Source organism: Endozoicomonas sp. Z74 (assembly GCF_057680865.1).
On sequence record NZ_JBLYZI010000025.1, the window covers coordinates 1 to 57,671 of the forward strand.

Genomic DNA, 57,671 nt, shown 5'->3' on the forward strand with positions numbered 1-57,671 from the left:
TCTGTGAAATATGAGTGGCTCTATTTAAACGAATTCAGAACGGTAGCCGAGCTGTACCAAGGGCTGGAAAAATACTTCCAGTTCTACAATACTGAAAGGCTACATCAATCACTGAACTATAAAACACCTCAGGCAATACACTTTGGCTGAGGACTTCAACAACAGTCGGAACATAACTTAAAAAGTGGATCTTGTGGTCTAGACAATGGGGTCCACCATATTCCCACATACGAATGCTCTGGGGCAGGCCATTCAGTAACAGCAGTACAGGGGCATTGGGCTTCTCGCTGCGCAGGAAGCGAATATTGAATTTTCCTACTTTTACAAACTGTGGTGCAAATGGATCAACAACGGGTTCTGGATTATCAGAAGCAAACCGGGAAAGAGCCTTGTTTAAAAGAGACTGTGTCATATCGTTGCCTATGCCTTTAAGTGTTTATTTTTAATGTTGGTTACTATTGTATACTAGGTTATTCTGTTAAGTGTTACTTCACAAGAAGGCACTATATAGTTGCTAAGTTACCTTTTGATAACCTATGGGAATGCGCGATGGGCTCACAAGCAGGCAGTGAAAGGCGGAGTTTCAGGAATAGTGAAGATTGCCCTATCCGTGATGTGGTCGCTCAGATTGGTGATAAGTGGTCGATTCTGATTCTGTTTGCACTGGTCGATGGCCCGGACCGCTTTAACTCCCTTAAATCCCGCATAGAAGGCATTTCACAGCGTATGCTGACGCAAACCCTTCGGGATTTACAGCGTGATGGTTTTGTTCTGCGTACTGTGTATCCACAGGTTCCTGTAAAAGTGGAATATGAATTGACCGAGTTGGGCAAAGGCTTATCCGCTTCTGTTTGGAAATTAGTATCCTGGGCGGGGGATCATCACAGCGATATCCGTAAAGCACGCCAGCAATACGATGAGGAAGCTGGGGAGTAGGCGGTGAAAATAAATGGCGGGGGCATCGTTTTTTTCTTCACTTCTTCCTTTGTACAGTCTTTATTTCAACCAGCCAGGCGCGACCGTTGTGACTCAGCGGCTTTATAGCGCCTATACCGGTAAATCCATTACAATGACAGATTGCCCGGTGCACTGATGTCAGATAACGCCGGAAATAGTCTATCCCTGACCCCGTACTGTACCCAATAAAAGTGTCGCCGATGTCTGAACAAGCCAGTGCCCCACTCATACTCGTAGATGGTTCATCTTACCTTTACCGGGCCTTTCATGCCTCGGAGCGCGCCAACCTGAGAACCGCCGATGGCCGCCCTACGGGTGCCATCCGGGTGATGACCAACATGCTGAAGAGCCTGATGCGTCAGTATCCGAAGAGCCCGGTTACGGTGATTTTTGACGCCAAGGGTAAAAATTTCCGCCACGACATGTACAGCGAATACAAGGCAACCCGCAAGCCGATGCCGGATGATTTGCGTTCCCAGGTGGAACCCATCCACCAGATTGTCAGGGCATTGGGGCTGCCCCTGCTGATGGTGGAGGGGGTTGAAGCGGATGATGTGATTGGAACCCTGGCACGGCAGGCCACGGAAAAACAGATCAACACCATTATCTCCACCGGCGATAAAGACATCGCCCAGCTGGTGACCGAGCATGTTTCCCTGATTGATACCATGAACGACGCCTTTACCGATGAGAAAGGCGTTGAGGAAAAGTTTGGAATTCCGGCCAGCCTGATTATTGATTATCTGGCCCTGATGGGGGATTCCAGCGACAACATTCCCGGGATGCCCGGCGTCGGCAAGAAAACAGCCCTGGCGTTGCTTCAGGGGATTGGCAGCATTGATGCCATTGCAGAGCGGTTGGATGAGGTGCCAGCACTGGGGTTCCGGGGCAGTAAGAATTTTGCCGACAAGTTCAACGAGCACCGGGACATCGTGTTGCTTTCAAGGGAGCTGGCCACCATCAAAACCGATGTAGAGCTGCCGGTTTCCGTGGATACCCTCACCATGGAGCCGGTGGACAGCGCCCGCCTTCTGGAGCTGTTCAGGGAATTTGAATTTCGCACAATGATTGCAGAGCTGGAGAAAGGTGAGGGTTCAGAGGATGGCGAACCGTCTGAAACAGCAGCACAGGGCGAGTACAGCATTGTCACCGATGAACCTGCTTTTCTGGGCTGGCTGGAACAGCTTCAGCAAGCAGAGCTGATTGCGTTTGATACGGAAACCACCAGCCTTGACTATATGGTCGCAGAACTGGTGGGCGTATCCTTCGCCATTGAGGAAGGGAAGGCGGCCTATGTGCCGGTGGCCCATGACTACCTGGGTGCTCCGGCCCAGCTGGACAGAAACTGGGTTCTGGAAAAGTTGAAGCCGCTTCTGGAGGATTCCGGAAAACAGAAGGTGGGGCAAAACCTCAAATACGACCAGAGTGTGCTGGCCCGCTATGGGATTGATCTCAAGGGGATCGCTTATGACACCATGCTGGAGTCCTATGTCCTGAATTCGGTGGCTACCCGCCACAATATGGATGCCCTGGCGGATCGGTACCTGGGCTATAAGACGGTCAAGTATGAGGACATTGCCGGAAAAGGGGTCAAACAGCTGACCTTCAACCAGATTGAGCTGGAAAAGGCCGGGCCTTATGCGGCGGAAGATGCGGATATCACCCTGAGGTTACACAACGCTATCTGGCCTCAGCTGGAGGCGGATGAGCGCCTGAAAACGGTGTTCCACGACATTGAAATGCCGCTGGTGGATATTCTTTCCCGCATTGAGCGCAACGGAGCCCTGGTGGATGGTGGGCTTCTTGGTCAGCAGAGCCAGGAAATCGGAGTTCGCCTGGACGAGCTTGAGAAGTCCGCCCACGATCAGGCGGGCCAGCCGTTTAACCTTTCCTCTCCCAAGCAGCTCCAGGAAATATTGTTTGAAAAGCTGGAACTGCCGGTGATCAAGAAAACACCAAAGGGTCAACCTTCCACGGCGGAAGAGGTACTTCAGGAACTGGCCCTGGACTATCCCCTGCCCCGGCTGATTCTCGAGCACCGCAGCCTGAGCAAGCTGAAGTCCACTTATACGGACAAGTTGCCCCAGATGATCAACGGTGAAACCGGGCGTATCCATACTTCCTATCATCAGGCGGTCACTGCCACCGGACGGTTGTCGTCTTCTGATCCGAACCTTCAGAATATTCCCATCCGCACCCTCGAGGGGCGTCGGGTTCGTCAGGCGTTTATTGCCCCGGAAGGTTTTAAGCTGGTCGCTGCGGACTATTCCCAGATTGAGTTGAGAATCATGGCTCACTTGTCCCGGGACCAGGGATTGCTGGATGCCTTTGCCAGGGGGCTGGATATTCACAAGGCGACGGCAGCAGAAGTGTTTGGCGTGGCTCTGGACGATGTCAACAGCGATCAACGTCGCAGTGCCAAGGCCATTAATTTTGGGTTGATCTACGGCATGTCCTCCTTTGGCCTGGCCAAACAGCTGGGGGTTTCAAGAAAGTCGGCCCAGGAATACATCGACCTGTATTTTGAACGCTATCCCGGGGTGCTTCGCTATATGGATGAGACCAAGGCGTTCGCAAGGGAAAAAGGCTACGTAGAGACACTGTTTGGTCGCCGTCTGTATCTTCCTGAGATCAACGCCCGTAATGGTATGCGTCGCCAGGCGGCGGAGAGAACAGCCATTAATGCCCCCATGCAGGGGACAGCTGCAGATATTATCAAGCGGGCGATGTCTCTGGTGGATCACTGGTTACGCAGTGACAACCTGGACGCCCGGATGATCATGCAGGTTCACGATGAACTGGTGCTGGAAGTTCCTGAGGGCCAGGTGGATGCCCTGGTCAACGGCGTAAAGGCAAAAATGGCAGAGGCGGCCTCTCTGGATGTCCCGCTGCTGGTGGAGGCTGGAGTCGGTGATAACTGGGACGAGGCGCACTGAGAAAAAATATTTTAATTTTTTTTCAAATCCCGGGAACTTTTCACAAGAAGTGCTGTCTTAGTATATGTGAGTAGCGAAAATGTGTTGGCGCTGCTTGCAGTTACTCCTTGTGTGTTTAGTGTTGGCAAATTAAGTTCACGACCTGTTGCTTCCCCCAGTGGCAGGTCGTATGTGACCAGTATCCCTCCCCCGGATACTGGTTTTTTTTTTTGCCTGGAAGAAAAAATTAAATTTTTTTGAAATTCCCGGGAACTTTTCACAGAAAGCACTGTCTGAGTATATGTGAGTAGCGAAAATGTGTTGGCGTTACTTGCGGATACTCCTTGTGTGTTTAGTGTTGGCAAAAATTCGCAGTGACTACTCCCCCTTAGGTCACTGCACGTAAACCGGTAGCTTCCCCCATTGGCTATCGGTTTTTTTTTACCTGTACGTTATGAAGTTTTACCAGGCTGTGCCGACTTTTTTATTTAGGCAGGGAATAGTGATCAAGGTTCCCCGCTCTGAATACAGGCCCAGGCAAACCCAGACCTGTCTCCTGTTTTCTGTGTTTTTAGTGTTGGTCTATTGCCCGGTCTCCATTCTCCCCTGGTGACCGGTTTTTTTTGCCCACTGGATTCTGGCTTCTCGATTTTTCCGCCCTGAACCGTTTTCCCTCACCCAAACCCTCTCCAAGAGGGAGTTGGGCGGTGCACATATTTAAAAGTCCTCTCCTTCTGGGAGAGAGGGGCTGGGGGAGGGTAAAAGTCAGCCTACTCACACCCAGAACCTTTTGCCAAGAGCCAAGGATAACTTGTTCAGGCGAGCCCTTCAGGAAGATGTTTCTTCGGGGGCTGTTTCATCCCACTCTTCTTCCGGATCGGGAGCAAGCAGCCACTCATCCAGCCGGGAAGCCAGCTGGTCAACGCCGGTTTTTTTCAAAGAGGAAAACAGCTGAATGCTGACCTGGGGAAAACGGGAAAGCTCCTGTTTCAGTTTATTCAGAGCCTGCTTGGCGGCTCCCTGCTTCAGTTTGTCAGACTTGGTCAGCAGAATGTGCAGAGGCATGTTGGCACTGACACTCCAATTGAGCATCATCTGGTCAAACTCTTTCATGGGGTGGCGGATGTCCATCAGAAGCACAAGGCCGACCAGGGGCTCCCGCCGCTCCAGGTAGTCCGTCATATGGTGCTGCCACTCTTTTTTCATGGCTTCCGGGACTTTGGCATAGCCATACCCAGGCAAGTCCACCAAATAAATATCTTCTGTGACGGTGAAGAAGTTGATCAGCTGGGTTCTGCCCGGTGTTTTACTGGTTCTGGCCAGCTTGTTGGAGCCCGTCAGGGCGTTGAGCGCACTGGACTTTCCGGCATTGGAGCGGCCGGCAAAGGCGACCTCCCGTCCTTCGTTCGGTGGGCATTGGCTGAGCCGTGCTGCACTTTTGTAAAATGCGGTATGCCGGTAGTTGAGAGAGGGTTTGTTGTCGGTCATGGGTGGTTCAGAGAGTCCTGGCTTTCATAAAGAAAGAATCTATGGTCATCAACACGGTGTCCGGATTCAAGCAGCTCAGGTTATACCGGTTGTGGGTTGAGTAGTTTATACTATCGACGTTCTAGGCACATGCAGTCATGTCACCTGTGGCAAAACTGTTGTTAAAAGCTGTTGTGAAACAGCCTTCATCCGGCGGATGAATGACAACGATCGATAATAAAAGCCCACAGGTCAGACGAATAATAACAGCCAATCGAGGCAAACGCCGTAACTGGGTCAGGTTAATGAAGAAAGTCATTCTCAGTCTGGTAATTTCGTTGGGGGTAACAGGCGTAGCCTTTGCCAAAGGGGATGCAGCTGCAGGTAAGGGGAAGGTCGCTACCTGTACCGCCTGCCATGGACCTACAGGGGTTAGCCCGGCGCCTAACTGGCCGAACCTGGCAGGCCAGGGTGAGCGTTACCTTGTGAAGCAGATTACTGAAATTAAAGAAGGCAAGCGCTCTGTTCCGGAGATGGCTCCTTTTGTGGGTTCACTCACGAAGCAGGATATCGAAGATATTGCCGCCTTTTACTCAAGCCAGTCAGCGCCCGTGGGAGCTACGGATCCCAAGCACGTGTCTCTTGGTGAGTCACTCTACCGTGGTGGTGACGCGAAAAAAGGCGTACCGGCTTGCAGTGGCTGCCATTCACCCACCGGTAAAGGTAACTATCTTGCCAGTTATCCTCTGATTGCCGGTCAGAAGGCGGATTATACTGCCAAGCAGTTGCGGGACTTCCGTGAAGGAGACCGCATGAATGACGGTGACACCAAAATCATGAGAACCATTGCCGAGAAACTCAGTAATAAAGAAATTGAGGCTGTTTCCCATTACATCAGCGGATTGCGCTGAGTACTGCCGTTTTTTCAGGGGGCGAGAGGGCTTGTGAACCGGGCTCTCCATTACCCTTTGTCTTCATCTGATGATGAGCTGACGTCGAGGGCCGTTAACAACAAGAAGACCGTAATTCCTGAGCTGGGGAGTCCGGAGTGATGGCCGTGCAGGTCTAAGCGCTCAATGGCATTCATCCTGGAGGTACAAGCGTGGAATTAACAAACATCGCATTATGGCAATCTGAAGAAGAGTACCTGGAATACGAAGAGCTATCGGATATTCGCCATGAGTATTACGATGGCTATGTAGTGGCTATGACGGGTGGGACAGCCAACCACAACAAGATTACTCTGAATCTGGTAAGCGCCTTGCACAGCCGTATTCCAAAAGAGTGTGAATTATTTTCATCGGATATGCGGTTGAAAATAAGCCGTTCAGAACGTGTGAGCTACCGCTACCCAGATGTGTGGGTTCGGTGCTCTAAAAATCCTCTAACCACTGAGACCGTCGGGGATAGCGCCTGTTTAATTGTCGAAGTGTTAAGTAAAAGCACCCGTTTGATTGATCAGACCTACAAGGCCATTGAGTATAAAGAGGCGTTAAGGTCCTGCAAAGGTGAATACTTGATGGTTGATGCCGAGGAATACAGAGTTACTCTGAAACGCTGGGAAAGTGGAAAATTTGATACCAGGGAGGCGGTCAGTTTATCCGAATCCCTGTATCTTGAATCGCTGCAAGTGTCTCTGCCTGTTGAGGACATATACAAAGGCATTCGATTAGGCTGAAACCGTGCGCCCTTCCATGCAAGCCTTGAGAAAACTTGCCAACTTCATAAAAGCCTGACAAAAAAACTTTTCCTTTCACCCGGGGCATTTGTTATTTTCCCTGTGAAAATGAATGGATAAATGACAGGAATTCATCGATGTCGAAAAGTGTGAAAGGGCTTATAGGGTTGGCTCTGGTGATTCTGGTGGCCTTTCTGGCGATCAGCTTTCTGACCAGAGAAGCGCCCCAGAAAAAGACAGCTGTCACTCATCAGGAAGCGCCTGCCGTTCAGCAGGAAAAGCCTGCGGCTGAGAAAAAGGCTGAAGAGCAGGCCAAAAAGGCTCCGGAAGCCAGGCGGCCAAAAGTGACCCGTGAGTTCAAGGATGGCACCGACTACCGTACCCTGAAAACCCCGGTGAAAACCGATGTGGCTCCCGGACAGGTCGAAGTGATTTCTATTTTCTGGTATGGATGCCCCCACTGCTACTCTCTGGAGCCTATTGTCAGCCGCTGGCACAAGACACTGCCTGCGGATGTCAGCTTTGTTCAGATGCCGGGCTTCTTCGGTCCCAACCTTTGGCAGACCCATGCGCAGCTTTACTATACTGTTTTCAACATGGGGTTGGTCGATAAGGTTCATGAGGGCATTTTCAACGAGGTTCAGAACAAGCGAAACCTGTTGAAAGACAGTGGAGAGATGGCTGAATTTCTGAATCGTCGTTATGGCGTCGACAAAAAAGCGTTTATCGATCAGTTCAATTCCTTCGGTGTCAATGTTCAGTTACAGCAGGCTTTCTCCAGGCTTAAAGGCTATGAACTCAATGGTGTTCCCGCACTGATTATCGATGGTCGTTATGTGGTTGAGCCCGGTCTGGCACGCTCTCTGGATAACATGCCCGTTATTGCCGATTTTCTGATTGATAAAGTGGAAAAGGAAAGGGCGCTTGAGGCTAAAAAGCCAAAAAGTTGAAAATAAGGAACGATGAAGAAAGGGGGTGACCTTTCTTCATCCAAGGCGGTGATACCCCTATGCCAATTCGAACGTTAAAAGGTGCAATCAGTCGTCGTCTCCACCGCCAGGGCTCTCAATACCGTTCCGAGCAGGTGAATTACTGTGCTGGTCAGGGCATATCCGACGGCTTGCATACGCGAACGCTCCGTTTGTTGAGTTTTAACATTCAAGTAGGCATCAATACCCAGCAGTATCGACACTATCTGACCCGAAGCTGGCAGCACGTGCTTCCCCACTCAAACCGTAACGACACCCTGGACCGGATTGCCGGAATTCTTCCTGAGTTTGACCTGGTGGCCCTGCAGGAGGCCGATGGCGGCAGCCTTAGAAGTGGTTTTATCAACCAGACCGAGTACCTGGCACTCAAAGGTCGCTTTCCCTACTGGTATCACCAGATCAACCGCAACCTTGGCAAGCTGGCCCAGCACAGCAACGGATTGCTCAGCCGGTATGAGCCCCTGAGCCTTGAAGATCACAAACTGCCTGGACTGATCCCGGGTCGTGGTGCCATTGTCGCCCGTTTTGGTCGCACAGACGAACCTTTAACGGTGGTGATGATGCATCTGGCATTGAGTCAACGGGCCAGAAATATACAGCTTTCTTATATCCGCGAGATTGTCCAGAACCACCGCCATGTTGTATTGATGGGGGATATGAACACCCATGCGGACCAGTTATTGAATGACTCCCCTCTCAAAGGTTCTGGCCTGCTTGCGGCGCACTGGGGCCAGAACACCTTCCCCAGCTGGCGACCAAAGCGCTCCCTTGATCACATTCTTATCAGCCCCTCTCTGACCGTGAATCGGTTTGGTGTGGTGAACTCGCCTATCACCGATCATCTCCCTGTTGCCGTTGAGATTCAGCTGCCGGGTAGTGTTATTCAGCAGCCCTGAGCGAAAGAAAAAAAGAATAGCGATCAAACGGTAAGCGAGCGAGCCCTTCCTGAGCTGTATGAAGTGTGACCTCGTTCAAGATTTTATGAACGACAGAAGCCTTTCGTTCCAGAAAACAAACCGGTTGTCGGCTGGAGTGTAAACTTTCTGTGAGGAGTGGATAAGATTCGAACGGTTAAACCATGTTAAGTCATAAAGAATCATCATTAAACGACAGTTCTCATGGTTTGGATAGCTATTCAGCAGGGTTCGTCAGGAGGGATCCGCCAGGGGGAAGTCAATGTCTGTTATGCCCGCAGTGACAAAAAAAGTTAGAAGAAGAGCGAGCAGAAGAGTAATCGAAAAAAAGGACTGGAAAACCATTGGCTTTTCCAAAGAACCGTCCGGTTTTACCTTGATAGAGCTGATGATCACCGTGGTTGTACTCGGTATTCTGGCGGCTATTGCCTTCCCTTCTCTGACTCAGTCCATCGCCAATAACCGTGTGCGTTCCCAGGCGGATGACATTATGAGTGTGATGGCTTTTGCACGTTCCGAGGCCATCACCCGGGGGACAGATGTCATCATTACTCCGATCAATAGCTGGGCGGGCGGAGCCAGTGTTACAGCCAATGGCGATACCCTTTTGCAGCTGGAGTCTTTTACCGGAGTTAGCATTACTTCAGCTACGCAGTTGCGTTTTGATGCCAGGGGGCTTTTTGCCGGAGGTGCGGTATCGGTCAGCCATAGTGATACTTCCATGACTGCAACCATTACCACGTCTAATGGTGGGGCGAGCTCATTGTTGTTTGCAACCAGTGACGGCAGTGAGGATGAAGAGAGCAGCGAGGAAGCACAGGAACCGGCAAACCAGGGGGATAATGAAGCATGAGAAGATGTCATGGGACGGGCTTTACCATGATTGAAGTGCTGGTGGCTCTGATCATTGTCTCGGTGGGATTACTGGGCATTGCCGGATTGGTGGTGGAGTCCCAGAAAAACATTGTGGAAGTGCAGCAGCGTTCCATAGCCCTTCAATTGTCGGAAGATTTGCTGGCCAGAGTCAATGCCAACCGATTGGGGCTGGCCAGTTATGAACAGGATATAACCGCAGCAACGGTCCAGCCAAACACCCTTTGTAATCAGGCCAACTCAAGCTGCACGCCCGCCCAGACTGCCGCCTTTGATCTCTGGCAGTGGAGTTTGGCTTTATACGGAGCTGAGGTCAGAACAGGGGCTAATAATAATGCCGGAGGGCTGAATTCGCCTCTGGCCTGCATTGATGTGAACGGCAGTGATATTACCCTGACCATTGCCTGGAGAGGTCGCTTTCCAAGACCGGACAATAAAGCAAATGAAGGCTGCGGTGACGGTAATGCCCGTTTTCGTTCGGCGGCTGACAACGATCTGCGCCGTGTCATGACCTTTGCAACGACGGTGGGGTAGCAGGAGTTCCCATGAATCATAAAGCGCTCAATAAAGTAATGGATGACTGTAGCCACCAGGCGGGATTCACTTTGATTGAGCTGATGGTGGCAGTGACGCTGTCACTGTTTCTGCTTTCCGGTGTTGCCATTCTTTATCTCAATACCTTCGCGCTTCAGCAGGACAGCAGCCGGATGGTCAATCTTAATGATAACGCCAGAACCGCCCTGACCATTATCGCCAGGGATTTGCGTTCGGCCGGTTACAGCAACGGTTTGTCCTCAGGCAGTATTGACCGTAACGGTTTGACCGTGACCGATGATTGTTCTGGGCTGGCGGCAGCCATGAGGCCTTCTCCGGCGTTGATGGCCGGGCAATCCGGCAATGACATTCTCGGGTGTGCTTCCGGGCAGGCTGGGAATTATACGGTGGCCGACGGGATGCCATCGGACTGGCTGTTGTTCAGGGGAACCCTGGGAGCCCTGGTGGAAAACCCGGTGGCGGATACCAATTACCTCGCAGCGAGTACCCAGGAGGGCCGCTTTTTCCGTGGGGCCAATGCGCCGGCCATGACCGATGACACCGAAATCCGGCAATACCAGTTCAGTCTTTTTTATTTGCGGGACAACCAGTTGATGCTGACCCGGCTGGTTAATGATGCCCTGGTGGAGGTGGCCGTAGCCAATAACATTGAGGCTATGCGGGTCGTGCTGGGAATGGACGACAATGGCGATGGTCAGGTGAACCGTTATCTGGGGGTTCCCGATACCAGCGGTTGGTCTGAGGTCCAATGGAATCGGGTGAAAAGTGTGAAACTCCATCTGTTATCCACCACAGACAATGATCCCGCCTACACAGACACACGCACCTATCGGATGGGAGACATCACGGTGGATCCGGATGACGGAGATCAGCGCCACCGAATGCTGGCCAGTACCACCGTCAATTTATACAACCATGGGCTGAACTGATGGTATCCCAATTCAGAATCATAAAAAAAACAGCCTCAGGCCAACATCAGACCGGCATGATCCTGCTAACGTCGCTGTTGTTCCTGATGATGCTGACCACCATTGCGGTGACTGTGGTCAACCAGGGCAGCCGGTCTCCACGGATGATTGCCAATGCCGAGATTAAAGCCATTACGTTTAATGGAGCCCAGTCCACTCTGAATCAGGTAGTGGCTCTGGGAATGGATGAGTTTGAACCAGGTCGGTGTTCAGGTCTTCGTGATCCCTATAACCCGTTTCCCCCTGAAGCTGGTCTGGAGGCAGACGATCAGTTGATTCACACCTGCGGCACTGCGGCTTTGCCGCCCAGCCCCAGCATCCGGTATCGCTCTTCAAGTCCAAATGTGCCCCGCTCCGAGGCCGCCAGTGGAGTCGGGAAATATCATGTTGAATATTATCGGATTGATGCCGCCAGTGAGCGTGCTGGTATTGCCACCGCTCTGGCAATGAACACATACAAGGTCATGTTGGGGGATCAGGGGGCAGGTGCTGCCAGCAGTGATCGAAATGTGGTGGTGGGGACTGTGCCTTAGCCTTTACCTCTTACCCCTCACCCCAGCCCTCTCCCAAAGGGAGAGGGAGTAAAGGGGGGCAACCCCGGAGGAGAAGTGGTAACACCTGTACCTTTAACCCCCTCTCCCTTTGGGAGAGGGTCGGGGTGAGGGGTAAGAGGTGAGGGCCACCCGAAAATTCAACAAAAAATACGGTCGTACAATGTTGTTTAAATCACTGATGAGGTTGATCTCAGCCGGGGGAATGGCAATTGCGCTGGCCAGTGTATGGCACTCTGCAGTAGCCGATGATACGGAACTGTTTACGGGTGGCAATATTGGCAACAGCCAGCGCCCCCAGGTGATGATTTTGCTGGATACTTCAGGAAGTATGAGGTACGACGCTCCAAAAGTAGCTTATGACCCATCCAGAGTATACCCAACGGATTATTACCCGGACCCAGAAGCCTACTATCGTATGCCTTCTGATGATGCTTATTTAAAAAGTGAGTGTAAGTGGTTTTATCAACACGGTGTTTATGGGTGTCGTGGTAACTATCTTAATTGGTATGAAAAGCCTGTATACACCAAAATCAGTCTTGCAAGGCAGGCTATCCGTGACTTGATAAATGACAACCCCAATGTGGACTTTGGTCTGTCAGCCTTTATTGGTGGCAAATATGCGGGTAGTGGGGGGTACATTCGACACAGAATTTCCCCCGATGGTTCTGACATATTAAATGATTTAAATAATCTTACCCCGGATGGGGGCACCCCTTTATGCGGCGCTTATTATGAGGTGTTGAACTTTTTTACCGGCAGGAATGTTTATAAGGCTAACCTGACCAACAGCCGTGATAAAACCCTGGAGAGTGTTGTTGGAAAGCAATACAAAACCACCGATCAGTACGGTGATATTCCGGTGGTAAAGCCCTGCCAGAATCTTTACATCATTTATGTGACGGATGGTGAGCCGAGTACGGAAGACACTGTAAACAGCGTTATTTTAAAAGATAAACGGCTCAAGATTAATGGTGAAGATCGTATTACCCGATGCGATCGATATAAAAAAAACAATGGCAATATGGATGAAAACTGCCTGCCAAAACTGGCGGAATATCTTGCCAATCCCGGGTCAGGTGGTTTGGATGACAACCCGGTCACCGGTAACCAGAAAGCCTTCACATACACTATCGGATTTGCCACGGACCAGGTGCTTCTGAAAGATACAGCGGACAAGGGAAACGGTGTTTGTTATACCACCGTTGGCTCCAACACAGACTCAACCACCGGCTGCGTCGTGGTTAATGATATTGCGTCGGCCTTCCAGGGAGCTCTGGGAGAGATCCTGCAACAGACCAGTACGTTTGTGTCTCCAGCGGTGGCAGTGAACAGTTTTAACCGGACAGAGTCTCTGGACAACGCTTATTACGCCATGTTTTTGCCCAGTGAGTCATCCCGGTGGACGGGCAACCTGAAAAAACTCAAGGTCTATAAAAACAGCAACACAGCGGGCTGTACAAGTAACGACGTCCACACCCCGGGAACCGTAGTCGATCGTGGTTGTGACGCCGCGCTGGATGATGGCAGTAACCGAATTGCTGATGGCCGGAGCACTTACTGGGGAACCGTTAATGATGGCAGCAACGTGACCAGTGGTGGGCTGGGGGCAGCCCTTCTTAATACAAGGGGAACGTTTTATACCAACCTTATCAATCAATTGGGAGCGGAATACCTTGGGCCTGTAGCCAATATCAATACTGGCCTTTTTAACCTGGACGGGACAGAAGATTACACAGCGGCCAACCTGATCAACTGGATTCAGGGGCTGGATGATGACGGTAACACTCTGGACTGGGTGCTTGGCGATATTCTTCACTCCAGGCCCGTCACCCTGAACTACGGAGACCGTGACGGGAATGACACCGCATACAGCGAAACCAACCCTGATATTCGGCTGGTGTTTGGCACCAATTATGGAATGTTGCACTTTATAAAAGATCAGGGAAATACGGTGGTAGAGAATTGGTCATTTTTTGCCAAAGAAACCGCTTCTAATGTGCCCAGGCTTTACGAAAACCGGGATGATGTGCCCCATGCTTACGGACTGGACGGCCAGATCAGCGTAATTCGCCTTGATTACAACAATGATGGCAATATCAGATCAGACGATGGCGACCGTATGATTCTGTTTTTTGGTATGCGTCGGGGTGGGTACAGCTACTACGCTCTGGATGTGTCCAACCCGGATGCGGCTCCTACCCTGCTCTGGCGGATTGATAACAGTACGCCTGGGTTTGAAGAGCTGGGACAGAGCTGGTCTGCTCCGGTGCCGGTGGTGATACCTGGTCATCGTCAAGTGGTCTTGGAAACGGACTCGGAGGGCAATAGAAAAACGACGGTTTACTATAAATACGCCCTGATGTTCGGGGCGGGCTATGACGCTGACAATGACGATGATCGTCTGGGTACGACGTTGACCGGTGATAATGGTGAATACACTGGAAGAAAGTTGTCCCGGAAAGGTCGTGGTCTGTTTGTTGTGGATGCTTCAACGGGGGCTCTGATTAAAGCCTTTACGGCACCGGATGATGTGGCTCAATCCAATGCTTTAAAGTTTGAAGACAGCGCCCTTAAATGGAGCGTGGTAGCTCCTCCTGCGCCTATGGACAGCAATGGCGATGGCCTGACCGACCGGGTCTATTTTGCCGATACCGGTGGTAATGTGTTCCGGATCGATATTGGCAAGGTGTATCTGGATGACAAGGATCCCAATAAAGAGAGCGCGGTCTGGTCTCTGTTTAAACTGGCGGTTCTGGGGGCTGATGGCTCTTCTGAGCGACCTGCACCGGACTCCACGGGTGACCGGCGGTTTATGTATCAGCCTGAGCTGGTCAGAACGATTTACCGTGGTGTTCCTTACGATGCGGTGGTTCTGGGCAGTGGCAACCGGGCCAATCCTCTGAGTGAAACCGCCCGTGACCGTTATTACGTGCTCAGGGATAAGAACCTGTTTTACAGCCGCTTTGGCTCCTGCAATGAGTGCGTAAGCCCTCCTGCTGTGATCAAGCACAACCGACTTTATAACGCCACTACCAATACGATTCAGGAAGGTGATGCCACTGAGAGAAGTGAAGCATTGTCATTGCTGGATAATAAGCTGGGCTGGTTCATTAACCTCAATGCCGCGGGTGAAAAAACAACCACCGTCGGAAGTGTTTATTCAGGCCAGTTGCTGTTCAGCACTTACTCCCCCTCCCAGGCACCTGGGGTCAATATGTGTACACCCGGCGTGGGCAGTGGCCGCTTTTATGCGGTGGATCTGCATACGGCGGCAGCCATCCGGGGAGATGAAGCGGCTGACCGTTTCTCGCTGTTGTCCGTGGTTGGAACCCCTGGAGATGCAACAGTGGTTTCACTTGGAGAAGGATCAAACCTTGTCGACCTCAATACCGGTTACAGCGGCGTTGAAAGTGAGCTGGGTATTCATCGTAATGGCTGGGTAGAACAATGATGTTTTTTGAAAAGACGAACATGGAGCATAGGAAATTAAGCCAGCACCTTTCCCCTGGCTTTACCCTGATTGAATTGCTGATTGCCGTTGTGATTGTGGGGATTCTGGCGACCATCGCCCTGCCCAGCTATCAGCAATTCGTCCAGAGCGGTCGACGCTCTGAAGGCCAGGCAGCTCTGCTGAATATTGCTGGCCGACAGGAGCAGTTCTTTCTGGATAACCACACCTATACTGCAAACCTGAGGGCGCTGGGATTAAACGCAAACCCATTTATTACCGAGGAGGGCTGGTACTCTATCAGTGCCGCCTGTGATGCCGGCGGTTGTGCGGATGGTTATACGCTGACGGCAACTCCCCAGGCTGGCCAGGCTCCCGATGGTAATCTGACGTTGAATGCTTTGGGCTCTAAAACAGGAAAGTGGTAACAAGAGAAATAAAAAAGACCCGATACCAAGGGGGAAGTAAGGAGGGAGGTATCGGGCCTTATAAAAAAACAGTGAATCGGAGGGAGTCATTCACTGAGGCTAATGTTGACCTTACGGCCGGTTATTTACTATCCGTAGATAAACCTCGGCAGATAAGTAATGGAACTGCCCATAATGTCGGTGTGATGTTGGCATTATGAATTGTGCTTCGGTTGGTGGGTGAAAAAATGGGTATAATTGGCCGCTCGTTTTTCAAAGAGTCCAATACTCTTCGTATCAGTCAATCCTATGACCATTTTTCTGGATAATGCCCGATGAGCGAGTTGAAAATTGGGGTGTTTGGGTCCGCCTTTGACCCACCAACATTGGGCCACCTGGATGTGCTGCAGCAAGCTGCAGAGCACCATGATCGAATTCTACTGGTCCCCAGTGCCAGTCATGCCTTTGGCAAGCAGTCCCAACCTTTTGAGGTTCGTCTGGAGATGCTCAGACGGTTTGTCAAAGAGGCGGATGTCGCCTGCCCTCTGGATGTCTGTGACCTTGAGCAGCAGTTGCTGGCCTCCAACCCGAAACACCCGGTGTATACCTACGACCTTCTTGAGGCGCTGGAAAGTCATTATCAAAAAGCACATCAGGGGATACAGTTTTCCTTTATCCGGGGGCCCGATAACGCCCGTCCTGAAACCTGGAACCGCTTTTACAAAGCCCATGAGATTGAAGCCCGATGGTCTATTTTTACCGCCCGGGAGCGTCTGGGTATCCGCAGCAGCCAGGTTCGAAGCATTCTCGAATCCCACCAGGCTGCTGATGGCCCCTGTGTTGCCGATAGCCTTGATAATGGCCTGCCGGAAAAACGGCAGCTCAGCTCGCTGCAGGATTATCTTCTGCCTTCTGTACAGGCTTACATTGTTGATCATGGTCTCTATTTATGAAGCTTTCAGGTTTTGGTCTCGACGATGTTCAGATCAATAAAAAAGAACCCCTTTCTTCCGGTTTTCTGAAACTCTGTCGGTATACGTTGAGTCATGCCCTTTTCAAGGGGGGGATGAGTGTACCGGTGACCCGGGAAGCCGTTGTCAGACCACCTTCCGTTGGTGTGCTTCTGTATGATCCTGATACCCATAAAGTGGTGCTGATTGAGCAGTTTCGGATAGGCCCGTTGCTCAGTGATGAGGACCCATGGATGCTGGAAGTGGTAGCGGGGATCAGTGAGCCAGGGGAGTCACTTGAGGATGTGGCCCTCAGGGAAGTGGCTGAAGAGACGGGGTGCTCTGTGGAAAGGCTGATTCCGGCTATGGATTTTTATATGAGCCCCGGAGCCTCGAATGAAAAGTTCAAACTTTTCTGTGGCATTGTCGATGCAGAGCAGGCTGGGGGGATTTATGGTCTGCCAGAGGAAGGGGAAGACATCCGGGTGCACGCTCTTCCTTTTGAAGATGCCTGTGATATGGTGGAAGATGGCCGTATTGCCAATGCTCCCGCAGTCGTTGCCCTGCAATGGTTGAAACTGCACCATCATGAATTGAAACAATAGGTTGAATCATTCAATGGTTGTGAATCGAGAGTCCAGTTATCGCGCAGCCCGGCCGGTTTTCTTTCGGGCTCTTATTATCCTTCAGGTGCTGTTTGCTTTGCTTCTGTCGGGCTGTCAGGGCGGAGGTTTTTCTAATCTGTTCCCGGGCAGCGGCCTTTCGGGACTCTATAAAGAGGGGTTGCCGGGCACGGCTGACTGGGCTGTTCTGCCCTTTGTCAGTCATGTGGGTATCAAGGATGAGGTACCGGTGCAGCTTGAGCGGATGTTGATGGTTCAGTTGCCATCCGTGGGGGTAACGACTCCCAGGCTATACCCTGAATCCGAGGTCACTACCGCTTCCAGCACACTGGCCGATGCCCATCGTCGGCAGAATGCCCGGCAGTGGGCTTATCAGGAAGGCGTCAGTTTTACCCTTATGGGAGAAATCCTGGACTGGCGCTTCGAAGAGGATGGTCGGTTCCTGATGGCCCTCAAACTGGAGGTGATTGATATAAGGTCCGGCCAGTCGTTGTGGAATACCAGCGGACGGGGTGAGGGCCTGCCAGGTCAGGATGCCTATGAGGTAAGCCGTAACTTGCTGGCAGACCTTTTGACCTCTCTTCCCATCAACCGTCTGCGCTGAGGCTTTGCTTATAATCTAATAAGGCCCGGCGCAAAGAGAGAACACTATGCTTTATGCACTCAAGGATGAGCAAGACAACATTGTTGCGGTGTCTGAACAGGCATTGACCGATGAATGGCAAGCGGTTGACATGGACGACGAAGCACTGCAGGCCTTTCTCAAGAAAAATCCGGACATGGGCGGCAAGGTCATGCAGGCAGCGGATGCTGACTTTATCCGGGTTCTGGAAGATGTGATTGACCTGCTGATAGACAAGCAGGTGATCCAATTCACCGAGCTGCCGGATCCGGTTCAGGTAAAGTTGTTGAACCGTCGGCGCTACCGGGAAAGTCTGCGCAGCCAGTCTGATACCACCCAGCTCCTTGAAGGAGGAGATGGGATTCTCTGATTCCGCCTTCACCCATATGCTCTCACCCCGACCTTCTCCCTGAGGGAGAGGGGGAAGATCGTACTATTTATCCACAGAGATCTCTCCGGGACGGGTGATACGGGCCTGGGGTGTTGGCCATCCCTCAGGCCATAGAGCCTGGTTTTCCATGGAGGCATTGGGAATGATCAGTTTTGTCTCTTCCATTCGCATGGGGAACAGAACGCCGTCCAGGTGGTCTATCTCATGCTGCATGACCCGGGCGGAAAAGCCATCCAGTTCCACCTCAATCCGCTCTCCTTTCTGGTTGTAACCACAGACGTTAACGGCGGAAGGACGATTCACCCAGCCTCGGATTCCCGGTACGGAAAGGCAGCCTTCCCAGGCCCAGCAGGTGTCTTTACTGAAGTGGGTGATTTGCGGGTTGATCCAGAACTGAAAAGGAATGTCGGATACCAGGGGATAACGTTCCCGGTTGTCATCGGATATCCCAAGGCATAATACTCTGGCTGCCCAGCCCACCTGGGGGGCAGCAATGCCAATGCCATTGGCTTCAAACTGTTTTCTTTTCAGAGTTTCAAGGGTTTCCTGAAATTCATCGGTGGCAATATCCTCCATTGAAACCTGTGGCTGGCTTTGAAACAGGATGGGGTCTCCCATCACTTTCAGGTCCGGGTTTGTTGCAATGGACATGGCTGAACTGACTCCTGCAGCAGGTTTTCATTCAGTCTAACTGAATGGGGTTAAGACCCGCTGGAAAAATCCGCTTATAATGAAAAGTCTATCGACGTTTTTGAAGAACCATGACCAGAACTTATCGCCTGCTGATCTCTTGTCCCGATGCCAGTGGTATTGTTGCCGCTGTCAGTGATTTTATTGCCCGCAATGGCGGCTGGATTGTTGAGTCCAACCACCACTCTGACCCGGTGACTGGTCGTTTTTATATGCGCAATGAAATCAGGGCTGAAAGCCTCCCCTTCTCCCTGGAAGAGTTCCGGGAGCGCTTTACGCCGGTGGCGGAGAAACACAGCCTGGACTGGCGGGTCACCGATTCGGGCAAAGCAAGGCGGGTTGCGCTGCTGGCCAGCAAGCAGGCTCACTGCTTGTCGGACCTTCTGTATCGCTGGCGCAGTGGTGATCTTAAAATGGACATTCCCTGCGTTATTTCCAATCATGAAGACCTCAGGGGTTATGTGGAATGGCACGGTATTCCCTATCACTGTGTGCCTGTGGATAAAGATAACAAGGCTCCGGCGTTTGAGCAGATGACAGAGCTGTTGGGGCAATACGATGTGGATACCGTCGTGCTGGCCCGTTACATGCAAATACTGCCACCGGGGCTGTGTGAGGCATACGCTGACCGGGTAATCAACATACACCACAGCTTCTTACCCTCCTTTGTAGGGGCCAGGCCTTACCATCAGGCCTATGAACGGGGAGTGAAGCTGGTGGGTGCAACTTGTCACTATGTCACAGAAGTTCTGGATGCCGGGCCAATTATTGAACAGGATGTGATCAGGGTTGGTCATCACCATCTTCCGGAAGATATGGTCAGGCTGGGTAAAGATGTGGAGAAAAGTGTCCTGGCACGGGGGCTGAGGTATCACATTGAAGACCGTGTTATTGTGGATGAAGGCAAAACCATTATCCTGGATTGATTTCAGCTTGTGGATAAGCTGTTAAAGTCTGTGAATAACCTATGAACAGGCAGGGAATTGTGCCCTGATGTGCTTAAGGAGAAGCCATGAAACTGGAGCCGTGTCCCTGCTGTCGGGGAGAAGCTATCTATGCTGACCTGATGATTGGTAAATCGGAGATGTGGCAGGTCAGCTGCACAGGATGTGGGTTATCCACAGAGCTTGATGAAGATAAACGCTATGTAGCAGAACGTTGGAACCAGCGCCAGGAAAGTGCCCGGCTGAGAATGTGGATAACGACGCTGGCAGTGTTGCTGCCAGCGGCGATAGTGGTCAGTGCCCTGTCGGGAAGTTTGCTGGCAATGAACTTTTTCCGTTAAATCGCCATTTCCATTCTCAAGGTGGACATCAGTCAGGGCGTTTCGGATACACACTCACTGATGTTATCCACAAGCGTGTTAATAAAGCGGGCAAATCCATCAGGCCTGGCTTCTATGTTTTCTCCCAGCGGATCAAGCACACTGATTTTTACGGGCAGCCCTTTTGTTAACCGGTCAATATAAGCGGGCTGAAATTGTGGCTCACGGAAAATACAGGTATTCCCTGCTTTTTTCAGTCGCTCCCTGAGCTGGCTCAGGTGTCGGGCTCCAGGCTGCTGTTCTGGATTAAGGGTAAAATGTCCAGCAATGTTCAGCTGATATTGTTCCTGCAGATAGCCATAGGCGTCATGAAACACAAAAATAGGCCGTTGGTGGGTATGGGTCAGCTTGCCGGTATTCCGGGCATCAGCCTTATCCATTGTCTGTAAAAAAGCCTTGAGATTTTTTTCATACTGGCTGGCATTGGCCTTGTCCCTGGAGGCCAGTACTTTTGTCATGGCTGTGGCCATTGCTCTGCCATTGAAAGTGCTTAGCCAGATATGGGAGTCATACTCTCCATGGTCATGGTGATGTTCGTCTTCATCATGGTGTTTCTCATCATGAGAGTGCTCATCATGGGCATGCTCTTCAGAGGTGATGGCCCCATTTTTTCTAAGCCGGATCCCGGGAATATCCATCATTGCCACTGCTCTGGCGTTTTTGGTGCTGTCCAGAATCTTCGGGAGAAAGGCCTCCATGGATGGACCCACCCAGAAGATCACATCTGCAGAGTGGAGTTTGCGGGCATCGGAAGGTTTCAGACTATGGCTGTGGGGCGAGGCTCCTGGTGGCAGAAGAACATCTACCTCAGTGACATCGGCTGTGATGGCCTGGGCAATCAGTTGTAGCGGCTTAATGGAAGCCAGAACCCTGGGCGGATCGGCAAATACCAGCGGACTGGTCATCAACAGGGTCAGAACTGAAGCCTTCTTGAGGACTGTGGATAACTTGAGTAACGGCATTGGGCATACTGCGTGGTGAGTGAAACGTTATAATATAACATAATTATTGCCAGCAGGTTTGATGGCTTTCTCAGGTGCCCATTTTTGATGGTGATGTTGGCTAACTAGCTCCAGGACAATCCAATAAGGCAGGAAAAAGTGGACGGCAAGTCAATGGTTCTGACAAAACCATAAAAGGTTCAGAGGTGGGAGAGTAGGTAATCCATTAAGACGATGTCAGGAGCCTTTATAGAAAGGATGATAGTTATAAAGGCTCCGGTGAGTAGCGTAGAAGGAACAAGAGGATTATATGTCCTCCCAGTAGTCTTCACCAAAAATGGCGCTGAGGCGTTTGTTCTCCTCCCGGTCTTCCAGGGCCCGTCGGATTTGCAGAGAGCGCTTTGAGCCCTTTTCTTCCAATTCCGGACGAAGGAGGTGTTCGTCAAGCAGGATATCCCGGTCGATCTTCTTGCCTTTACTCATAACAGCATCCTCTTGTTGTACTTGTTTTTGTATGATGCTCAATTACGGTTACCAAAGTATGAAATCCGGCGGTTAACTTCAACCTCTGATGTCGTATAGTTGTGTAAGAGATATCTCACATATCATTAACCCTCAGGGATCTGAGGCCTTTCTTGATGCTTTTCAACTGATCACTCAGACAGGGCTCTTTCTGCATGGCGACACCTGTCGCCAGCACGTCGATCACTACCAGGTGGGCAATTCGGGACGTTAAAGGAGTGAACAGGTCGGTGTTTTCTTCTGCAGCGATCGCCAGTGGGAAATCGCAGAGAGAAGAAAGAGGTGTGTTTTCCGGACATATACCCACCACCTGGGCATGATTTTCCCGGGCCAGCCGGACACTATGAAGCAGGTCTTTGGAGCGGCCGGTTTGTGAAATAGCCACCACCACATCCTGCTCGTTCATGGTGGACGCGGTGATCAACTGGATATGAGGATCCGCACAGGCGACAGCCGTGGCCTGAAGGCGGATAAACTTATGGCGGGCATCCCTGGCGACCGCCCCTGATGCTCCAAACCCGAAAAACTCAATGCGACGGGCTGTCGCCAAAGCTGAAATGGCGGATTGCAGGCTGTTCATATTGATCCGGTCCCGGACTTGCAATAACTCCTGCACGGTTGAGTCAAACACCTTGTTTTTGAGATCGTTGGTGTTGTCGTCTTTATTCAGTTTCAGGCCTGCAAACCGTGTGGCAGAGCCTGTGCCCAGAGCCTGTGCAAGCCTTAATTTAAAGTCCTGAAATCCCTGGCAGCCAATGGCCTTGCAAAAGCGCATGACGGTGGGTTCACTGACACAGGCTTTTCGGGCCATCTGGCCAATATTCAGGTTAATGCAGGAGGCGGGTTCGCTCAGTACCCAATCGGCGACTTTTTTCTCTGAACGCCTGAGGCATTCGTACTGTTTATGCAGCTCGGCAATAGGGTCATTAAAGGAGTCATTAAGCATTGTTTTTCTTATTGGGGTTGTTATGGATATTTGTAGTTATACTACAGGGCTTTGCCCTGAAAAGCAGTTTGCTTCCTGGCTTATTGTGCCAGCCGGTTGATGCTTTCAATGGTGTTGACCAGCTTATCCGCTGAGACCGGCGGGCTGATAAGGTTGCCCTGTACTTCATCGCACTGGAATTGTTTCAGCAGAGTCAGGGTTTCAGGCGTTTCTACCCCTTCTGCCACCACTTTCAAGTTGAGTTGTTGTGCCAGTGACGTCATTGCGGTGATGATGGCTGCGTCCTCACCTTTCTTCTCCTTCAGGCCGGACACAAAGGACTGGTCGATTTTGATGACATCCACCGGAAAATGCTTCAGATAACGGAAAGAGGAGTATCCTGTGCCGAAATCGTCCATGCTGATAGTGATTTCCTGCGCTTTCAGCTGGTTAAGAGTGGCTGTGTTTTCGGCAATGTTATTGAGCAGCAGACTCTCTGTCAGTTCAAGCTCCAGGTGCTGTCCTTTCAAACCGCTGTTTTCCAGGGCGTTGATGACGACCTGGGCAAAGTCGCTCAGTATCAGCTGTGCCGCCGAAAAGTTAACCGAGAGCCGGATTTTAACCCCCTGCCTGTGAAGCTTTGCCACTTCCTGGCAGGCCTGTGAAAGAACGAGTTTGCCAATGTCGTCAATCAGGTGGCACTGTTCAGCAACAGGAATAAATTCCCCAGGATTAAGCAGGCCTTTTGTGGGGTGCTGCCAGCGCACAAGGGCTTCAATGGCGACCACTTGATTGTTTTTTCCACTGACCCTTGGCTGATAGTACACGACAAGCTCTCCCTGCTTAATCGCTGCTGTCAGCTCGTCTGCTGAAAAGCCCGCTGCTTTTTCGGAACCCATAAGGGCATTCAGTTTTATCTGGGCTTCCATACGGGTTTTCAGCCCTTTGTTGATTTTCCTGCTGTGTTGCCAGCCAGCCCACAGGATAACGCCTGCAGTCAGAAGCCAGCTGGCGGGCCACACCGTGGATAATGAGGGGTTGGTTTGGAGAAAAGCGACACAGAAAGGCACAATCGCACTGAGTGTGAAGGTGGCAACGGCGGGGAAATAAACGCCCAGAAAGGCAATGCTGCAGGCGGATAATACCAGCAGAACCATGGGAATAATGTACAGCTGCTGGACGGTCACAATGTGCAGCACAATAAGAGGAGCCATAGCTGTCAGAAAGCCGAGGCTGGCAATAAACAGAAGCGCATTTTGAACCGAGGGTGTGTGGGTGGGATCTGATGAACTCAATGGAATGCCATTGGGTTGCTTTCTCATGAAATAGTACTGAGTACCCAGAAAAACAATGGACCAGCCCAGAAGCCCTGGCAGCAGGATGTATTCCAGAAATAGAAGTCCTTCCAGCAGCAGGGAAAAGAGAGCTATGGATAAAAGAGACTGACAGCCCGAAGTGAGTTGCTGAAGCTGCTCTTTCTGAAGCGCTTCCTGAGCCTGGTGTCTCTGTATCTGCCCCGGGGTATCATGCTGTAAACGTTGGTCGACCATACTTGCTACTACAGGAATTCCAGTGGTTTGCTGTTCTCAGGGGGTACTTTTCAGGGTATGTAAAGCTTCCTCTGCGTGGTTTTCCGCAAATGGGAAAACTTCCCTTTTTCTGGGAATATGTGCAGGGTGTTAAAACCGCGTGATGATTCATCAGAGAGTAACATACAAGACCTGGAAGAGTGGTTTCGTTACACTCTCTATACGAAACACAATCGGCTTCAGCAGCCTGCCGGACTTACGACAATATCGGCCTGATATCCAGAAAGAACCCTATGGACGTAACTTCAATACTTGATTCACTGAATGATGCCCAGCGCAATGCTGTGGCAGCTCCCGTCAGTTCAATGCTGGTTCTGGCCGGTGCCGGTAGTGGTAAAACCCGGGTGCTGGTTCACCGCATTGCCTGGCTGGTTCAGGCCGAGGCCATGTCGCCCTACTCTATTATGGCGGTCACCTTTACCAACAAGGCGGCGGCAGAGATGCGCTCACGTATCGAAGAGTTGCTGGGGGTGGCGCCCCGGGGTATGTGGGTGGGAACCTTTCACGGATTGTCCCATCGTCTGCTCAGGGCTCACTGGAAGGAAGCCGGGCTGCCGGAAAACTTCCAGATTCTGGACAGTGATGACCAGCTCCGGGTGGTAAAACGGATCATGAAGACCATGGAGCTGGATGAGCAGAAGTGGCCGCCCCGTCAGGCTCAATGGTTTATTAACAGTAAAAAAGACGAAGGGCTGCGCCCGGACTACATTGACCCGGGCTATGATCCCTTTGAGCGCACCATGGTGGATGTTTACCGCCGGTATCACGATTACTGTGAGCAGGCCGGGGTGGTGGACTTTGGTGAACTTCTTCTTCGGGCACATGAGCTGATGCTGAAACGCCCGGATGTGTTACAGCATTACCGTGAGCGCTTCCGCTATGTGCTGGTGGATGAGTTCCAGGACACCAACGCCGTTCAATATGCCTGGCTCAGATTGTTGACCGGTGACCAGGATAAATTGATGGTGGTGGGGGACGATGACCAGTCCATCTATGGCTGGCGGGGTGCCCGGATTGAAAATATACGTCAGTTTTCTACAGACTTCCCCAACGCCCAGACCATCAAGTTGGAGCAGAACTACCGCTCTACCGGCACGATCCTGAAAGCGGCCAATGCGGTGATTGCCAATAACCCCGACCGGCTGGGAAAAGAGCTTCATACCGATGGGGCTGACGGTGAGCCGATTCAGCTCTATGCCGGGTTCAATGAGATGGATGAGGCCCGGTTTATCACCGACCGAATCAAAGATGCGGTGGACAAAGGCATGGCCCGTAATGACATTGCGGTGCTGTATCGTTCCAACGCCCAGTCGCGGGTGTTGGAGGAAGCCATGCTTCGTTCTGCCATTCCCTACCGGATATACGGTGGCCAGCGGTTCTTTGAGCGAGCTGAAATTAAAAACGCTTTGGCCTATCTCAGGCTGGTCAGCTCTCCCCATGATGACACTTCCCTTGAGCGGGTCATCAATATCCCGACCCGGGGGATTGGTGAGAAAACCGTTGAAAAGCTCAGGGAAGCGGCCCGTACCCAGGACGTTTCGCTCTGGCAGGCACTTTGCAATCTGGTCAAGTCATCCTCCGTCGGCGGGAAGGCTGGGAAGTCCATGGCGACTTTTGTGGAGTTGATTGAATCCCTCAGCGCGGCCGGTGAAGACCTGGATCTGGGAGAGCTGGCCGACCATGTCATCTCCATGAGTGGTTTGATTGAACACCACGGCAAGGAAAAAGGGGAAAAGGGGCAGGCCCGGGTGGAAAACCTGGAAGAACTGGTCAATGCCTGTGGTCAGTTTGATATGGACGATTTGGACCTGGATGAAGACACGGAAACCATGACGCCTCTGGATGCCTTTCTGGCTCATGCCGCACTGGAAGCCGGAGAAAACCAGGCCGACCCGTTTCAGGACAGTGTTCAGATGATGACACTGCACTCCGCAAAGGGCCTGGAGTTCAAACGGGTCTTTCTGGCGGGTATGGAGGAAGGGCTTTTTCCCCACAAGATGTCCCTGGATGAAGGCAATCTTGAGGAAGAGCGCCGCCTTTGTTACGTGGGTATTACCCGGGCCATGGAGTCGCTTTACCTGACCTATGCCGAGAGCCGGAGACTGTACGGCACTGAAACCATGAACCGCCCTTCCCGCTTTATCCGGGAAATTCCCGGAGGTTTGCTGCAGGAGGTGCGGCTGGGGGGAACCATCTCCCGGCCGGTGGCTACGCGAATGGCCCCCGCTTCTCCAGACCATGGGTTGTCTCTGGGCCAGAGGGTTCACCATGATGTTTTTGGTGAGGGGACAGTGGTCAACTATGAAGGGGAAGGTAACCAGGCTCGGATTCAGGTGAATTTTGATTCGGAAGGTGCCAAGTGGTTGATGATGGCCTACGCCAATCTGGCCGCAGTTTAATCTTTTTTCCATCGACCTCTGATCAGTGTTTAAGCTGATCAGAGGCCTCCCCTCTGCAAGGCTTGTGCGAAACCCGGGATACCCCTACCATGCGGTTGTCATGTCCCGTAAAACTCAAAATATTAATAAATCAAAACAACACTCATAAAATAATAAAGGACAGATCAATGATACCTCTTAAACGGCTTGGCTCTCTTTGGAGACCCCTGGGGATAGCAGCAGCCACACTTTCACTCCTTGGTTGTAATAACAGTGAACAGCCGCAGACGTCCGGTGCTGAGTCACAGACTTCTGTTGCACAACAAAGCGTTGAGGAGGCCATTGAATGGAAGCTGGTTACCTCCTGGCCCAAGAATTTTCCCGGTCTTGGTACCACTCCTGAACGGTTTGCCGAGTCGGTTAATCAAATGAGCAATGGTCGTTTGACCATTAAAGTCTATGGAGGCGGCGAGCTGGTTCCTCCGCTTGAGGTGTTTGACGCCGTTTCCAGCGGCACCGCTGAGATGGGGCACAGCGCCGCTTATTACTGGAAGGGCAAAGATCCGGCTGCCCAGTTTTTTACCGCGGTTCCCTTTGGCTTGAATGCTCAGGAAATCAATGGCTGGTTGCATCATGGTGGTGGCCAGGAACTGTGGGATGAGGTGTACAAGCCTTATAATCTGAAGCCTTTCGCTGGTGGCAGTACCGGTGTTCAGATGGCAGGCTGGTTCAACAAGGAGATCAAGTCCCTGGAAGACCTGAAGGGACTGAAGATGCGCATTCCCGGTATGGGAGGTGAAGTGTTAAGAAGGTTGGGCGGTGTTCCTGTGAATATTCCGGGAGGAGAGCTGTTTACCGCTCTGCAGACCGGTGCCATTGACGCCACTGAGTGGGTAGGGCCTTATAACGACCTGGCCTTTGGCTTTTATAAAGCCGCTTCTTACTACTACTATCCCGGTTGGCATGAGCCCGGTGCCATGCTGGAATTCACCATCAACCTGGATGCCTGGAAAAAGCTTCCCGAAGACCTGCAGGCCATCGTGAAAACGGCTGCCCGTGCTTCCAACCAGGATATGCTGGATGAATACACGGCCCGGAACAACGCAGCCCTGAAAACTCTGGTTTCAGAGCACGGTGTTCAGGTTAAGCGGCTTCCCGATGATGTGTTGCTGGAGCTGAAGAAAGCGGCCATTGAAATTACCCGGGATGTGTCCAGCAGCAGTGAGGTGGCTGGGCGTATCTATGAGTCGTTCAATACCTTCCGTGAGCAGTCCACGTCTTATCACAATATTTCCGAAGTGGCTTTTTACGAAGCCCGTTCACTGCAGTAATTCATCATCAGCCGTTATCCCTCCATGGGGGTAACGGCTTTTATCCTTCCTACAATGAGTCTGGCTGAGAAAAACCCATCGCTTTCAAGGCAGGGACAAGCGCTGCTATGGATTGTTCACTGCCAGTATGGAGAAAGCGGTCTGTTGGTTGGTTGTTGTCGCCTTCAGGGTCAATGCTTGACCCCAGCAGGCTTTTCACTCTTCTGGCGATGGCCGGGCCGGAGTCAATCCAGTTCACCGGTATGGGGGATACCTCCTGAAGAAGCTCCCTTAACAGGGGAAAGTGAGTACAGCCCAGAACAATGGCGTCCGGCATTGGATTATGGGTGAAAAAAGGCTCGATAATGGCTGCAAGCTGTTCCAGGGGGACCGGCTCATTGCGAAGGTGTTTTTCAGCCAGCTGAACCAGCTCACTGGTGCCCACTTTAATCACGGTGCAGTCATCGGCAAAATCGTTGATCAAGTGGGTCGTGTAACTGCGCTCAATGGTGCCGGGAGTGGCCAGCAGGCCAATGCAGCGGTCCCGCGACACCTTGCTGGCGGTTTTAATAGCGGGAACAACGCCCACTACTGGAAACTCAAGCTCCCGGCGGACCCGGGGGAGAGAGATGGTACTGGCAGTATTGCAGGCAATGACCGCGAGGGAGGGGGAGAACCGGTCTGCCAGTTTGCCCAGACAGTAGCTGGTTCGTTCGATGACGTCGTTTTCCGGTTTCGGGCCGTAGGGAAAGGCTTCGGTGTCTGAGCAGTAGACGACGTTCAGCGATGGCAGTGTCCGCTTTACTTCCTGATAAATGCTCAGGCCACCGACGCCGGAGTCAAAAATAACAATGGGGTTTACCATGGTGTGTATTAATTCTGGTACGGCCGGTTTAGCCGGGTTGTAGGACGTTAACGAGGTTTCAGTGGCTCTCTCTTTTGGCTTGGCAGTCAAGGCAAAAGGCGGTTTCCGGTCGAACTTCCAGCCGGGAAAAGCCAATGGGTTGGTCACAGTCCAGGCAGTAACCATAGTCGCCGGTATCCACCCTGGCCAGGGCAGCCATTACCTGGCGAAGATGCTGCTGGCTGTGCTTCTGGCTGGCTTTGGCCATACTTTGTTGTTGCAACGCGTCAACCCGGGAAACCCTGCCAAAGGCCTGCTGATCCAGGGTGACCGTCTGGGCAGAGCTTTCACTTTGTTCAATGGTTTCCAATAGATTTGCTTTTAGCGTTTGCAGTGCTTCATTCAATGCACTGGCCTGTTCAGGACTTAATGCTGACATAGACAGATCAGCTCCGAGACAGAGGGTTGAAGTCATCTACTTTAACACTGGCTGTAGTCAGTTCCCTAATTCCAGGTTGAATTCATCAGCCACTCTGCTAATCCATTTAACCTGAGACAATGTTTGCTGATGGGAATTCAGTAATAATAGAAAACCAGTCGTTGGAGTCATGTCATGAATCTTAATGCCTTTCAGGAACAGCTGGCACTGTTTTCTTTTGATGCTTCCTTGATTCTGCAACAGATGGTAAAGCAACGGGGGCGCCTTGATCCTCAGCAGATTGCCGAACTTGAGACGTTATTAGGTGTTTCTTCAGATGAGTTGCTGAAAACGTTGCTTCCTCTGGCAGCGGCCATGAGTACCTGTCCTGTCTCAGGTTTTTCGGTGGGGGCGATTGCAGAAGGTTATCGTGAGGGTGGACAGGGACCCTGGTATTTTGGTGCGAACCTGGAAATGGTCGGCCAGCCTCTTAAAATGTCCATCCATGCGGAGCAGGCGGCCATCTGCAATGCCTGGCACCAGGGAGAAACCCGGTTGCGCCGGTTGATGGTCAATGAAGCGCCCTGCGGCCATTGTCGACAGTTTATCAATGAAATTCAGGACGTGGAGAGCCTGGATATTGTGATCAGCCGTCTGGGCAGTGAGGTCAAGAACCACTACCGTATTTCGGATCTGTTGCCAGACTCGTTTGGCCCTGTGGATCTTGATCAGCCCGAGCGACTTCTTGCCTCATCCCCTCAGCAGTTTAATGCTCCTGAGCACTCGGATGAATTGGTTAATGCGGCCCTCACGGCGGCCAGCAAAAGTTATGCCCCCTATTCCGGATGCTATTCAGGTATTGCCCTTTTACTGGATAATGGTGATATTGTTACGGGACAGTATGCTGAAAATGCCGCTTTTAATCCTGGCCTTACGGCCATTGAAGCGGTTCTGGTGAATCTCCGGCTGAATAACCTGAGAAAACCGGAGGGAAAAGTGGTGGATGCGGTATTGGTCGAGAAAGAGACCGGAATTTCCCATAAACCCATGGTTCAGTCGGTGCTTGAGACGGTACTGGACAGCAAAGGTGTATTGCGCAGCTTTCTGGTTTGACCTTTTATGAGATCAGGCGCTGGAACACAGCGCCTGATGGCTGCAGGAACCCCGGAATAGAGGCATTTTCACAGCTAACATTGCATAACAAAGGCAGGGAGGCCTGTTGTGAGTTCCGGAATCAGAATAGATCCTTCTTCTTCCACCCATCTGGATTATGGGGAAAATAAAGAATCCTTCAGTGACCATGAAGAGAGTGAAGCCCAGCGAAACGCCCGGCAGAAAACGTACATTGACCGGGGTGACCATGCCCAGAGAGAGAAGACTCGCCTGAAAAGAAGAAAGACCAGTAAGCGGCTGGAAAAGAAAAAAAAGAAAAAACTGTCGGAGCGTAATGCCCGTGAATCCAGTGAGGGTCATGAAAAAGAGCCATGAAAAAGCGCTGGGTTTTTATCATTTCTTTTTTCTTTCACCATGGGCATTTGATAGGATTTTTTTGTTCGGGAAGACCCCTGTTTATTTGAATTGAGGTTGGTCTCCCCTGTTCCAATCCATGGAAGTAGGGCATTTACGCCAAAGCAGAATGATGACTGAACCAGATTACGAAGTACTGATCGTCGGCGGTGGAATGGTGGGAGCCGCCATTGCCACTGCTCTTGGCAGCCAGAGGATTAAGGTTGCGGTGTTTGACCGGGTCAAACCGGAACCTCTGGCAACGGATAGCCTGCCTGATCTCAGGGTTTCAGCCCTCAGTTACGCTTCTGAACAGATTCTTCGCCAGCTTGGCGCCTGGGCCCCGATGTCGCAAATGCGTATGACGCCTTACTGCCGGATGGCAGTCTGGGAAAAGCTGCGTCATCCCTGGGGAAAAGAGTTAGCCTCCCGAGCCAACCGGGTGCTGTTTGATTCGGCGGAAATTGGTCGGGAACAACTTGGCTACATTGTTGAAAATCGGGTAACACAGTTGGGTTTGCTTGAGGCTATGTCCCGGCATGGTTCGGTTGACCTGATCTGCCCGGCCAGTATTAACCGGTTTGACCTGACGGGCGACAAGCCACAGGTTGAGTTGTCCGATGGCCGGAGGTTTACGGGACATTTGCTGATTGGTGCGGATGGTGCTCAGTCAAGAGTCAGGCAGGTCGCAGGCCTTGGGGTTGAGCAACGGGATTATGAGCAGCAGTGCCTTGTGGCGACGGTTGAAATTGACGGGGGCTGCCAGGACATGACCTGGCAGGCTTTTACCCCCACCGGCCCGGAAGCTTTCCTGCCTCTGCCGGATATTCAGGGGCGAAGTTATGCGTCAATCGTATGGTATAACGTGCCTGAGCAGGTCCGGTATTTACTGGGGCTGCCTGAGCAGGCATTTATTGATGAGTTGAGAAACACCTTCCCGGTTGAGTTGCCCGAGATCATCACCCTTCATGAGCGGGGGGCATTTCCCTTGGCCCGTCGGCATGCTATCCATTATTGTCGGCCTGGTGTGGTGCTCGCGGGGGATGCGGCACACACCATCAACCCTCTGGCAGGTCAGGGCGTCAATCTCGGGTTTCAGGATGCGGCCTGGCTGGCAGAGATTCTGGTGGATGCCCATCGAAACGGGGAGCCTCTGGGAGACCCTGAAGTCCTGGGACGGTACGAGAAGGTCCGGCGCCCGGATAATGCTGCGATGATGGCCGTGATGGATGGTTTTTATCACGCCTTCAGCAATGGTAACCGGCCAGCACAGATTCTCAGAAATATAGGGCTGGGAGTGGCTGGCAGGCTGACACCGGCAGTGAATCAGGTGATGAAATACGCCATGGGGCTTTCGGGCCGCCAGCCCAGGCTGGCCCGGGGAGAAGCGCTTTGATCAACCCTGATGATGAGGCATGGCGATGAGAAGCAGGAATCAGAAATGTAAAGATCTGCTGGATTGCGTAAAACCCTGATCCCTCTCTGGCAAAGGGAGGCATAAGATGCCTTCTGGACTCGAACACTTGGGGAAGTGGGCATGAAAACGATGATTTCAAATGGTTTCCGGTTGACCGCCATTGCCTCACTGGGGTTCTGGTGGATGTGGCTGGTGGGCGGCGCTGCATACTACTACATGGTACAGAACGCCTCACTCTGGGAGTCATTTACTTCCGGTGCCGGTATTGCTCTGGTGATGTTTGTCGGAGGCATATTCAGCGTGATGATTTCCGATGCTTTTGAGACCGTCGGCAGCTGATTTTGAGTAACAGGGCCCCTACTGGCGGCCCTGAAAAGTTCTTTTGATTTTCCTGCTCCTGTCCACCGATTCACTAGCATGATAAGTTAACGACAGTGTTTCTGTTTTCTGTTGTCTTTACATGACTTTTTTTTCTCGCCTGTTTTTGCTTTTCCTGCCCTTCTGTCTTTCTTTTTCCCATGTTGTACAGGCTGATGTGCCTGCCAGCTTCAACAGTGCCAAGCGACAGGCTGCTAAGTTATACGACGATCACCCTGTGAGCTTCTACTGCGGCTGTGACATCCTGAAAGAGAATAAAAAACGAATACCTGACCTGAAGTCCTGTGGCTACTCGGTCCGAAAGCAGGCTAAAAGAGCCCGCCGCATAGAATGGGAGCATGTGGTTCCTGCGTGGGTTTTCGGCCATCAGCGGCAGTGTTGGCAGGAAGGGGGAAGAAAAAACTGCAGCCGCAATGATCCTGTTTTTCGCAAGATGGAAGCGGATATGCATAACCTAGTGCCTGCCGTAGGAGAGATTAACGGAGATCGCTCAAACTTCCGGTTTGGGCTGCTAAGCCAGCATCCGGATATGTACGGCCAGTGTGATTTCAAGGTGGACTTTAAGGCCCGGGTAGCCGAGCCTCCCCAAAACCAGCGGGGCAGTATTGCCCGGATTTATCTTTATATGGCGGATCGTTACCCCTTCCGGCTCAGTGAGCAGCAGCGGCGGTTGTTTGAGGCCTGGAACCGCATGTACCCGGTTTCGGCTTGGGAGCAAGAGCGAAACCGGAAAATAAGCCAGATCCAGGGATGGGAGAACCCTTATATCCATGAGCAGGGGGATCACTCATAAGAGCAAAAAGCCGTTAACCCGCATATTGCATGAAGTGTCGAGCTTGTCGCTCTGATAAATTGTCTTTTTATGCTTTTCTCCTACACCCCTTGAAAGACGTGGGATAACCGCTTTTTCATAGCGGCTTCATGCAATATGCGGGTTAAATCCTTCAGCCAGTTAGTTTTACTTGCATACTCGTTATGGTCAGGGTGTTTGAATTTGAATACCTTTGCCTTAGTGTTTTGACGCAAGCAGAACAGGGTCTGGCGTTGTATAAAAAAGAAAATGGATAGAATACTTATCAGGGGGTGGAATGGACGCACTAAGACAAAATTCTGATTTACAATCACCCTCAATCAATACAGGCGGTGACCACTCAAGTGATGAAACCCGGACGGTTGCTTTTGGTCGGAGTGTCAGTATTTGTTTCAATCATGAAACCAGTTCAACCACCGTTGCGGAGTTTTTAAAGAAAAACGGCCTTGAAGATCCTTCCAAGGGCTCGGTACTGTTGGGTGAAGGGACTTTCGGCAAAGTGAGGCCTGTTTCCAAAGTTGGGGCTGATGGTATTTTATGTGTTATGAAGACCCCAAATAGGGAAGGCCTTGATGAGCGTGAGCTGAATGGTCTTATGTTACCGGAACATGAAAATATCTGTCACTCTTATTGCGCCCTGATTAAATATGGAAATGAAAGTACCTTGAAGCTGATAGTCTCAATGGACATGATAGAGCAGGTTAAGGGGGGATTTTCCGTTCAAGCAGTTTTTGGAGAATTCTGCTCTGGAACGCAGCTTCATGAACAACTAATAAAGAGAAGTGGTCATTTTACGGCTGAACCCGTAGCGAATAACGTAGTCTGCGATGTTGCTCTGAATCTGGCAAAAGGGCTTAATTTTATTCACGAGCATGGATTGACCCATAGAGATTTAAAACCCGAAAATATTTTATATAACCCTGATAACGGTGAACTTAAAATTATTGATTTTGGTCAGACCCGAAGAGTTTTGAAGAGTGACGGAACAGATCGACGTACAACAGAAGTTTGTGGCTCTTTGGGCTATATAGCCCCTGAAGAATACACTTTCAAAATGGAAAGTAGCCAGGGTGATGATTGGTCGCTTGGATGCACTTTTTTATCAATTCTTTTTAATGGGGTTAATCCTGCCAAGTTGATGGCGGGAATGATGAAAAGAAGATTACCTCGACTTAACACTGAGTTTGCACAAATTGCCTTTGATTTTTCTGTGCTATCTGATTCAGAAAAGCGAAGCTTGATAAACAAAGCGATCGAAACAAAAGGGGGAGACAAAAAGAACTATTCAAAATTAGTTGATATTATTGTTAAATTAACAAGACACAGCCTTGCTTGTCGAATGAGCACCAAAAAAGCAATGGTTAAACTTCAGGAATTGTCTGAGCATGCATTTAAAGGAAATAAGGAGGCTAAGGCGTTTTCACAAGCAAAAATGAGTAAATTAGTAAATACAGATAGCCCTCTTTGTAGGCAAGTCATACCGAATGACAGGAACAGGAAGTGGCGGAGGTTCTGGTGCCTGAGTTGATGCTGAGTTTACCTGAAATCGACCATTCCTGTGCTCTCTGCACAATAAACGTTTCAGCTGACTGCCGTTTGCTGCAATAGTTGGTATCATATCCGGTTTATTGTCAGTTTCCTGAAACAGGTTGAAGCATGACGGAGCAGACCTTTATTGGCGACGATGGAATTGAGCGCCAGTCCCTGAGAGCCTACACAGAAAGCGCGTACCTGAACTACTCCATGTACGTGATCCTGGATCGTGCCCTGCCGCACATCGGGGACGGGCTGAAGCCTGTGCAGCGTCGTATCATCTATGCCATGAGTGAGCTGGGCCTGAAAAACACGGCCAAGTTCAAGAAATCCGCCCGAACCGTGGGTGATGTACTGGGTAAGTTTCACCCCCATGGTGACAGTGCCTGCTATGAAGCCATGGTGTTAATGGCACAGCCCTTTTCTTACCGGTATCCCCTGGTGGATGGTCAGGGCAACTGGGGCTCTCCGGATGATCCCAAATCCTTTGCGGCCATGCGATACACTGAGTCCAGGCTGGCCAAATACGCCGAGACGCTGTTGGGCGAGCTGGGCCAGGGAACGGTGGACTGGGTGCCTAATTTCGATGGCACCCTGGACGAGCCCTCCATTTTACCCGCGCGGCTACCGAACCTGCTGTTGAATGGAACCACCGGCATAGCGGTGGGGATGGCGACGGATGTGCCTCCCCATAACCTTCGGGAGGTGGCCGGTGCCTGCATCCATTTACTGGAAAACCCAAAGGCTTCGGTGGCGGAACTTTGTGAGCACATTCAGGGACCCGATTTCCCCACCGAAGCTGAGTTGATCACTCCCCGTGCAGACCTCATCAAAATGTATGAGCAGGGGCGAGGGTCTCTGCGGATGCGCGCCGTTTTCCAGAAAGAGAACGGTGATATTGTCATTACCGCCCTGCCCCATCAGGCTTCCGGCGCCAAGGTTCTGGAGCAGATTGCTGCCCAGATGCAGGCCAAGAAGCTGCCCATGGTGTCGGACCTTCGGGATGAATCTGATCATGAAAACCCCACCCGCCTGGTGATTGTGCCAAAGTCGAACCGGGTGGATGTTCAGAGTCTGATGAACCATCTGTTTGCCACCACTGACCTGGAAAAAACGTACCGGGTTAATATGAACATGATTGGGGTGGACGGTCGCCCCCAGGTGAAGTCTCTGGACCGGATGCTGGGGGAATGGCTCTCCTGGCGGAGTGAAACCGTTCGTCGTCGCCTGCAGCACCGTCTGGATAAGGTGCTCAGTCGCCTGCATATTCTGGAAGGCTTGATGATCGCCTTCCTGAACATTGATGAGATTATTGAGATTATCCGGACAGAAGATAAACCCAAGCCCGTGTTGATGGAGCGTTTTGGTTTGTCCGATGTCCAGGCGGAAGCCATTCTGGATCTGAAGTTGCGCCACTTGGCGAAACTGGAAGAGATGAAAATCCGGGGTGAACAGGATGAGCTTGAAAAAGAAAGGGATCAGCTGGAACTGATTCTTGGGTCGGATCGACGCCTGAAAACTCTTATCAAAAAAGAGTTGAAGGCCGACTCTGAGCAGTATGGCGACGACCGTCGCTCCCCCATTGTGGTCCGCAGCGAAGCCCATGCCCTGTCAGAAACAGATCTGATGTCTTCTGACCCGGTGACCGTTGTGCTCTCCAATAAAGGCTGGGTACGGTGTGCCAAAGGCCATGACGTGGATCCTCAATCACTCAACTACAAATCGGGGGATGGCTACCGCCTCTCTGCCCGGGGTAAAAGTAATCAGGCATCGGTGTTTATTGACTCCACGGGACGTGCCTATTCGGTGATGACCCATACCCTTCCTTCTGCAAGGGGGCAGGGAGAACCGCTTACCGGTCGGGTTAATCCTCCCTCAGGTGCTACGTTTGAAGGCCTCTGTGTGGGAGAAAACAATGATTGTTATCTCCTGGCCAGTGATGCCGGTTATGGGTTTGTTGCTCAGTTTTCCGACATGGTCAGTAAAAACAAAGCGGGTAAACTGCTGTTGACCCTCCCCAAAAATGCCCGGGTTCTTCCTCCGGTATCCGTGAGCAGTCAGGATCAGATGCTGATTGCGATCACCAATGAGGGGAGAATGTTGCTGTTTCCGCTTCAGGATCTGCCCAAACTGGCTCGTGGCAAAGGGAACAAAATCATTAACATACCGGCTGCTCGAGCGGCCGAGCGTGCTGAGCTGGTGACCCAGCTGGCTGTGCTCAATGCCAATGATTCCCTGATGCTCCATGCCGGTAGAAGGCATGTCACGTTAAAGGCAGGGGATCTGGAGCATTATCGCGGGGAGAGAGGGCGACGTGGAAACAAGTTGCCACGGGGCTTCCAGAAAGTGGATCGGGTAGAAGTGATTACTGCAGACTGAGGGTTGTCGGATTAGCCTCTAGAGGCTTAATCCGACCACGGCTTCTGAAGCAGCCTTTAACGTAAAAAAGAGGGGCTTCAGTGTTATCCGGTTGATGAAATGAAGCGTTGAAGGAGGGCTGGATGCATTCATGACTGAATTCCACAGCCTTTTAGAATCATCTGGCACAGGCTATCGGTATAGGCCTGGGTATCACCGGGGGCCAGCTCTTCCTTGCCCAGAACCGAGGCGACCTGTGGTCCATAGTCCACATAGTATTGGGTAGTAGCCCAGATGGTAAACAACAGGTGAACCGGATCAACCGGATGCATTTTTCCCTGTTTAATCCAGCCTCTGATCACCTCTGACTTTTCGTGAATCCAGTCATTGAAGGGACGCAGGTGCTCCTTGATATGCTGTCCGCCATGAAGGATCTCACTGCTGAAAATCCGCGAAGCGTTGGAATGGGCCAGGCAGTATTGCATTTTGGCCTGAATGAATTCGCGAAAGGCGGTGGCAGGATCATCGTCGGGGTTCAGGCCGCTGAACACCGACTCCCATAACTCCATGATGTGGTTCAGAACTGCCCCGTAAAGCTCCACCTTGCTGTTGAAGTAATAATGAACGTTGGCCTTGGGCAGTCCGGCCCGCTGGGCAATGTCTCTGATGGACGCTCCCTTGAAGCCACTGGCGACAAACTCATCTTCAGCCGCCTGAAGAATGACCTGGATGTTTTTCTGGCGCACCCGGCTGTTTTTATAACCGGGAAGTGCAGATTTGGTGGGTGATGGTTGCATCTCGAATACCGTACCTTTGCGTTGATTATGCTAGAAATGAATATAGACAAGGGGTGGGCTTTTGCCATGAAGAGACGCAAAAAAATACGACAAGGGATGATTAACAATATCCGTTGTCGTATATAGGGCAGAAAATCAAAAGGTCAGGATTGCTAGTAATGGTCAATGTCTGGGAGCGTATTCAAAGACGTCGGAATGTATATTTTCATCTTTGAAATTTTCCCTGACCAGGGCGTCAACTGTCGCATATACCATCTGCGGTGAGCCGCTGATATAGATTTCACAGTCTGTCAGTTGTTCCCTGTCGGCCAGGATGGCTTCGAACAGGAGCCCCTGCCTTCCTTCCCAGATGCCTTCATCAGATACCTCGCTGACCACAGGGTGGTAATGGAACTGCGAGGAAGACCAGTGGACAGGCAGGCTGGGAAGATAAAACCCTTCTGGGGAGCGGGCGCCCCAATAGAGATGCATTGGGTGTGGATGGTTCTGGTGAAAGCAGTGTTCGATCATGGACTTCATCTGTGCGAAGCCCGTGCCTGCCGCTACAAATACCAGAGGCTTGTCGGGCAGGGTACCCAGGTGGCACAGACCTTTTGCCATTCGAACCGATACCCAGCCTTTTTCCAGCTCCTCAAACAGCTTTATAGAGTTTTTCCGGTCCGGTATTTTCTGGATATGCAGTTCAATGCTTTTCTGACCAGCACTGGGTGGGCTGGCAATGGAAAAAGCACAGGCTTCTCCATCCGGCAGCAGTATTTCCAGATACTGGCCCGCCCTGTAATCGGGTACAACCCCCTGATTGCACTGGATGATGACCCGGTATATCTGCGCATCCAGAAGTTGAAGGTCTGTAACCTTATAGGACTGCGTGGTTACATGATGAGTCTGCACGAAAGGTGTTCCCTCTTATTCTATGTCAATGCCCAGCTGGTCCCAGATGTCATCAACACGCTGTTTGACGGTGTCGCTCATGGTAATGGCAGTTCCCCACTCCCGGGTGGTTTCTCCCTGCCATTTATTGGTGGCATCAAAACCGACTTTTGATCCCAGCCCTGCCACGGGAGAGGCAAAGTCCAGATAGTCTATGGGCGTGTTTTCAATAAACACGGAATCCCGTTTGGGGTCCATGCGGGTGGTCATTGCCCAGATCACGTCATTCCAGTCTCTGGCATTGACGTCATCATCCGTGACAATCACAAACTTGGTGTACATGAACTGCCTCAGGAACGACCATACACCGAGCATGACCCGTTTGGCATGCCCCGGGTATTCTTTGCGCATGGTAACCACGGCCAGCCGGTATGAGCAACCTTCGGGGGGCAGATAGAAGTCGACGATTTCCGGAAACTGCTTTTTCAGGATTGGTACAAAGACTTCATTGAAGGCAAGGCCGAGTATGGCGGGCTCATCGGGCGGGCGGCCGGTATAGGTGCTGTGATAGATCGGGTTCCGGCGATGAGTGATGCACTCTACGGTGAAAACAGGGAAGGATTCCACCTCATTGTAATAACCGGTGTGGTCACCGTAAGGGCCTTCGTCCGCCATTTCTCCCGGATAAATGAATCCTTCCAGCACAATTTCAGCACTGGCAGGCACCTGAAGGTCATTGATGTGGCTTTTGATCAGCTCCGTCTTGCTGCCCCTGAGCAGGCCGGCAAAAGCGTATTCAGACAGCGTATCAGGTACGGGTGTAACCGCACCCAGAATGGTGGCCGGGTCAGCACCAAGGGCTACGGAGACGGGAAAGGGTTCGTCCGGGTGTTTTTTCTGCCAGTCCCTGAAGTCCAGAGCACCGCCGCGGTGGGAAAGCCAGCGCATGATCAGTTTGTTTCGACCCAGCAGCTGTTGCCGGTAAATGCCCAGGTTCTGGCGTTCTTTTTCCGGCCCCCGGGTGATGACCAGTGGCCAGGTAATAAGAGGTGCGGCATCACCAGGCCAGCAGGTCTGGATAGGGAGTCGGGTCAGATCGACCTGGTCTCCTTCAAGAATGACTTCCTGGCAGGGCGCTGATTTGACCACTTTTGGGCCCATATTCAGCACCTGGCGAAACAGTGGCAGTTTTTCCAGAGCGTCCCGAAAACCCTTGGGGGGATCCGGTTCTTTCAGGTAGGCAAGCAGTTCACCGATCTCTTTCAGGGCGCTGATGTCTGTCTGGCCCATACCCATGGCCACCCTTTTCTGGGTTCCAAACAGGTTACCCAGCACGGGCATGTCAAAGCCTTTCGGGTTTTCAAAAAGCAGTGCCGGCCCGCCTTTTTTCAGGGTGCGGTCACAGATTTCGGTCATTTCAAGGACCGGATCCACCTCAACGGTAATGCGCTTTAGTTCACCCTGTTTTTCCAGCTGCCGGATGAAGTCCCGAAGATCCTTGTATTTCATGGGGTTTTTCTTTTCTGCTTGCCGTTTTGAGCCAGGGGGCTGGATGGAGGCTTATCCCTTTTGGTCAAAATGGATAGACGATGAGTGGCGTGGGGGCGTTTCACACTCCCAGGCATCGAGCCATAGGAGTGTGTGAATAAAGCCGCCTGGTGGGGCTATATACGCTTCCTTTTACTTCCGCTTCATGGACTGGAAGAATTCATCATTGGTTTTAGTATGCTTCATCCGGTCAAGCAGGAACTCAATGGCCTGGATCTCATCCATGGGGTGCAGGATTTTCCGGAGAATCCACATGCGCTGGAGTTCTTCATCGGTGGTGAGCAAGTCTTCACGGCGAGTACCGGACTTGTTGATGCCGATGGCCGGGAATACCCGTTTCTCAGCAGCCCGTCGATCCAGGTGAAGTTCCATGTTACCGGTGCCTTTGAATTCTTCAAAAATGACTTCATCCATTTTTGAACCTGTGTCCACCAGGGCGGTGGCCAGGATGGTCAGGCTGCCACCTTCTTCAATGTTCCGGGCTGCACCGAAGAAGCGCTTCGGACGTTCCAGGGCATGGGCATCGACACCACCGGTCAGTACCTTGCCAGAGGATGGGATTACAGTGTTATAGGCCCGGGCCAGACGGGTAATAGAGTCCAGCAGTATGACTACGTCTTTCTTGTGCTCAACCAGCCGCTTGGCTTTTTCAAGCACCATTTCCGCTACCTGGACATGCCGTGAAGGGGGTTCGTCAAAGGTGGAAGCCACCACTTCTCCCCTTACAGACCGCGACATTTCAGTCACCTCCTCCGGGCGCTCATCAATCAGCAGAACAATCAGATAGCACTCGGGGTTGTTGCGGGCAATGTTGGCTGCGATGTTCTGCAGCATCAGGGTTTTACCCGCTTTTGGAGGGGATACGATCAGACCACGCTGGCCTTTTCCGGTAGGCGCCACCAGATCAATGATCCGGGCAGTCAGGTCCTCAGTGGAGCCATTCCCCATTTCCATCGTGAGCCGTTCCTGGGGAAACAGCGGGGTAAGGTTTTCAAAAAGGATTTTATTGCGGGCGTTTTCAGGTTGGTCAAAGTTAATTTCGTTCACTTTGAGCAGGGCAAAATAACGCTCACCCTCTTTTGGTGGGCGAATTTTCCCGGAGATGGTGTCACCGGTTCTCAGGTTAAAACGGCGGATCTGGCTGGGGGATACATAAATATCGTCAGGTCCTGCCAGGTAAGAGCTGTCAGAAGACCGGAGAAAGCCAAAACCGTCCTGGAGTATTTCCAGAACACCGTCGCCATAAATATCCTCGCCGCTGCGGGCATGGCGCTTGAGAATTGTAAAAATAACATCCTGCTTCCTGGAACGGGCAAGGTTTTCCAGACCCATTTCATTCGCTATCGCCAGAAGTTCAGGAACAGACTTTTTCTTCAGTTCGGTAAGATGCATAACCAGTAGTTTGCGAATGTTAAATTGAAAGGTAAGTGGCCGTTGTCTGTGCAGGAAGATCAGATAATGTTTGGCTTATTATGATACGGGACAGCTGACTGTTGATGCCTGCGAGTTGTTTATAACGACTGTCCAGCCCGGGCCAGATTCCAAATTCGTCAGTAGGTAACCGACGGCCCTGTGAAATTACAGTCTATAACCTTTTCCGGAAAATAATCAAGAATAAAGATGCAGTCAACTGTAATGATTTGAAAATTCAACAACAGGAATGTTCAGATTGAACATCGTGAAGCCGCTGAAAATGTGTTGACCGGATGGCGGCAGGGACTCCCGGCACCCGGCGTAAACCCACCTTTCTGCTTACAGGTTACTGTCCAGAAAAGCGGTCAGCTGAGACTTGGACAGTGCCCCTACTTTGGTGGCTTCAACGTTGCCGCCCTTGAACAGCATGAGGGTTGGGATACCCCGTACGCCATATTTGGGGGCTGTCTCGTCGTTGTCATCGATGTTCAATTTACAGATCTTCAGCTTGCCCTCATAGTCCTGGGCAATTTCGTCAAGTACCGGGGCGATCATTTTGCAGGGGCCACACCACTCCGCCCAATAGTCAACCAGTACAGGCCCTTCTGCCTTCAGAACTTCCTCTTCGAAGGATGAGTCGGTCACATTGACAATCTCGCTCATGGAATGGGTCTCCCAGCCATTGGTACTTAACAGGTCTGAGGGGTCAGTGTTGGTGGCCAGGCGGCCCTGTTTCCCCACAAATTTTTCATTATGCCTGATTTGCTGATTTTTGTAGTGTTTTTTTTCGATGCAAAGCAGGCCCCGGAAGCACTGGTGATTATAGGTGTTGTAAAAAATCTCTTTAAACCAATGGCCTGGCATCTGTTATTCTCCAGATAATACTGAACAGCAGCTTACTGACCAACCATGACAGAACAAGGGTGTGAAGAGCCGGTGAATAACGAATCCGTAGGCTTACCTCTGGTGGCGGCTATTGATCTGGGTTCGAACAGTTTCCATATGATTGTTGCCAGGGTTGAACAGGGGGAAATTCGCCCGGTGGAGAGGCTGGGAGAGAAAGTTCAACTGGCGGCCGGGCTCAATGAAAATGATGAATTGTCTGAGGCAGCCATGGAGCGCGGAATAAAGTGCCTTGGACAGTTTGCTCAATACCTGACTGGCAGCCAGATTCAGTCGGTTAGAGTGGTAGGCACCAACGCTCTGCGCAAGGCCCGTAACAGTGACCGGTTTGTTGAAAAAGCCCAGGAGATCCTGGGCTACCCCGTGGAGGTGATTGCCGGCCGGGAAGAGGCCAGGCTTATCTATCTGGGCGTCGCACAGACCCAGTCCGATGATAATGAGCGCCGCCTGGTGATGGACATTGGGGGCGGCAGCACGGAGTTTGTGATTGGTGAGCGCTTTGAACCCCGGTTGATGGAAAGTCTTCATATGGGGTGTGTGGTGTTCACTGAACGATTCTTTGACTCCGGCAAGCTGACCCCCGAACGCTTTCAGTCCGCCTACTATGCTGCCCGGCTGGAATTGCTAAACATTGAAAAAGCGTATACCAGCCTTGGCTGGGTGGATGCGGTGGGGTCGTCCGGTTCTATTCGTGCAGTCAGCAACATTCTCCAGGCCATGGGTGAAAGTGAAGTGATCACCCGTGACAGTCTGGAAATGCTGAAGCAGAAGGTTTTGAAATTCAGTCATATTCACCGGGTTCGGTTTCCTGGGCTGAAATCGGATCGGCAGGCTATTTTCCCCGCCGGTCTGGCCATCCTGATGGCGGGTTTTGATGCCCTGAATATTGACCGGATGCGCTTTTCTGAGGGAGCCCTTCGTGAGGGTGTACTCCATGACATGCTTGGGCGTGACAGTCATGAGAATGTCCGGGAGCGAACCATCAATGCCCTGATGGTTCGCTATCATGTGGACCAGCAGCAGGCTCGGCGTATCGCTGATCACGCCTGTTGCTGTTTTGCCCAGGTGGCGGATGACTGGGAGCTGGCTGAGGCGGACCGGGAGCTTCTGTCCTGGGCGGCCAGGGTGTGTCAGATCGGGATGGATATCTCACACACCCAGTATCATCGTCATGGCGCCTATCTGGTGGATCATTCGGACCTGATGGGGTTCAGTAAGAGGGAGCAAAAGCAGCTGGCGCTCCTGGTCAGAGGGCACCGGCGCTCATTGCCAAGAACATTGCTTTCGGGCTGGCCCAAAACCGAGTCCAAACGTCTCATGCGGCTGATTATTCTGTTGCGGGTGGCGAATGTGCTCAGTCATGGCAGGGATGATCATGCTCTGCCTGAGTATGCCATGGAGGTGTCCGGAGTGAGGGTTAGTTTGTATTTTCCGGATGGCTGGATAGAGCAACACCCATTGACGGCGGCTGATTTCGATGCGGAGTGCAGTTATCTGGCAAAGGCCGGGTATAAGCTGATGGTCAGCTGACTCCACTTACTGGTTCTGTCTCTCCACGGGGGCGGGGTGAAAGACGTTTTCTTCCCGTTCAAGGCTGTTTGGAGCTCAGAGAGCTGTCAAAATTGAGGTCCAGCTCCCGGAACTCTTCCCGGTCCCGGGTCAGCATGATGACTGCCCCGTCAATGAGGTTGGTGCAGGCGTCGTGGACGTGGGCGCTGTCATTCAGCAGGGAACTGGCCATGAAGGAATCCACCTGATTGGAGCGAATCAACTCATTGAGGGCGAGGTTGGTTTGCTGGTCCTGTTCCTGCAGCTCCTGTTTCAACTGCCTGGCATGTTCCCGAATGTGGCTGTAGTTGCGCCTGACCCCAAGTACATCAACCAGTTTCAGTACCGAAGCAATACAGAGTCGCAGCTGGTTATACTGGTGGCGTATCTGCTCGTTATCGGATTCAATGTATTGCCCCATGTTTTTGTAGATATGTTTGACGTGCTTGATCGCTTGCACAAAATCCCTGCAGGCCACCTTCAGGGCAAATAACTCCTGGGCCTGTTGTTTGGGCAGGCTTCCCTCAATGGCCCCTGAATAGTGGATGATATCCGCATAAATGCCCTTGATGTGCCGGATGTAAAGTTCTTTGATGGTCCAGGGCTGTTCAGTTTGAGGGCTGTTGCTAACCAGTTCAGAAAGGTTGTCCGTCTCACGGAGTTTTTCCCCCGTAAGGTAAATGCTGTAACAGATCAGCTCCAGAGTATTCCGGTAAAGATGGCTACACTCCCGGGTCAGGGCTCTCATGGCGGCGTCCGGATAGCTCAGGGCTGCCGGAGTCAGATAGCGGGCCCGTTGTATCTGCCGGGTATTTTTATCTGAGTTGCTTTTATCGGAGAAAGCGGGGAAGGCCTGCCTGTCAGGTTCCCTGAAAAGGGTTTCCAGCCATTCCACCAGCTTTCGGGTAAAAGGGAGCAGAATAAGAATACCCATGACATTGAACAGGGTATGGAATACTGCCAGCTTGAGAGTGAAATTATCTGGCTGGATGCCCATGGATGCTGCAGCCCAGTCAACAGCCTCCGTCAGAAGAGGTAAGCAGGCTATTGCAAAAGCCGCCGTCAGGGTGTTGAAGGCAAGATGGGCTGCCGCCAGTCTTTTTCCTTCAGCGCTGGCACTGATAGAGCCAAGAATGGCGGTGATGGTGGTTCCGATATTTGAGCCTATGGCCAGAGCCAGAGCATTTTCGTAAGTTAATTGTCCAGTAGCCAGGGCTGAGAATGTCAGCACCATTGTGGCGTTCGTCGACTGCATGATGATGGTTGCCACTGTGCCCAGCAGGGTGTAAATCAGAATGCCCTGGTAGCCTCCTATGGCGAAGCTGGCCAGGTCAATGGCGTCTTTGAAGGCGTCAAACCCTTCCTTCATGTAGTGGATGCCCAGGAACAGAAAACCGATACCAAGGAGGATGTATCCCATCCCCTGGAAGCTGTTACCCCGCTGTGTCTTCAGGAGCAGTCCAAACACCAGCATGGGCATGGCGTAGGAAGCCAGCTTGATCTTCAGCCCATAGAGGGCTACCAGCCATGCCCCGGCGGTGCTGCCCAGGTTGGCGCCAAAAATAATGCCGACGCCTGCCGTCAGACCTATAAGGCCGGCGCTCAGAAATGAGATGACGATGACTGAAACCAGCGAACTGGACTGAAGGATGGCGGTGCTGACAAGGCCAAAAGAGAGACTTTTCCAGAGCTTGTTGGTGGTTTTTTTAAGGAGGCTTTCAAGGAAGCCTCCCGTGAATACTTTGAACCCTTTTTCCAGGTAAACCATGCCCAGCAGGAAGATGACAACCCCAGCGGTGATCACCTGGAACTCCGGGCTGACCCAGAAGCCATAGGCGAGTATAAGAAAAATAAAAGGTAGAAAAAGTCGGCCTAGCATTGGTGTTTTTACCCTGAGTCCTTTCAGGCATAACATCCTGGCCTGTCGCTAAACGGAACCGCTGTATCCGAACGCTGCAACAAACAAAAAAGTGCCGCTGTAAAATGATTGTCTCGGCACTCTCTGGAATCTTCTTTAAAAATAGATGATACAAACGCTCGTGTTGTGAAATTCAGTCAGGGTGATGCCTTGTTTTTGTTATAGGCCTATGTGACGAAAGTCAATCCACTGTCTGTCATTAAAGTGTCCCAATGCTTCACCGATAATACCCATTCCCAAACGGCTGTGATGGTTTCTTTCCGTGACCATTCGGACCGCCATTACCCCAGAAGCACAGCAGCCCGCGGAGGCTGAGACTCTTTGCAATTTATCGCCAGGAGTGAAGCTGAGAATTAAAGGTGTTATCGACAAAAGGAATGAATAACTGCAATGAATGGGAATTTGAAAGTGAAAGACCGGGCAACCTTTGAGCAGGGAAGGTTGTTCCAATGTCTGCAAAATGGTTGGGTTAAGGTGTTGATGGACTCCGGAGAGGTTCGTAAATATCAGCCCAGAGACCTGATTGGCACTCTTGAGTCTGGAGAAAGTGGCAACAGGCAGAATACCGCTGGCTTGAAAACCTCAGACAAGGGCGCGTCTGCGAATCATTGAGAGGCAGTCCCGATGAGCGGGTTAAATAATCTGTGCTTGCGAATTGAATAAAATACATTATTTTCTAAAACAGTCACCTCTGAATGTGTTGGCTGTTTCGCCCTGTGCAACCTGTGTAAATAGCAGTCTGGCAGCCTCCCGGGGCAGCGGGTGAATGTGGCAGTGTTTCCAAAGTAACGGTGATTAATCGTTTTTTACCTGAGGGTGTACGATGAATATTTTGGATGAGTTGAATCATCGCCTGAGCAGTAAGTCCCGGATTCGTTCTCTTTTTAAGGATGCCAGTGTTTCAGAGCTTGAAAAGATTCTGGGACGTTTGCAGGATATTCATGCAGAGAAGTTGAGTTCCAAGGAGGCAGAGGAGGAAAAAAGGAAAAAGAAAATGAACGATATTGCCGCCATTCAGCAGGTCATGGCGGAGCGAGGGCTCAGCCTTGCAGACTTTGATGCCAAAGACCCAAGCAAGAAAGGCAGCAGGAAACGACGCAAAGTTTCCAAATATACCTTTGAGTATCAAACGGCTTCAGGGGACAGTGTCCGCTGGCATGGCTCCACAACCGGGCGTGTGCCGAAAGCCTTTCAGGACTATCTGGAACGATCTGGTAAAAAACGGGCTGACTGCGTTGTTGATTAATGCTTCTGAGGCACTTCAGTTGGGCTGTAAATGAATCAGCAGAGACTTCATCCAGGCTGCCAGTTCATCAATGTCTTCCAGGCAGAGAAGCAGTAGTGCAGTGTCCATTGAGTCCAGCTGGTTTTCATCAAGAAAGGTCTGCTGTTTCAGTTGCGAGGTGTTCTCAGTCAATCTGTCTGTGTGCAAAGTCAGTTGTTGATAAACCTTTTCCGTCAGTCGGGCGTGATGCCTTCGCAAGCCTGGCTGGCTCAGTGTGTCCAGCTCCTGGATGCCCAGTCTTAAATGGTGCACTGCCTTGCTGAAACTGTGGCAGACATTTCTCATCACTATCTGCATGTGATCCGGCAGAGCAGGGGAGCGGTAGGTGAGCCTGTCTGCCATTCTACAGATCAGTTGAGCCAGGTTTTTCTGTGATTGCATCAACGCAAGCACAGACTCTCTGGGTTGGCTGGTGAGGGAAGTCTGGTTCAGGCGAGACAGGGTCTCCTGTTCAAGCTTTTCCAGGCTGAGAGGCAGCTCTGCCAGCCAGTCCGGGCGAGTATGCAAGCAAAACTGTGTGGATTGGCTGAGTCGCAGCTGTTTATTCAGAAGCTGCTTGTTCAATAGCGCAAGGGCGTCCAATACCACTTTTCGGTGTTGGCGAAGAGGCTTAAAAGGTGAGCCGGTAAATAGGTGGGTAAATGTCGTAAGATCCATAAAGAGCTTATCGACAGGCCTGGAGAAGAGTTTATGTAGAGGCGGGTTGCCTGGCTTTTACCCTCACCCAAACCCTCTCCCAGAGGGAGAGGGCCTTAAAAGCTTGCAACGTCAAACTCCCTCTTCCAGAGAGAAAGGGTTTTAAAAGTTCGTGCCGCCAAACCCCTTCTTCCAGAGAGAAAGGGCTTTAAAAGTTTGCACCGCCAAACCCCCTCTCCCTCTGGGAGAGGGCTGGGGTGAGGGAAACGATTCATTAAGCAAGGTTTCGAACCAGAAGTGAGTACTGGTCGGGGCTGACTCCTTCTGGTCGGGGTATCTTGACCACATGACCAGAGCCGGGTGCTGCATCAATGGATTCGCCATGGCGACTTTCCAGGTGGTCCAGAGTGAAGACGTGGTTTCCTGCGGGTGTCATCAGTTCCAGGGTATCCCCTTTCTCGAACCGGTTTTTTACGTCAATGGTGATCTGCTGATCGCCGACATCCATGATCTCACCCACAAACTGCTGCTTGCTGCCACGGGAGTTGCCGGTTTCATAGTTCTGGTACTCGTCATGGACATGGCGGCGGTAAAAGCCTTCGGTGTAGCCCCGGTTGGCCAGGTTCTCCAGGGTATCCATCCTGCTCATGTCGAACGGGATTCCAGAAGCAGCATCGTCAATGGTCTGTCGATAAACCTGGGCGGTGCGGGCCACGTAATAGAAGGACTTGGTCCGGCCTTCAATTTTAAGGGAGTGAATGCCCATATCGGTCAGCCGGTGAACGTGTTGAACGGCTCGCAGGTCCTTTGAGTTCATGATGTAGGTGCCATGCTCATCCTCAAAGGCTGGCATGTACTGGTCTGGCCTTCCCTGTTCCTGTAGCAGGTAGATGTTGTTGGTGGTGTCCCCTTCACCCAGAGTGGGCGATTCGCTTTCTGGCACGGCGTTGACAGGGATGACATCACCACTGTGGGTTTCCTGTGCCTCATGGGCCTGGTACTTCCAGCGACAGGAGTTGGTGCAGGTTCCCTGGTTCGGATCCCGCTTGTTGATGTAGCCGGACAGCAGGCAGCGGCCAGAGTAGGCAATGCACAGGGATCCATGAACAAAGACTTCCAGCTCTGTATCCGGGCACTCTTCGCGGATTTCCTGAATTTCATCCAGGGACAGTTCTCTGGACAGAATGATTCTTTCAACCCCTTGCTTAGCCCAGAATTTTACCGTGGCAAAGTTGACGGCATTTGCCTGAACAGAAAGGTGCACGGGCATGTCCGGCCAGGTTTCTCGAACCATCATGATCAGGCCTGGGTCCGACATGATCAGGGCATCCGGCCCCATGGCGATCACCGGCTCCATATCTCTGAGGTAGGTTTTTACCTTGCTGTTGTGAGGGGCAATATTGCTGGCCAGGTAGAGTTTTTTCCCCTGGGCATGGGCTTCGTCAATCCCTTTTTGCAGATTGTCCAGCTTAAAGTCGTTGTTGCGGACTCGCAGGCTATAGCGGGGCTGGCCTGCATAGACGGCATCGGCGCCATAGGCAAAGGCATAGCGCATGTTTTTCAGCGTTCCCGCCGGTGAAAGGAGTTCCGGTTTCATTATGACCTACAGCGGTTGATCTTATTGAATGGCGCGCATTATATCAGTGCTGTATGAATGCAACATTAGGGAAGGTGCGAACAAGGCCTGCGGCACTCTGGCCTGCCAGGGGGATTCAGAATCAAGAAAGACTTTTGCAGGCATGTCGGGACCTGTCAAAAAAGGCTGACGCTGAGTCTGGATTCCCCTGGAGGCCCCGAAGGGCAAGCTAAACAGCCCGCATCTACTGTGTTGAAGTTTTTGTTAAGGACTAAGGCCATTAACTGCAAACTTCGCCTTGTACCTGCAGGCTGTTTAGCTTGCAGAGCACGCACAGGACTTGTTTGCACCTTCCCTTGTGACTGCACGGGATTCTTTCGCTATGGGCAGCGGTGAGTGCGCACAATGGCGAAAATAAAGTCGGAAGGTGGGGGTACAGGAGGGGAAAGTGGCGGCCCGCAACGGTTGAACCGTTGAAGGCCAGAGCAAGGCAAGACCAAGTTTACTTGATCTTGTATTCCTTGTACTCAACGTGCTTGCGAACAACCGGGTCGTACTTCTTGAACACCAGCTTGTCAGGCGTATTACGCTTGTTCTTGGTGGTGGTGTAGTAGTGACCAGTGCCTGCACTGGAGACCAGCTTGATCTTCTCGCGAATACCTTTAGCCATGATTTATGCTCCCGCTCTCTTAGAATTTCTGACCGTTAGCGCGCATCGTAGCCAGAACGGCGTCAATGCCTTTCTTGTCGATGATACGCATGCCTTTAGCGGAAACGCGCAGGCGAACGAAACGCTTTTCACTCTCTACCCAGAAGCGCTTGTGATGCAGGTTGGGTACAAAACGACGACGTGTTTTGTTATGAGCGTGGGAAACGTTATTCCCGGTAACCGGGCGCTTGCCGGTAACCTGACAAACCTTGGACATGTGGATGGCCTCTCAAACCAAAAATCCAGCCATGAGGCCGGAAAACTAAACTGAATTCCAGTGTCTGCTTCGGGCAGATCTGCCCTTGGTTACAGAGTCAAGACTCCTTAGCAGCTACCCTCTTACAAAGATCGGGCTTTATACCAGAATCAGGTCTGTGATGCAAATTTACAGGGGGTTGCGGATTATGCTTAAAGCCCTTGGTTACTGCTGTTTCTAAGGCATTGAGTGGAATTTGGGGGGGAGAGCGGAAGGAAAGGCGTCGGTGCTATTTGTGATAATTAAAATCTATTAAAATAATTTAATTAATTAATTTTTATAATTATTGGGGGCACCTTAATCTTTACCACGTCAGCAACACACAACACGAAAGGTAAAGATTATGACTCAATCTCTGGTTAACACTGTTATCAAGCCCTTTAAAGCTACTGCTTTTCACAAGGGTGAATTTGTGGATGTCTCTGAGCAGAGCCTGCTGGGCAAGTGGGCGGTAGTGTTTTTCTACCCCGCGGATTTCACCTTTGTCTGCCCCACGGAATTGGGTGACCTGGCGGATCATTACGAACAGCTTCAGGCCATGGGTGTCGAGGTTTACTCCGTATCCACGGATACTCATTTCACCCACAAGGCCTGGCACGACAGCTCCGATACCATCAACAAAATCAAGTTCCCCATGATTGGAGACCCAACCGGAGCCATTACCCGCAATTTTGGCGTGATGATTGAGGAGGAAGGTTTGGCGCTGCGCGGTACCTTTGTGATCAATCCGGAAGGCGAGATCAAGGCCATCGAAACCAACGATCTGGGCATTGGTCGTTCCGCCAAGGACCTGGTTCGCAAGATTCAGGCAGCCCAGTACATTGCAGAGCACGATGGAGAAGTCTGCCCCGCCGCCTGGCAGCCAGGTGAAGAGACACTGGCGCCTTCTCTGGATCTGGTTGGCAAGATCTGACAACCGGCCTCCGTGCCCTGTTTTTCGGGGCACGCTGTTCCTCAACCCATACAAACTGCAAGGTTGTCACTATGTTAGACACTACCCTGAAAGCTCAATTGAAAACCTACCTGCAAAACCTGAAAGCCCCGGTTGAGCTGGTAGTGTCTCTGGATGACAGTAAGCCTTCCAGAGAAATGCAATCCCTGGCAAACGACATCGCCGGTTTATCGAAGCTGATCACCGTCTCTGAACCAACCCTGAGCAATGAAAGAAAGCCTTCCATGATGATTCGCTCAGACGTCACTGGCAGTGAGATCCAGTTTGCCGGGCTGCCCATGGGGCATGAGTTTACTTCTCTGGTTCTGGCGCTGCTCCACAGTGGCGGTCATACCATTAAAGTCTCTGAAGAGTTGGCAGAGCAAGTCAGGGCGCTGCCAGGACGGTACCGGTTTGAAACCTACGTTTCCCTGAGCTGCCAGAATTGTCCGGATGTGGTTCAGGCCCTGAATATGATGGCCGCCCTGAACCCGAACATCACCCACACCATGATTGATGGCGCACTGTTCCAGGATGAGGTCAATGAACGCAATATCATGGCGGTGCCATCGGTCTACCTCAATGGTGAGCTGTTTGCCCAGGGGCGGATTTCCCTGCAGGAGGTGTTGAACAAACTGGATACCGGTGCCGCCCAGCGCCAGGCGGAGGTCCTGTCAGAAAAAGAACCGTTTGATGTTCTGGTGGTGGGTGGTGGCCCGGCAGGGGCCGCAGCGGCCATATACAGTGCCCGCAAGGGAATTCGTACCGGGGTTGTTGCGGATCGTTTTGGTGGTCAGGTGATGGATACGGTGGGCATTGAAAACTTTATTTCGGTCAAGGCAACGGAAGGGCCAAAGTTGGCTGCCAGCCTGGAAGAGCATGTCAGAGACTATGACGTGGACATCATGACCCAGCAGCGGGCCAGCCGGATTGTGGCTGCTGAACAGGTGGGTGATCTGGTGCAGGTTGAACTGGAAAGCGGAGCGACATTGAAGAGCCGTTCTCTGGTAATTGCCACGGGTGCCCGCTGGCGAGAGATGAATGTGCCGGGTGAACAGGAATATCGTGGCAAGGGTGTCGCTTATTGTCCACACTGTGATGGCCCTCTGTTCAAAGGGAAAAAAGTGGCGGTGATCGGTGGTGGGAACTCAGGCATTGAAGCGGCCATTGATCTGGCGGGTATTGTGGAGCATGTCACCGTGCTGGAGTTTGACAGTGTCTTAAGGGCAGATGAAGTGCTGCAGCGTAAAGCCCGATCCATGGGCAATATCGATATTATTACCGAAGCACAGACCACCGAAGTGGTAGGGGATGGTCGTAAACTGACCGGGTTACACTACACTGATCGTGCTTCTGGTGAGCGCCACTCTCTGGAACTGGCGGGTATCTTTGTCCAGATCGGGCTTGTGCCGAACACTGAGTTTCTGAAAGAAACGGTTGAACTCAGTACCCGGGGGGAAATTGTGGTGGGTGCTCAGGGGGAGACCTCTGTCCCCGGTGTTTTTGCGGCGGGTGATGTGACCACAGCTCCTTACAAGCAGATTATTATTGCCATGGGCAGTGGCGCCAATGCTGCCCTGGGGGCTTTTGACTATCTGATCCGAACTCCGGAGCCACAACGGCAGGCGGCGTGAGGGGGCTTTGGGCCAGGATGGCTGAGGCCATCCCCTGAGCAAACCAAACTACACTGAAAGTACAATGGTAAATGGAGGTGCACTATGAAAGCACACATCCAGGTACGAGATTATATGCTCCATGAAACGCCGGTCATATACGGCGATATGCCCCTGAGCAAGGCGACGGAAATCATTTGTAATTCCCACCTTCATGGTCTGCCAGTAGTGGATCACAACAAGAAACTGATCGGATTTATTTCTGAACAGGACTGTATTCACAAGATGCTGGCCAGCAGTTACCACTGTGATTTTGACCTGATGGCCACCGATGTCATGAGAAGTGAGGTGCTGACGGTGTCTCCCGGGGATAGCATCATTGAACTGGCGGCTTCCATGCAGAGCGACAAACCCAAGATCTACCCGGTTATTGCTGAAGGTAAGCTGTTGGGAGTGATCAGTCGTACCCAGATTCTTCAGGCACTGAGAGAAAATCTGAAAGCCTGCCAGGTTCCCGTTTAAGCACGAAATGCTCTCTGACCCTTTCTCAAATGCTCATGGCAAAACGGTTTGTTTTCACGTCAAAAAGCAGAGGGGTCAGTGAGTGGATAACAAGCTGCCTTTCTGAGATTCCCTCCTGAAGCAAAAGACTGAAATAAAGCAATGCGTCTGCCCCTTTTTGCAGCAGAATCACCTTCTTTCGGTTATCCGCAGTTCTAAGCGTTTCCATCGTTACCTTGTTGTGAGTTATGTTGTCATAAGTGCTCAGTCATTAACAAAATCGGTCAATTTGTTGCTGAGCCAACAGCGTCTCTGGGTCATGTTGATGACCTTCCTGCGAGGAGTACCATGAACAGTTTCAAGGATCTGCGTAAAGCCACCATCAGTCAGGTTAAATCCATGCTGACCCAGGGGCTATCGAAGGATGAGAGCGAACAGGCGGGTTTTCTCACGCAGCTTTATTACCAGGGTTCTTCCCCAAGAGATCTGGCTGTGACGTCAGTGGACGATTGTTATGGGGCCCTGCTCTGTCTGTGGCGGTTTATCCAGCAGCGGGCGCCGGGTCAGGCAAAGATTCAGGCATACAACCCCGAGCCTGAGGAGCATCACTGGCATTCAACCCACAGTGTTATAGAAATCCTGGTGGATGATATGCCGTTTCTGGTGGCTTCCCTATTGATGGAGCTCGACCGCCAGGAGCTGAAGGTGCATAACCTCAATCACCCGGTGATTCGAACGCTAAGAAATGACCAGGGACAACTCTCAGCCATTGGCCAGCCTGCGGGAAAACAGCAGGGATTCCAGTCTGAAGCACTGATGAGAATTGAGATTGACCGTCAGCCCGACCCGGCTGCCCTTGAAAAGATCGTATCGGGCATTTTAACGGTGGTGGACGATGTTTGGCGGGTGGTGTCAGACTGGAGTGCCATGCAGACCCGGCTGGATGAGGCTATTCAGTGGTGTCGGAACAAACCGATGCCTGTTGAGGCAGAGGAGTTGAAAGAAACGCTCTCCTTCCTTGAGTGGTTGAAGGCCGATAATTTTTTATTCATCGGCTTTCGTTACTACGACCTGTCAAAAAGTGAACAAGGTTTTCAGTTCCGTATTCAGGGCCAGTCCGGACTGGGGACCTTCCGGGAAGAGGTTCGCCAGAGTTCCCCTGAGCAGCTGTTGTCGCCTTATCTTGCTTCCCGGCTGCAGGAGCCGGAGTTACTGGTGATCACCAAATCCACCAGTCGTTCCAGCATTCAAAGGCCAGCCCACCTTGATTACCTGGGGATCAAAAAATTCGATGACACCGGCACTGTAGTAGGGGAATGGCGTTTCTTTGGGCTGTTTTCATCTACGGCTTACACCATGCCTCTGGATCAGGTTCCCCTGATCCGCAAGAAAGTGGTCCGACTGCTTGAGCAATCGGACACGCCTGCAGACAGCCACCGGGGTAAAGCCCTTCGCCATATCATCCATGACTACCCAAGGGATGAAATGATTCAGGCCAGTTATGACCAGCTTCAGGATGCTATTAACGGTATTCTCGGATGTCAGGAGCGCCGACGGCTGAGACTGTTTTTAAGGCCCGACACCTATGACCGCTTTGTGAATGTGCTGGTGTATGTACCCAGGGATCGCTTCAATACTGAGCTGCGCCTGAAGATGCAGCAGATTCTCCTGGAAGAGCTCAACGGCAACAGTATTGATTTTAATGTACAGCTCTCAGAGAACCCTCTGGCACAACTGCAGTTCACGGTGCATTGCAATAATGCCAGTCAACTGGATATGGATGTGGAAGGCCTTGAGGCCACGATCACGGAAGCCATGCTGGGGTGGAAAGATCACCTGCAGCAGGCACTGCTGGATGTTTTTGGGGAAGGAGCAGGCAGCAAGATGGCCCGGCGTTATGCCCGGGCATTCCCGGCCGCTTACCGTGAGGATGTGCACCCCCGGCAGGCTGTTACGGATATAGAGCGGTTGGAGTCCATTGACCAGGAAGGGCAGGTCAGCACCAGTCTTTATCGCCCTGTCAGTGACTTTAATCAATGGCATTTCAGAGTGCTGGGCCATGGAACTCTGCTGGCGCTTTCCGATGTGTTGCCCATTCTGGAAAAAATGGGGGTCAGGGTTCACAGTGCCAGACCTTATGCGATAAGGGCCAGTGCCCAGGCCAGTGCCTGGGTTCTGGACTTCAGGATTGAGCCGGACAGCAGCCTGAATCTTGAGGATTCCGGCCTCCGGGAGCAATTCCAGCAGGTGTTTGTCCGGACCTGGCAGGGAAGCATGGAGAGTGACGGATTTAATGGCATGGTGGTGTCTGCCGGGTTGGACTGGCAGCAGATCATACTGCTCAGGGCATTGGCTAAATACCTGTTGCAGCTTCAGGTGCCGTTCAGTCAGAGCTATATGCAAAAGGTGCTCAATGGCAACCCGGCAGTGGTTCGAGAGTTGGTGGACCTGTTCAATGTACGGTTTTCTCCGGCCTTCAAGGGGGATCGCAATAAGCGTTCAGAGGTTATCGTAGAACGCATCAGGACATTGCTGGATGAGGTATCCAACCTGGATGAAGACCGGATCCTGCGCCACTTTCTGAGCGTGATCGAAGCGATGCTTCGCACCAATGCTTACCAGAAAGGGCTGGACGGCCTGCCTAAACGGTACATTGCCTTCAAGCTTCGTCCTGAGGATATCCCGGCCACTCCATTGCCCCGGCCCATGTTTGAAATCTTTGTGTACTCCCCGGAGTTTGAGGGCGTGCATATGCGCGGGGGCAAGATTGCCCGTGGAGGCCTGCGCTGGTCGGATCGGCGGGAGGATTTCCGCACCGAGATTCTGGGGCTGGTGAAGGCCCAGATGGTCAAGAACGCCATTATTGTTCCCCATGGCGCCAAAGGCGGGTTTATTCCCAAGCGCCTGCCAATCAGTGGCAGCCGGGAAGCGGTGATGGCAGAAGGTATCAACAGTTACCGGCAATTCATTTCCGGGCTCCTGGATGTCACGGACAACTTCCATAAAGGGCAAATCGTCCCGCCGGATGATGTGATCCGTTACGATGAGGATGACCCCTACCTGGTGGTGGCGGCGGACAAGGGCACGGCCAGTTTTTCGGACATTGCCAATGAAGTGTCCGGGGATTATGGCTTCTGGCTAGGGGATGCCTTTGCTTCCGGAGGCAGCCAGGGGTATGACCACAAGAAAATGGGTATCACGGCCCGGGGAGCCTGGGAGTCGGTCAAGCGGCTGTTCAAGGAAACCGGGCTGGATACCCAGAGCCAGGACTTCAAGGTGATTGGCATTGGTGATATGTCCGGAGATGTTTTTGGCAATGGTATGTTGCTGTCAGAGCATATCCAGTTGCTGGCAGCCTTTAACCATCAGCATATTTTTATTGACCCCATGCCTGATGCAGCGAGCAGTTTCCAGGAGCGCCAGCGGTTGTTTCATCTGCCCCGCTCTTCCTGGGATGACTACAACCGGGAGTTGATTTCCCGGGGGGGCGGTGTTTACAGCCGACAGTCCAAGAAAATACGACTGAGTCCTGAAGCCCGGCAGTCACTGGGTGTGGATAAAGCGGTGATGACCCCTTCGGAACTGATTCAGCACATTCTGAAAGCACCGGCGGATCTGTTCTGGAATGGCGGTATTGGCACCTATGTTAAAGCCAGCGGAGAAACCCATTCAGAGGTGGGTGATCGAGCCAACGACAGTGTTCGGGTTGATGCCTCGGAGCTTCGGGTCCGGGTGGTTGGCGAAGGGGGCAATCTTGGTTTGACCCAGGCCGCCCGGGTGGAGTTTTCCCGAAGCGGCGGGCTGATCAATACCGATGCGGTGGACAACTCTGGCGGTGTGGATAGTTCAGACCATGAGGTCAATATCAAGATACTGCTGAACCAGCTGGTGGCCGACGGTGATATGACCACC

General features: G+C 51.8%; 54 protein-coding genes (1 of these 54 running past the window's edge). 35 read left to right on the top strand and 19 right to left on the bottom strand.

Features of this window, described 5'->3' with window-relative positions:
* Positions 1-3: 3 nt before the first annotated feature.
* The 3 genes from ACNRUY_RS09430 (at position 4) to polA (ending at position 3,893) form a co-directional block, all read left to right on the top strand.
* Positions 4-150 (top strand): integrase core domain-containing protein, encoded by a 147-nt coding sequence (locus ACNRUY_RS09430; protein WP_488110674.1) that lies wholly within the window; start codon positions 4-6, stop codon positions 148-150.
* 399 nt (positions 151-549) lie between these two features.
* Positions 550-936, top strand: coding sequence for a winged helix-turn-helix transcriptional regulator (locus ACNRUY_RS09435; RefSeq protein WP_488111402.1), 387 nt, complete (start codon positions 550-552; stop codon positions 934-936).
* Positions 937-1,157: 221 nt separating this feature from the next.
* The gene (gene polA / locus ACNRUY_RS09440; RefSeq protein ID WP_488111403.1) at positions 1,158-3,893 is read left to right on the top strand and encodes a DNA polymerase I; all 2,736 of its coding nucleotides are present in this window, start codon (positions 1,158-1,160) and stop codon (positions 3,891-3,893) included.
* Positions 3,894-4,700: 807 nt separating this feature from the next.
* On the opposite strand, the gene yihA is transcribed toward polA, so the two are convergent.
* A complete protein-coding gene (yihA, locus tag ACNRUY_RS09445; RefSeq protein WP_488111404.1) occupies positions 4,701-5,360 on the bottom strand; it encodes a ribosome biogenesis GTP-binding protein YihA/YsxC in 660 nt (219 codons plus the stop codon).
* Positions 5,361-5,560: 200 nt separating this feature from the next.
* Between yihA and ACNRUY_RS09450 the strand changes: the two genes are divergently transcribed.
* The 14 genes from ACNRUY_RS09450 to ACNRUY_RS09515 all read left to right on the top strand — a co-directional run bounded on the left by ACNRUY_RS09450 (position 5,561) and on the right by ACNRUY_RS09515 (position 18,290).
* Complete coding sequence (locus ACNRUY_RS09450) at positions 5,561-6,250, top strand: c-type cytochrome (RefSeq protein WP_488111405.1); 690 nt, start codon at positions 5,561-5,563, stop codon at positions 6,248-6,250.
* Between the two features lie 191 nt (positions 6,251-6,441).
* The gene (locus ACNRUY_RS09455; protein WP_488111406.1) at positions 6,442-7,017 is read left to right on the top strand and encodes a Uma2 family endonuclease; all 576 of its coding nucleotides are present in this window, start codon (positions 6,442-6,444) and stop codon (positions 7,015-7,017) included.
* Between the two features lie 137 nt (positions 7,018-7,154).
* Positions 7,155-7,967, top strand: coding sequence for a thiol:disulfide interchange protein DsbA/DsbL (locus ACNRUY_RS09460; protein WP_488111407.1), 813 nt, complete (start codon positions 7,155-7,157; stop codon positions 7,965-7,967).
* Between the two features lie 59 nt (positions 7,968-8,026).
* Positions 8,027-8,902: an endonuclease/exonuclease/phosphatase family protein gene (locus tag ACNRUY_RS09465; RefSeq protein ID WP_488111408.1), complete on the top strand. Its 876-nt coding sequence runs from the start codon at positions 8,027-8,029 to the stop codon at positions 8,900-8,902.
* Positions 8,903-9,182: 280 nt separating this feature from the next.
* Positions 9,183-9,773 (top strand): GspH/FimT family pseudopilin, encoded by a 591-nt coding sequence (locus ACNRUY_RS09470; RefSeq protein WP_488111409.1) that lies wholly within the window; start codon positions 9,183-9,185, stop codon positions 9,771-9,773.
* Entirely contained in the window at positions 9,770-10,327 is a 558-nt protein-coding gene (pilV, locus tag ACNRUY_RS09475) for a type IV pilus modification protein PilV (protein WP_488111410.1), read from the top strand. Before ACNRUY_RS09470 ends, pilV begins: the two co-directional genes overlap by 4 nt.
* 11 nt (positions 10,328-10,338) lie before the next feature.
* Complete coding sequence (locus ACNRUY_RS09480; protein WP_488111411.1) at positions 10,339-11,277, top strand: PilW family protein; 939 nt, start codon at positions 10,339-10,341, stop codon at positions 11,275-11,277.
* 56 nt (positions 11,278-11,333) lie between these two features.
* Positions 11,334-11,849, top strand: coding sequence for a hypothetical protein (locus ACNRUY_RS09485; protein WP_488111412.1), 516 nt, complete (start codon positions 11,334-11,336; stop codon positions 11,847-11,849).
* Between the two features lie 223 nt (positions 11,850-12,072).
* Positions 12,073-15,321 (top strand): hypothetical protein, encoded by a 3,249-nt coding sequence (locus ACNRUY_RS09490; RefSeq protein WP_488111413.1) that lies wholly within the window; start codon positions 12,073-12,075, stop codon positions 15,319-15,321.
* The gene (locus ACNRUY_RS09495; RefSeq protein ID WP_488111414.1) at positions 15,318-15,746 is read left to right on the top strand and encodes a type IV pilin protein; all 429 of its coding nucleotides are present in this window, start codon (positions 15,318-15,320) and stop codon (positions 15,744-15,746) included. The genes ACNRUY_RS09490 and ACNRUY_RS09495 overlap by 4 nt, the downstream gene beginning before the upstream one ends.
* Positions 15,747-16,060: 314 nt before the next feature.
* Positions 16,061-16,678 (top strand): adenylyltransferase/cytidyltransferase family protein, encoded by a 618-nt coding sequence (locus tag ACNRUY_RS09500; protein WP_488111415.1) that lies wholly within the window; start codon positions 16,061-16,063, stop codon positions 16,676-16,678.
* Positions 16,675-17,280, top strand: coding sequence for an NUDIX domain-containing protein (locus ACNRUY_RS09505; protein ID WP_488111416.1), 606 nt, complete (start codon positions 16,675-16,677; stop codon positions 17,278-17,280). The genes ACNRUY_RS09500 and ACNRUY_RS09505 overlap by 4 nt, the downstream gene beginning before the upstream one ends.
* A gap of 13 nt (positions 17,281-17,293) precedes the next feature.
* Positions 17,294-17,902 carry a hypothetical protein gene (locus tag ACNRUY_RS09510; protein ID WP_488111417.1) on the top strand — a complete coding sequence of 203 codons (609 nt, stop codon included), beginning with the start codon at positions 17,294-17,296 and terminating at the stop codon, positions 17,900-17,902.
* Between the two features lie 46 nt (positions 17,903-17,948).
* On the top strand, positions 17,949-18,290 hold the full coding sequence (locus ACNRUY_RS09515) for a hypothetical protein (protein ID WP_488111418.1): 342 nt from the start codon (positions 17,949-17,951) through the stop codon (positions 18,288-18,290).
* Positions 18,291-18,353: 63 nt separating this feature from the next.
* On the opposite strand, the gene def is transcribed toward ACNRUY_RS09515, so the two are convergent.
* Positions 18,354-18,962 carry a peptide deformylase gene (def, locus tag ACNRUY_RS09520; RefSeq protein ID WP_488111419.1) on the bottom strand — a complete coding sequence of 203 codons (609 nt, stop codon included), beginning with the start codon at positions 18,960-18,962 and terminating at the stop codon, positions 18,354-18,356.
* A 110-nt stretch (positions 18,963-19,072) separates the two neighbouring features.
* Here def and purU point away from each other — a divergent pair, with 110 nt between their 5' ends.
* Together purU and ACNRUY_RS09530 are read left to right on the top strand one after the other, a co-directional pair.
* On the top strand, positions 19,073-19,927 hold the full coding sequence (purU, locus tag ACNRUY_RS09525) for a formyltetrahydrofolate deformylase (RefSeq protein WP_488111420.1): 855 nt from the start codon (positions 19,073-19,075) through the stop codon (positions 19,925-19,927).
* Between the two features lie 86 nt (positions 19,928-20,013).
* Positions 20,014-20,286, top strand: coding sequence for a Lar family restriction alleviation protein (locus ACNRUY_RS09530; protein WP_488111421.1), 273 nt, complete (start codon positions 20,014-20,016; stop codon positions 20,284-20,286).
* A gap of 32 nt (positions 20,287-20,318) precedes the next feature.
* On the opposite strand, the gene znuA is transcribed toward ACNRUY_RS09530, so the two are convergent.
* The 4 genes from znuA to ACNRUY_RS09550 form a co-directional block, all read right to left on the bottom strand.
* Positions 20,319-21,287 (bottom strand): zinc ABC transporter substrate-binding protein ZnuA, encoded by a 969-nt coding sequence (gene znuA, locus ACNRUY_RS09535; RefSeq protein WP_488111422.1) that lies wholly within the window; start codon positions 21,285-21,287, stop codon positions 20,319-20,321.
* Between the two features lie 285 nt (positions 21,288-21,572).
* Entirely contained in the window at positions 21,573-21,749 is a 177-nt protein-coding gene (locus tag ACNRUY_RS09540; protein WP_488111423.1) for a hypothetical protein, read from the bottom strand.
* Between the two features lie 115 nt (positions 21,750-21,864).
* Positions 21,865-22,734, bottom strand: a complete 870-nt coding sequence (locus ACNRUY_RS09545; RefSeq protein WP_488111424.1) for a MurR/RpiR family transcriptional regulator — start codon at positions 22,732-22,734, stop codon at positions 21,865-21,867.
* Positions 22,735-22,814: 80 nt separating this feature from the next.
* On the bottom strand, positions 22,815-24,263 hold the full coding sequence (locus ACNRUY_RS09550; protein ID WP_488111425.1) for an EAL domain-containing protein: 1,449 nt from the start codon (positions 24,261-24,263) through the stop codon (positions 22,815-22,817).
* Between the two features lie 272 nt (positions 24,264-24,535).
* Between ACNRUY_RS09550 and uvrD the strand changes: the two genes are divergently transcribed.
* A complete protein-coding gene (gene uvrD, locus ACNRUY_RS09555; protein ID WP_488111426.1) occupies positions 24,536-26,701 on the top strand; it encodes a DNA helicase II in 2,166 nt (721 codons plus the stop codon).
* A gap of 167 nt (positions 26,702-26,868) precedes the next feature.
* Positions 26,869-28,011, top strand: a complete 1,143-nt coding sequence (locus tag ACNRUY_RS09560) for a TRAP transporter substrate-binding protein (protein ID WP_488111427.1) — start codon at positions 26,869-26,871, stop codon at positions 28,009-28,011.
* A 49-nt stretch (positions 28,012-28,060) separates the two neighbouring features.
* Here ACNRUY_RS09560 and murI read toward each other — a convergent pair whose 3' ends face one another.
* Both murI and ACNRUY_RS09570 read right to left on the bottom strand, forming a co-directional pair.
* Positions 28,061-28,945: a glutamate racemase gene (murI, locus tag ACNRUY_RS09565; protein WP_488111428.1), complete on the bottom strand. Its 885-nt coding sequence runs from the start codon at positions 28,943-28,945 to the stop codon at positions 28,061-28,063.
* Positions 28,914-29,273, bottom strand: coding sequence for a TraR/DksA family transcriptional regulator (locus ACNRUY_RS09570; protein ID WP_488111429.1), 360 nt, complete (start codon positions 29,271-29,273; stop codon positions 28,914-28,916). Before ACNRUY_RS09570 ends, murI begins: the two co-directional genes overlap by 32 nt.
* Before the next feature lie 174 nt (positions 29,274-29,447).
* Here ACNRUY_RS09570 and cdd point away from each other — a divergent pair, with 174 nt between their 5' ends.
* From cdd to parC, 7 genes are all read left to right on the top strand, one after another.
* Positions 29,448-30,365, top strand: coding sequence for a cytidine deaminase (gene cdd / locus ACNRUY_RS09575; protein WP_488111430.1), 918 nt, complete (start codon positions 29,448-29,450; stop codon positions 30,363-30,365).
* 108 nt (positions 30,366-30,473) lie between these two features.
* Complete coding sequence (locus tag ACNRUY_RS09580) at positions 30,474-30,740, top strand: hypothetical protein (protein WP_488111431.1); 267 nt, start codon at positions 30,474-30,476, stop codon at positions 30,738-30,740.
* Between the two features lie 151 nt (positions 30,741-30,891).
* Entirely contained in the window at positions 30,892-32,154 is a 1,263-nt protein-coding gene (locus ACNRUY_RS09585) for a UbiH/UbiF/VisC/COQ6 family ubiquinone biosynthesis hydroxylase (RefSeq protein WP_488111432.1), read from the top strand.
* A gap of 141 nt (positions 32,155-32,295) precedes the next feature.
* Positions 32,296-32,514, top strand: coding sequence for a hypothetical protein (locus ACNRUY_RS09590; protein WP_488111433.1), 219 nt, complete (start codon positions 32,296-32,298; stop codon positions 32,512-32,514).
* A 121-nt stretch (positions 32,515-32,635) separates the two neighbouring features.
* Positions 32,636-33,346: an endonuclease gene (locus ACNRUY_RS09595; protein ID WP_488111434.1), complete on the top strand. Its 711-nt coding sequence runs from the start codon at positions 32,636-32,638 to the stop codon at positions 33,344-33,346.
* A gap of 295 nt (positions 33,347-33,641) precedes the next feature.
* A complete protein-coding gene (locus ACNRUY_RS09600) occupies positions 33,642-34,892 on the top strand; it encodes a protein kinase domain-containing protein (protein ID WP_488111435.1) in 1,251 nt (416 codons plus the stop codon).
* A gap of 128 nt (positions 34,893-35,020) precedes the next feature.
* Positions 35,021-37,276, top strand: a complete 2,256-nt coding sequence (gene parC / locus ACNRUY_RS09605) for a DNA topoisomerase IV subunit A (RefSeq protein WP_488111436.1) — start codon at positions 35,021-35,023, stop codon at positions 37,274-37,276.
* A gap of 128 nt (positions 37,277-37,404) precedes the next feature.
* Here parC and ACNRUY_RS09610 read toward each other — a convergent pair whose 3' ends face one another.
* The 5 genes from ACNRUY_RS09610 to trxA form a co-directional block, all read right to left on the bottom strand.
* Positions 37,405-38,052 carry a TetR family transcriptional regulator C-terminal domain-containing protein gene (locus tag ACNRUY_RS09610; protein ID WP_488111437.1) on the bottom strand — a complete coding sequence of 216 codons (648 nt, stop codon included), beginning with the start codon at positions 38,050-38,052 and terminating at the stop codon, positions 37,405-37,407.
* A gap of 162 nt (positions 38,053-38,214) precedes the next feature.
* Complete coding sequence (locus ACNRUY_RS09615) at positions 38,215-38,943, bottom strand: hypothetical protein (protein WP_488111438.1); 729 nt, start codon at positions 38,941-38,943, stop codon at positions 38,215-38,217.
* Positions 38,944-38,958: 15 nt separating this feature from the next.
* Positions 38,959-40,431 (bottom strand): 4-hydroxy-3-polyprenylbenzoate decarboxylase, encoded by a 1,473-nt coding sequence (ubiD, locus tag ACNRUY_RS09620; protein ID WP_488111439.1) that lies wholly within the window; start codon positions 40,429-40,431, stop codon positions 38,959-38,961.
* Positions 40,432-40,602: 171 nt separating this feature from the next.
* Complete coding sequence (gene rho, locus ACNRUY_RS09625) at positions 40,603-41,862, bottom strand: transcription termination factor Rho (RefSeq protein WP_488111440.1); 1,260 nt, start codon at positions 41,860-41,862, stop codon at positions 40,603-40,605.
* Positions 41,863-42,222: 360 nt separating this feature from the next.
* On the bottom strand, positions 42,223-42,546 hold the full coding sequence (gene trxA / locus ACNRUY_RS09630) for a thioredoxin TrxA (protein WP_488111454.1): 324 nt from the start codon (positions 42,544-42,546) through the stop codon (positions 42,223-42,225).
* 246 nt (positions 42,547-42,792) lie between these two features.
* On the opposite strand from trxA, the gene ppx reads away from it, so the two are divergent.
* Positions 42,793-44,316, top strand: coding sequence for an exopolyphosphatase (ppx, locus tag ACNRUY_RS09635; protein WP_488111441.1), 1,524 nt, complete (start codon positions 42,793-42,795; stop codon positions 44,314-44,316).
* A 58-nt stretch (positions 44,317-44,374) separates the two neighbouring features.
* Here ppx and ACNRUY_RS09640 read toward each other — a convergent pair whose 3' ends face one another.
* Complete coding sequence (locus ACNRUY_RS09640; RefSeq protein ID WP_488111442.1) at positions 44,375-46,213, bottom strand: Na/Pi cotransporter family protein; 1,839 nt, start codon at positions 46,211-46,213, stop codon at positions 44,375-44,377.
* A gap of 429 nt (positions 46,214-46,642) precedes the next feature.
* Here ACNRUY_RS09640 and ACNRUY_RS09645 point away from each other — a divergent pair, with 429 nt between their 5' ends.
* Together ACNRUY_RS09645 and ACNRUY_RS09650 are read left to right on the top strand one after the other, a co-directional pair.
* Positions 46,643-46,864 carry a hypothetical protein gene (locus tag ACNRUY_RS09645; RefSeq protein WP_488111443.1) on the top strand — a complete coding sequence of 74 codons (222 nt, stop codon included), beginning with the start codon at positions 46,643-46,645 and terminating at the stop codon, positions 46,862-46,864.
* A gap of 211 nt (positions 46,865-47,075) precedes the next feature.
* Positions 47,076-47,498: an H-NS family histone-like protein gene (locus ACNRUY_RS09650; RefSeq protein ID WP_488111444.1), complete on the top strand. Its 423-nt coding sequence runs from the start codon at positions 47,076-47,078 to the stop codon at positions 47,496-47,498.
* Positions 47,499-47,513: 15 nt separating this feature from the next.
* On the opposite strand, the gene ACNRUY_RS09655 is transcribed toward ACNRUY_RS09650, so the two are convergent.
* The 4 genes from ACNRUY_RS09655 to rpmB all read right to left on the bottom strand — a co-directional run bounded on the left by ACNRUY_RS09655 (position 47,514) and on the right by rpmB (position 50,675).
* On the bottom strand, positions 47,514-48,194 hold the full coding sequence (locus ACNRUY_RS09655; RefSeq protein ID WP_488111445.1) for a hypothetical protein: 681 nt from the start codon (positions 48,192-48,194) through the stop codon (positions 47,514-47,516).
* A 253-nt stretch (positions 48,195-48,447) separates the two neighbouring features.
* Complete coding sequence (gene trhP, locus ACNRUY_RS09660) at positions 48,448-49,770, bottom strand: prephenate-dependent tRNA uridine(34) hydroxylase TrhP (RefSeq protein ID WP_488111446.1); 1,323 nt, start codon at positions 49,768-49,770, stop codon at positions 48,448-48,450.
* Positions 49,771-50,251: 481 nt separating this feature from the next.
* The gene (gene rpmG / locus ACNRUY_RS09665) at positions 50,252-50,419 is read right to left on the bottom strand and encodes a 50S ribosomal protein L33 (RefSeq protein ID WP_034834535.1); all 168 of its coding nucleotides are present in this window, start codon (positions 50,417-50,419) and stop codon (positions 50,252-50,254) included.
* Between the two features lie 19 nt (positions 50,420-50,438).
* The gene (gene rpmB, locus ACNRUY_RS09670) at positions 50,439-50,675 is read right to left on the bottom strand and encodes a 50S ribosomal protein L28 (RefSeq protein ID WP_488111447.1); all 237 of its coding nucleotides are present in this window, start codon (positions 50,673-50,675) and stop codon (positions 50,439-50,441) included.
* 382 nt (positions 50,676-51,057) lie between these two features.
* On the opposite strand from rpmB, the gene ahpC reads away from it, so the two are divergent.
* From ahpC to ACNRUY_RS09685, 3 genes are all read left to right on the top strand, one after another.
* A complete protein-coding gene (gene ahpC, locus ACNRUY_RS09675) occupies positions 51,058-51,627 on the top strand; it encodes an alkyl hydroperoxide reductase subunit C (protein WP_488111448.1) in 570 nt (189 codons plus the stop codon).
* Between the two features lie 71 nt (positions 51,628-51,698).
* A complete protein-coding gene (ahpF, locus tag ACNRUY_RS09680; protein ID WP_488111449.1) occupies positions 51,699-53,279 on the top strand; it encodes an alkyl hydroperoxide reductase subunit F in 1,581 nt (526 codons plus the stop codon).
* An 84-nt stretch (positions 53,280-53,363) separates the two neighbouring features.
* Positions 53,364-53,780 carry a CBS domain-containing protein gene (locus tag ACNRUY_RS09685; protein ID WP_488111450.1) on the top strand — a complete coding sequence of 139 codons (417 nt, stop codon included), beginning with the start codon at positions 53,364-53,366 and terminating at the stop codon, positions 53,778-53,780.
* 25 nt (positions 53,781-53,805) lie between these two features.
* On the opposite strand, the gene ACNRUY_RS09690 is transcribed toward ACNRUY_RS09685, so the two are convergent.
* On the bottom strand, positions 53,806-53,988 hold the full coding sequence (locus ACNRUY_RS09690; RefSeq protein ID WP_488111451.1) for a hypothetical protein: 183 nt from the start codon (positions 53,986-53,988) through the stop codon (positions 53,806-53,808).
* Positions 53,989-54,107: 119 nt separating this feature from the next.
* On the opposite strand from ACNRUY_RS09690, the gene ACNRUY_RS09695 reads away from it, so the two are divergent.
* Positions 54,108-57,671 carry the 5' portion of an NAD-glutamate dehydrogenase gene (locus ACNRUY_RS09695; protein ID WP_488111452.1) on the top strand. Its footprint extends 1,254 nt past the window's final position, so 3,564 of the gene's 4,818 nt are visible here — the first part of the coding sequence; its start codon is at positions 54,108-54,110; its stop codon lies beyond the right edge, outside the window.

Coding starts and splice junctions, on each gene's coding strand:
- ACNRUY_RS09435 (WP_488111402.1), top strand. CDS start 550: ATGGGCTCACAAGCAGGCAGTGAAAGGCGGAGTTTCAGGAATAGTGAA.
- polA (WP_488111403.1), top strand. CDS start 1,158: ATGTCTGAACAAGCCAGTGCCCCACTCATACTCGTAGATGGTTCATCT.
- yihA (WP_488111404.1), bottom strand. CDS start 5,360: ATGACCGACAACAAACCCTCTCTCAACTACCGGCATACCGCATTTTAC.
- ACNRUY_RS09450 (WP_488111405.1), top strand. CDS start 5,561: ATGACAACGATCGATAATAAAAGCCCACAGGTCAGACGAATAATAACA.
- ACNRUY_RS09460 (WP_488111407.1), top strand. CDS start 7,155: ATGTCGAAAAGTGTGAAAGGGCTTATAGGGTTGGCTCTGGTGATTCTG.
- ACNRUY_RS09465 (WP_488111408.1), top strand. CDS start 8,027: ATGCCAATTCGAACGTTAAAAGGTGCAATCAGTCGTCGTCTCCACCGC.
- ACNRUY_RS09470 (WP_488111409.1), top strand. CDS start 9,183: ATGTCTGTTATGCCCGCAGTGACAAAAAAAGTTAGAAGAAGAGCGAGC.
- pilV (WP_488111410.1), top strand. CDS start 9,770: ATGAGAAGATGTCATGGGACGGGCTTTACCATGATTGAAGTGCTGGTG.
- ACNRUY_RS09480 (WP_488111411.1), top strand. CDS start 10,339: ATGAATCATAAAGCGCTCAATAAAGTAATGGATGACTGTAGCCACCAG.
- ACNRUY_RS09485 (WP_488111412.1), top strand. CDS start 11,334: ATGATCCTGCTAACGTCGCTGTTGTTCCTGATGATGCTGACCACCATT.
- ACNRUY_RS09490 (WP_488111413.1), top strand. CDS start 12,073: ATGGCAATTGCGCTGGCCAGTGTATGGCACTCTGCAGTAGCCGATGAT.
- ACNRUY_RS09495 (WP_488111414.1), top strand. CDS start 15,318: ATGATGTTTTTTGAAAAGACGAACATGGAGCATAGGAAATTAAGCCAG.
- ACNRUY_RS09500 (WP_488111415.1), top strand. CDS start 16,061: ATGAGCGAGTTGAAAATTGGGGTGTTTGGGTCCGCCTTTGACCCACCA.
- ACNRUY_RS09505 (WP_488111416.1), top strand. CDS start 16,675: ATGAAGCTTTCAGGTTTTGGTCTCGACGATGTTCAGATCAATAAAAAA.
- ACNRUY_RS09510 (WP_488111417.1), top strand. CDS start 17,294: ATGGTTGTGAATCGAGAGTCCAGTTATCGCGCAGCCCGGCCGGTTTTC.
- ACNRUY_RS09515 (WP_488111418.1), top strand. CDS start 17,949: ATGCTTTATGCACTCAAGGATGAGCAAGACAACATTGTTGCGGTGTCT.
- def (WP_488111419.1), bottom strand. CDS start 18,962: ATGTCCATTGCAACAAACCCGGACCTGAAAGTGATGGGAGACCCCATC.
- purU (WP_488111420.1), top strand. CDS start 19,073: ATGACCAGAACTTATCGCCTGCTGATCTCTTGTCCCGATGCCAGTGGT.
- ACNRUY_RS09530 (WP_488111421.1), top strand. CDS start 20,014: ATGAAACTGGAGCCGTGTCCCTGCTGTCGGGGAGAAGCTATCTATGCT.
- znuA (WP_488111422.1), bottom strand. CDS start 21,287: ATGCCGTTACTCAAGTTATCCACAGTCCTCAAGAAGGCTTCAGTTCTG.
- ACNRUY_RS09540 (WP_488111423.1), bottom strand. CDS start 21,749: ATGAGTAAAGGCAAGAAGATCGACCGGGATATCCTGCTTGACGAACAC.
- ACNRUY_RS09545 (WP_488111424.1), bottom strand. CDS start 22,734: ATGCTTAATGACTCCTTTAATGACCCTATTGCCGAGCTGCATAAACAG.
- ACNRUY_RS09550 (WP_488111425.1), bottom strand. CDS start 24,263: ATGGTCGACCAACGTTTACAGCATGATACCCCGGGGCAGATACAGAGA.
- uvrD (WP_488111426.1), top strand. CDS start 24,536: ATGGACGTAACTTCAATACTTGATTCACTGAATGATGCCCAGCGCAAT.
- ACNRUY_RS09560 (WP_488111427.1), top strand. CDS start 26,869: ATGATACCTCTTAAACGGCTTGGCTCTCTTTGGAGACCCCTGGGGATA.
- ACNRUY_RS09570 (WP_488111429.1), bottom strand. CDS start 29,273: ATGTCAGCATTAAGTCCTGAACAGGCCAGTGCATTGAATGAAGCACTG.
- cdd (WP_488111430.1), top strand. CDS start 29,448: ATGAATCTTAATGCCTTTCAGGAACAGCTGGCACTGTTTTCTTTTGAT.
- ACNRUY_RS09585 (WP_488111432.1), top strand. CDS start 30,892: ATGACTGAACCAGATTACGAAGTACTGATCGTCGGCGGTGGAATGGTG.
- ACNRUY_RS09590 (WP_488111433.1), top strand. CDS start 32,296: ATGAAAACGATGATTTCAAATGGTTTCCGGTTGACCGCCATTGCCTCA.
- ACNRUY_RS09595 (WP_488111434.1), top strand. CDS start 32,636: ATGACTTTTTTTTCTCGCCTGTTTTTGCTTTTCCTGCCCTTCTGTCTT.
- ACNRUY_RS09600 (WP_488111435.1), top strand. CDS start 33,642: ATGGACGCACTAAGACAAAATTCTGATTTACAATCACCCTCAATCAAT.
- parC (WP_488111436.1), top strand. CDS start 35,021: ATGACGGAGCAGACCTTTATTGGCGACGATGGAATTGAGCGCCAGTCC.
- ACNRUY_RS09610 (WP_488111437.1), bottom strand. CDS start 38,052: ATGCAACCATCACCCACCAAATCTGCACTTCCCGGTTATAAAAACAGC.
- ubiD (WP_488111439.1), bottom strand. CDS start 40,431: ATGAAATACAAGGATCTTCGGGACTTCATCCGGCAGCTGGAAAAACAG.
- rho (WP_488111440.1), bottom strand. CDS start 41,862: ATGCATCTTACCGAACTGAAGAAAAAGTCTGTTCCTGAACTTCTGGCG.
- trxA (WP_488111454.1), bottom strand. CDS start 42,546: ATGAGCGAGATTGTCAATGTGACCGACTCATCCTTCGAAGAGGAAGTT.
- ppx (WP_488111441.1), top strand. CDS start 42,793: ATGACAGAACAAGGGTGTGAAGAGCCGGTGAATAACGAATCCGTAGGC.
- ACNRUY_RS09640 (WP_488111442.1), bottom strand. CDS start 46,213: ATGCTAGGCCGACTTTTTCTACCTTTTATTTTTCTTATACTCGCCTAT.
- ACNRUY_RS09645 (WP_488111443.1), top strand. CDS start 46,643: ATGAATGGGAATTTGAAAGTGAAAGACCGGGCAACCTTTGAGCAGGGA.
- ACNRUY_RS09650 (WP_488111444.1), top strand. CDS start 47,076: ATGAATATTTTGGATGAGTTGAATCATCGCCTGAGCAGTAAGTCCCGG.
- ACNRUY_RS09655 (WP_488111445.1), bottom strand. CDS start 48,194: ATGGATCTTACGACATTTACCCACCTATTTACCGGCTCACCTTTTAAG.
- trhP (WP_488111446.1), bottom strand. CDS start 49,770: ATGAAACCGGAACTCCTTTCACCGGCGGGAACGCTGAAAAACATGCGC.
- rpmG (WP_034834535.1), bottom strand. CDS start 50,419: ATGGCTAAAGGTATTCGCGAGAAGATCAAGCTGGTCTCCAGTGCAGGC.
- rpmB (WP_488111447.1), bottom strand. CDS start 50,675: ATGTCCAAGGTTTGTCAGGTTACCGGCAAGCGCCCGGTTACCGGGAAT.
- ahpC (WP_488111448.1), top strand. CDS start 51,058: ATGACTCAATCTCTGGTTAACACTGTTATCAAGCCCTTTAAAGCTACT.
- ahpF (WP_488111449.1), top strand. CDS start 51,699: ATGTTAGACACTACCCTGAAAGCTCAATTGAAAACCTACCTGCAAAAC.
- ACNRUY_RS09685 (WP_488111450.1), top strand. CDS start 53,364: ATGAAAGCACACATCCAGGTACGAGATTATATGCTCCATGAAACGCCG.
- ACNRUY_RS09690 (WP_488111451.1), bottom strand. CDS start 53,988: ATGGAAACGCTTAGAACTGCGGATAACCGAAAGAAGGTGATTCTGCTG.